Origin of the sequence: Desulfovibrio sp. (assembly GCF_014803725.1) — a bacterium.
In the GTDB taxonomy this organism is placed as follows: domain Bacteria; phylum Desulfobacterota; class Desulfovibrionia; order Desulfovibrionales; family Desulfovibrionaceae; genus Desulfovibrio.
On record NZ_JAAVBE010000017.1, the window covers coordinates 1 to 56655 of the forward strand.

A 56655-nucleotide genomic window follows, 5' to 3' on the forward strand; every position below is an offset into this window, starting at 1 on the left:
CCCTGTTGCGACCCGGCGCGCCTGCCCGCAGGCTCTGTGCTCGACTTCGGCGGCACGGCGCGCTTTGTGCCTGAGGCCGCGGCCGCGTTGCTCCCCCCCGGCTTCGGCTGGCAGGCCGCGCCGCTCGGCCGCATGGACGGCGCCGGCGCCTTCGCGCCCGCCCCGCGCCTGCGTTGCCTTGTGCCCGGGGGCGCCGCTGGGGAGCCCGGGCCGCAGTCCCTCGTGCTGGAGGAGGTAACCGAGGTGGAAGCCCTGCTCCAGGGGCGCGCGCTCCAGACCGGCCTCACAGGCCGCGAGGCCGCGCTCTGGTGGCGGGATCTTCCGCTCGGCTGCATCGGCCTGCGCCAGGGCCGGGCGCTCGCCGCCTTCCGCTAGGCGCCCGCGCTTGCCTGTACCCGGAGAATCCGGCATACTGTCTCCGCGCTGAAGGCGGCGGAGGCATCCATGCAGGCGGAACTTCTCCTGTTCGATGTGGGCAATACGTCCATCAAGGTGGGCATGGCCGACGAGAGCCATGTGCTCGCCGCCTACACCCTCCCCGCCGCCACGGGCCAGACGGCCGACAGCCTCGGGCTCACCCTGCTCTCTCTGCTCGGGCATGCGGGCGTGGCGCCGGCGTCGCTCAAAGCCTGCGTGGCCTCCTCGGTGGTGCCGCCGCTGGACCCGCTGCTCGCCGAGGCCGTGGCCCGCTTTGTGGGCCGCCCGCTGCTGCGGGCCGTGGACGACCTCCCGGTGCCGCTGGAAAACCGCTACGAGCGCCCGGCCGAAGTGGGCGCCGACCGCCTGGTGGCGGCCTATGCGGCCAGGCGCCAGTTTCCCGAAGCGGCGTCCCTCGTGGTGGCCGATTTCGGCACCGCCCTCACCCTCGACTGCGTGAGCGGCGAGGCCTACCTGGGCGGCCTCATCTTTCCCGGGCCCGCCACGGCCATGGCCGCGCTCTCGAGCCACGCCGCCAAGCTCCCGCCGGTGAGCATGGACGTGAGCGCCGAGGAGCCGACCCCGGGCCGCGACACGGTGACGAGCATCCGCCACGGGCTTTTCTTCGGCTATGTGAGCATCAGCGAGGGCCTCACCGGGCGCCTCGGCCGGCAGATGCCCGGCCCGGTGACGACGGTCGCCACCGGGGGCTTCGCCGCCGCCATCGCCCAGGCGAGCCCGGTATTTGACGCGGTTTTGCCGCAGCTCCTCCTCGAGGGGCTGAGGCGCCTTTACTATGAAGATCAGGCGTGTGACGCCAGCAAATCCGGCCCGGCCGGCAAAAAGGAGGAGCCATGAGCACCATTGTCTCTGTCCATGGCCGCGAGATCCTTGACTCGCGCGGCAATCCCACCGTGGAGGTGGAAGTTTCCCTGGAGTCGGGCATCAACGCCCGTGCGGCCGTGCCCTCGGGCGCGTCCACCGGCAGCCGCGAAGCGCTCGAAATGCGCGACGGCGACAAGAAACGCTATGGCGGCAAGGGCGTCACCCGCGCCGTCGAGCATGTGAACAACGAGATCGCCCAGGCCCTCGTGGGCATGGACGCCCTGCGCCAGGTGCAGATCGACAATACCCTCATCGACCTCGACGGCACGGACAACAAGTCCCGCCTCGGCGCCAACGCCATGCTCGGCGCTTCCATGGCCTGCGCGCGCGCCGCGGCCACCTTCCTCGGGCTTCCGCTCTACAAGTATATCGGCGGCATCAACGCCAAGGTCCTGCCCGCGCCCATGATGAACATCATCAACGGCGGCGCGCACGCCCCCAACAACCTGGACATCCAGGAATTCATGATCATGCCGCTCGGCGCCATGAGCTTCCGCGACTCGCTGCGCATGGGCGCGGAGATCTTCCACACGCTGGCCGCCATCCTCAAGGCCGACGGGCATGTGACCAGCGTGGGCGACGAGGGCGGCTTCGCCCCCAACCTCAAGAACCATGACGAGGCCTTCAGCTACATCATCCGCGCCATCGAGGAGGCCGGCTACAATCCCGGCGGCGAGGTGGCGCTGGCCATCGACGCGGCCTCGTCCGAGTTCTACAAGGACGGCAAGTACGTCTGCGAGGGCAAGAGCTTCACCAGCGCCGAGATGGCCGAATGGCTCGCCGAGTTCACGCGCAAGTACCCGCTCATCTCCATCGAGGACGGCATGGCCGAAAACGACTGGGACGGCTGGAGCCTGCTCACCTCCACTCTCGGCGAGAACGTGCAGCTCGTGGGCGACGACCTCTTCGTGACCAATCCCTCCATCCTCGCCGAGGGTATCGCCGCCGGGGTCGCCAACTCCATCCTCATCAAGCTCAACCAGATCGGCACCGTCACCGAGACCCTCGACACCATCGAGATGGCCAAGGAAGCGGCCTACACCACCGTGGTCTCCCACCGCTCGGGCGAGACGGAAGACAGCTTCATCGCCGACCTCGCGGTGGGCGTCAACGCCGGCCAGATCAAGACCGGCTCGCTCTCCCGCTCCGACCGCATGAGCAAGTACAACCAGCTTTTGCGCATCGAGGAAGAGCTGGGCGACGACGCCGAGTTCTTCGGCCCCATGCTGGCCGAATACTACGCCCTCGGGCACGGCGACGCCTAGGCGACAGAAACGGGCAACGACAGCGAAACGCGGCGGGGCCCCTGTCCCGCCGCGTTTTTTGCGCCCGGCGCAGAGGGGGGCGCGGCGGAGCGCGCCTTGACGCGCGGGCGCAAAAAAGCCCCGGGGGCGTAGCCAGCCGGGGCGGAAAATCATGCGCGGCCCTCAGGGCTCGCGCGGCGCGTGTGCGCTTTTAGTAGCGGGGAGGACGCGGGGCCCGGGGTTTGGCTTCGTTGACGCGCAGGGTACGGCCCCCGAAGCTGACGTTATCCAGCGCTTCGATGGCGGCATCGGCGTCGCCGTCTTCCATTTCCACAAAGCCGAAGCCGCGGGCGCGGCCCGTTTCCCTGTCGCTGACGAGCTTGACGCTCAGGACATTGCCGTACTCGGAAAACAGATCCTGCACCTGCTCCTCGGTGGCCGACCAGGGAAGGTTCCCCACATAGATGGACTTGGACATGAAACACCCTCGCAAAAAACCAAAAATTTCCCGCGTTGCCCCCGGCAAAACATTTCGCCGGAACGCGGCCCGTTGCGAGGACAAGACCACGCTTTGCGGGGATTGTCAACGCTATGGCGCCAACAACTTGATATTTTATACCTTTTTTCGCCGCTTCCCTACAAAAAGAGTCGGATTTCAAAATGTGAAAAATCAGGCATTTATCCCGCACAGCGGCACATAAAAGGCCATGGGCCACAAAAAAGCCCGCAAAAGAGGGAACAACGCGGTTTTCTCCAGTTTATGACACACCAGCGGTTGAGCGCTTTTCCTTAAGCCCGTCTGGAGCGTAGCAGAAGGCAGGTGCCGGAGCGCCCCTTGCGCGCGGCGGGCGCCCGGGCTACAAGGGCCGGCATGACCCCCGACACGGCCCTGATCTTCTGGCACTGGGGCGCCAGCCTGCTCGGCATCGCGGCCAATGCCGCGGCCACGCTGCCCTTCATGGCGGCGCTCGCCCTCATCCTCGGGCGGCGCGGGCATGCGGCCTTCTGCCTGACGGGCGCCGCGTCCCTCGCCGGCCTCGGCCTCGCGCTTTCGGCCGCGTGGCCGGCGCTCGTCATCGGGGACGCCCTGGTCCAGCTCTCCCAGGTGGCGGACGCGCCGCTCGCGCGGCGTCTCGGCGCCTTTTTCACGCCGGCCGGCGCGGGCATCAGCCTGAGCGTGGCCCTGTGGTGCGCGGGCATCCTCTGCGCGTGGAGCGGCCGGCACGCCTGCCTGCGCAAGGCCGCCGGCCTGCCCCCGGGGACGGACAGCTACAGCGCCCGGGCCATCCGCCTGCCGCTGGTGCTCCTTTTCGGCGCCGCTTGCTGCGCACTGGCGGCATTCGCGCTCCTCAACTGGCCTTTCGCGGGTCTCCCCCCCGGCATGGACTTCTCACGCGCGGCCGCAGCCGTGCTCAAGCATGCCTGCCGCGCCTATTTTACGGCCTTCAGCTCCGGCGGCGCCGTGGGGCTCATCTTGGCAGCCCTTGTGGCGCGCCGGGGCTGGCTCGGCCGCCCGCTCAGCGCCGCAGAGGCCGCGGGCGCCGTGCGCTGGTGCGCCGTGTGGGCCGTGGCCGGGGCCGTGCCGCAGCTCCTCGAGCGCTGGGGCGTGGCTCTGGGGCTCTTGCTGCGCAAGGGGAGCGCCCTCCCCGGCGAGGCGCACGCGGCGCTCTTCCAGCTGGTGGCGCTCTGCCTGCTCACACTGGCTGCCGCCGCCTGGGGGGCTTTACTCGCGGCCCGCGTGCCCAAGAGGCGCCTTGCGCTGGCGGCGGCCGGCCTTGTGCTCCTCATCCTTTCCGCAAGCGCCCCGTGGGCGCTCCGCCTGCTTGTCCCCTGAACCGTGGAGTGACCATGCCAAGAATCGCTTTTGCCGCCCTCCTGCTCCTTCTCCTGTTCTGCCTCCCCGGGAGCGCGGCTGCGCAAAACCCGGAAACGGCCGCCACATCCTCCGCAGACACGCCGGGCGAGCGCAGCTTCAGCCGCTTCGCCGCGACGCTTCCCCCCGGGTGGGACGGCGAGGAGCGCACGGGCTTCAGCAGCGGCGCGCCCGAGGAGTACATGCTCGTGCTCGGCGTGCAGGACGAGGCGGCCGAGCGCTTTCTCGCGCAGGTGAGCGTGTTCGTGCTGCCCAACCGCAAGGGAAGCACGGCCCGCGACTTCGCGCGCGGGATGGCCGAACTTCAGGGCGATGCCACGGAGCCGCGCGAGGAGGGCCGCTTCTGGATCTTTGAGGGCGAGCCGCGCACCCAGGCCCTGCGCGGGCGCGCCACAACGCGGGTGGCCGCCACGCCGGAGCGCCTGCTCATCCTCATCACGCAAGACCCGGAAAATCTCGGCGGCGCGCAGGTAACGGAAAGCCTGCGCGGCCTTGACAACGAAACGCGCGCCCTGCTCGGCCGCTGACAGCTCATACAGCAGCGGCCGCCGCGCCTGTACCGGACGCAACGGCCGCCAGCCTCAGGTTGCTTTCTCCGCTCAGGCTTTTTTCGCCTTGGTCTCCCGCAGCATCTTGACCGCGCAGAACTTGCCGCACATGGCGCAGACCTCCTCGCCCTTGTGCGGCTCGCGCCGCTTGGCGAGCTGTTCGGGGTCGATGGCGGCTTTCGCCATGCCGTCCCAGTCCAGCGCCTTGCGCGCCGCGTTCATGGCCTTCTCGCGAGCCACGGCGCCCGGGCGCCCCAGCGCCACCTCGCCCACCTGCGCGGCCACGCGCGAGGCCATCACCCCGGCGGCCACGTCAGCGGCGTCGGGCAGGGTCAGGTGCTCGGCGGGCGTGAGGTAACAGAGGAAGTCCACCCCGGCCTCCACGCCGAGCGCCCCGCCGATGGCCCCGGCGATGTGGTCGTAGCCGGGCGCGCTGTCGCAGCAGAGCGGCCCGAGCACATAGAGCGGCGCGCCGTGGGTGAGGCGCTTGATGCCCTGTATCTGCGTGCGCACCTGGTTGAGCGGCACATGGCCCGGCCCCTCGATCATGCACTGCACGCCGCGCTCGAGCGCGCGCCGGGCGAGGACGCCGAGATTGATGACCTCCTCCCACTGGGCAGCGTCGCCCGCGTCCGCGCCGGCGCCGGGCCTCAAGCCGTCGCCCAGCGAGAGCACGAGATTGTGCTTAAGGCTGATGTCGACGAGGCGGTCAAATTCCTCCAGCAGCGGATTTTCCCGGTCATTTTCCAGCATCCAGCGCGCCAGCATGGAGCCGCCGCGCGAGACGATGCCCATCTCGCGGCCGCCATTTACGGCGAGCTCTGCCCCGCGCCGCGAGAGCCCGCAATGCACGGTGACGAAATCCACGCCCTGCCGGGCCTGTTTCTCGATTTCCGCGAAAAGGTCGTCCGGCTTCATGGAGGCGATGTCGCGCCCGGCGTCGAGCAGCTGCTGGCCCACGGCGTACATGGGCACCGTACCGAGCGGGAGCTGCCATGCGGCGAGCATTTCCCGCCGGATGGCGTCGAGGTCGCCCGCGATGGAAAGGTCCATGATGGTGTCGGCGCCGGCCCTGGCAGCGGCGGCGATCTTGGCCCGCTCGGTCTCCATGCAGGAGCTGAGCGGCGAGGTGCCGAGATTGGCGTTGACCTTCACCCGCGCGGGCTGGCCCACGAGGATGGGCTTGAGGCCCGGGTGGGCGGGATTGCCCAGAAAGGCCATGGTGCCCGCGTCCAGCGCCTCGAGGATGAGGGCCTCGTCAAGGGCCTCCTCGCGGGCGAGCGTGGCGAGATGCCGCTCGCAAAGCCCGGACAGCGCCGCGTTTTTGGACAAGAGAGTTGATGCCATGATGCCTCCGGCGTTTGCGACGCAGGGCGCAAAAAAAGACCGGAACCTGCGGGAATCCGGTCTGCGCTTCCCTCCGGCAGTGCGAACTGCGTCAGGTTCACAGGGTCTGGGGCATGTCCCCACTCTCAGCCGCCTTGCCAGCGCCACGCGCGGGCCTGTTCGGCTCCCCTAGCTGGGGCGTTTATAGCGGTTTGCGTGCGGACTGTAAAGAGAAGTTCAACTATCCAATGTAGTTGACAGATATTCCATACCCCGTCTGGAGCGAAGCGGAAGACGGGTGCTGGTGCCGGAAGAATCCTAAAAAATAAGATTTTTTGCTGCTTGCAAGGAAGATAAAAATTTTCGCAGGGAGTGTACTTAAGTACTCGACCAAGAAAATTTTTCTCTGACGCAGCAAGCAGCAAAAAGGCTGTTTTTGACGGATAATTTCGGCATTATTGCCACAGCACAAGGACACCGCCACCGCAAAAGTACAGCAAGGTCAAAGGAAACGTGCGCACTAGGACGCCGCAGGCGCGTCCTGCGGCAGCGCCCAGAAGGGGAGCTCGCGCCAGGCTCGGGAAAGGCCCCGCTCGAGCCGGGCCCAGTCGGGCGAGACGCGCGCGAGCTCGGCGCGGTAGGCCGGGGAATGATCCATGTGGCGCAAATGGCAGAGCTCATGGAAGCAGAGGTGGTCGAGCAGGGGCGGCGGGAGGAGGAGTGCCCGCCAGTTGAGCTGGATGTGGGGCTCGGCCGCGCCGGCGCGCCCGCGCGAGCAGCTTCCCCAGCGGGAGCGCTGGTCGCGCACGGCCACCCTGGGCGGCGCGAAACCATGCGCCCGGCCGAGCGATTCCAGGTGCGGCGGCAAGAGGCGCGTGGCCATCCCCCGGCACCAGCGTTGAAGGGCGTGGCCGCAGAGGGCGAGGTCATCCGTGGCGCCGAAAAGCCGCAGATTTTCTCCATGCTCCAGCAGGAGCACGCGGCGGCTGCCCGCGCCCAGGCGCACGAGGGACGCGGCCCCGGCGCTGGCCGCGCGGCCGGCGGCGAAATCTCCGCCGGCGACCACCGAGAGCTCCCGGCCGGCAAGCGGCAGGGCGATTTTTTCAGGCAGGGCGGGCTTGGGGCGCGAGGCGGCAAAACGCGGCCAGGCGCGCTCAAGCCAGGGAAGGAAGGCCGGGACGAGCTCGCCCAGGCGGGCGGACGGCCACGCGGCCGGGATGACCAGCGCAAGCGCGCCCCGGGGCGACAGGCTGAGCCTGGGGCGCCGGCTTCTGGCCGAGCGGCGCACCGTTGCCGTGAGCACTTCACCGCTCGCGAGCACAAAGGGCACGTTTTCTTCCGCTTTCGGGGCTGGCGCTACCATGCCGCCATGCTGCCACAGGCGCGGGTTTCGGTAAAGCGCGGTCATCTCCCCTTCCGCGCGGCACGATTCCTGCTTCTTTCCCGGCACGACACGCCGGGCGGGCAATTCCTGCCGGGCCAGCCATCGGGAGACAAGCATGGAAATCAGCGGAGCCTACAGTTCAAACGCCCTCTGGAACCTCGATGCCGTGAGCGCGGTGGACGGGGAAAGAAGTTCCACCAGCCGCAGCCAGCGCTCGGGCTCGGGCGACACGGCGGAAATTTCCGACGAGGCGAAGCGCCTCTACTCCGAGATGATCCACAAATATGACCAGCCCGCAAGCTCCAGCGCCTCGCAGAACAGCGGCGGCGATGCCGGCCAGTCCGGCGGCGAGGCCGGCGGTGAGGGCGCGCCCGCCGGAGGCGGGGGCGGCGCCGGGGGAGCTTCCTCCTCGTCCGGCAACGATGCCGAGAGCATCCGCAAGCAGATCCAGGCCCTGAAAAGCCAGCTCATGAGCCTGACCTCCAACCTCACGGGCGGCGCGGCGGACGCGGGCGTGACCGGCAAAATCGACGCCCTCCAGTCGCAGATCGCGGCCCTGGAGGCCCAGCTCAACGAAATGGAGCAGGCCGGCTAGGGGCCTTGGGCGTCCATCATCCCCCTCCTGCGCGAACCTATTTGACAGAAACGGCGCGGCTGGGATAGGGTAGGCTTCCGGGCGCGGAAAATTCCGCCGCCGAAGCACCCCAACCTGGCCAGCCAGCTGACCGGAGGTTCGCATGAAGTCACTGAAGGGCTCCCAGACCGAGAAAAATATCCTCATCGCCTTTTCCGGCGAGTCCCAGGCCCGCAACCGCTACACCTTCTACGCCTCGCAGGCCAAGAAGGACGGCTTCATCTTCGTGAGCAAGATCTTTGAGGAGACGGCCTATCAGGAAAAGGAACACGCCGAGCGCCTGTTCAAGCTCCTCGAGGGCGGCCAGCTCGAGATTTCCGGCACCTTCCCGGCCGGCGTCATCGCCGACACCTATGCCAACCTGATCGAGTCCGCGGCCGGCGAGCATGAGGAATACACCAAGATGTATCCCGACTTCGCCACCATCGCCGAAAACGAGGGCTTCATCCCGGTTGCCATAGCCATGCGCAACATCCTCATCGCGGAAAACTACCACGAGAAGCGCTTCCTCGACCTGGCCAACAAGATCAAGACCAACACCATGTTCTCCAATCCCGAGCCCACGGTGTGGCGCTGCCTCAACTGCGGCTGCCTCGTGGACGGCAAGGACGCCCCGGACGTGTGCCCGGCCTGTCTGCATCCCAAGGGCTGGTTCGTGCGCCTGGACATCCAGTTCTAGGACTTTACAGCTTTTGACGAAAACGCCGCCGCTCCTTTCGGAACGGCGGCGTTTTTTGCGTTATGCGCGAATTTTGCGAAGCGCTGCGCCTAATCGATCCCCTTGAAGGTATTGCACTGGCCCGGGTCGCCGCTGTCAAAGCCGCGCCGGAACCAGCGGAGCCGCTGCGCCGAGGTGCCGTGCGTGAAGCTGTCCGGCACCACGCGGCCCATGCTCTGCCGCTGGAGGCGGTCGTCGCCGATGGCGCTCGCCGTGTTGAGCGCCTCCTCAAGGTCGCCGGCTTCGAGGATGCCCTGCTCCTCCATATACCTGCCCCAGACGCCCGCAAAACAGTCGGCCTGAAGCTCCAGCATCACCGAGAGCCGGTTGGCCTCGACCTGGGATGCCCCGGACTGCTGGCGGCGCACCTCCTGGGCGATGCCGAGCTCGTTCTGCACGTGGTGGCCCACCTCGTGCGCCAGCACATATCCCAGGGCGAAGTCCCCGCCGCCGCCAAGCTTGCGCTCCATGTCGCCGTAAAAGGCGAGGTCGATGTAGACGTTCTGGTCGGCCGGGCAATAGAAGGGCCCCATGGCGCTCTGGCCGTAGCCGCAGGCCGTGTCCGTGCTGTCGCTGAAGAGCACGAGCGTGGGCGGGTCGTAGCGTTTGCCCGAGGCGCGGAAGATCTTGTCCCAGGTGTCCTCGGTGCTCTTGAGCGTCACCGAGGCGAAGCGGGCGAGCTCGTCATCCCCGGAGCCGGTCCCGGCCGGCCGCGGGGCGCTCACCTGGGCAACATCGCCGCCCAAGCCGCCCAGAAGCGGGGTCAGGTCATAGCCGTAATAGCCGGCCACCAGCACCACGAGCAGGAGGATGGCCCCCGCCTTGCCGCCGATGGGCATGCCCCGGAAGGCCATGGGCGACCTGCCGCGGCGGTCCTCCACGTGGGAGCTTTGCTGCTGATTCTGCCAGCGCATGCGCGTTCCTCCTGCTTGTGCCGCTGTCGGGCCGCCAAATCCTAGCCAGTGCGGCCCAAAAGCGCAAGGCCGCTTGCTTGGCACTGGCGGGCCTTTTGTGTAGAGTCGTGCGGCGGCGCGCCGCTTCGCGCCCAAGGAGGGCTTGCCATGGAAGTGCGGTTTCAGAATCTCGGCCCCGAGCACTGGAAGGGCGACGTGCTTTTGGCCTTCGCCTGCGAGGGCGAGGAGCTGTTGCAGGAGAACCCGGAGCTCGACAAGGCCGCGCCCTGGCTCGCCGTGGCGCCCGCCCTGCGCGATTTCAAGCCCAAAGAAGGGGCGCTGGCCCTTTTGCACGGCCACCCGGAGCTCGCCATCCCGCGCGTGCTCGCCATCGGCCTCGGCAAGCGGGAGGACGTCACGCCCGAGCGCATCCGCAAGGCCGTGGCCAGTGCCGTGCAGCGCTGCCGCGCCCTGGGCGTGACATCCATCCTGTTGCCCGAGCCGCAGCTCGGCCGCCTGCCGGGGGGCCGCGAGCGCCTGGTGGAGGAATGCGTCTGCGCGGCGCAGCTCGCCCTCTACCGCTTCGACGCCCTGAAAAAGGCGCCCAAGGACGAAAATCCGGCGCCGGAATGGCTGGCCCTGGGCTTTGACGGCGAGAGCGTGCCCGACGGGGGCCATGCCGCGGCACGCAGGGGCGAGAGCGCGGCCTGGGCCGTCTCTCTCGCGCGCGACCTCGCCAACATGCCGGGCAATCTCCTCTCGCCGGCGCTGCTCGCCGAGCGCGCCGCAACGGTGGCCGAGGAAAGCGGCCTCACCTGCGAGATACTGGACGAGGACGCGCTGGCCCGCGAGGGGCTCGACTGCCTGCGCGCCGTGGGCCAGGGCTCCACGCGGCCGCCGCGCCTCGTTGTGCTCGAATACGCGCCCGCCGGCCACGAGCAGGAAAAGCCGCTCATCCTCGTGGGCAAGGGTATCACCTTCGATTCCGGCGGCCTGTGCATCAAGCCCGCGGCCAACATGTACCAGATGAAGTGCGACATGAGCGGCGCCGCGGCGGTGCTCGCCTCCATGGCCGCGCTGGCCCGGGAGGGCGCGCCCCGCCGGGTGGTGGGCCTGCTCGCCTGCGCGGAGAACATGCCCGACGGCGGCGCGTTTCGGCCCGGGGATGTGGTGACGGCCGCCAATGGCGACAGCGTGGAGGTCATCAATACCGACGCCGAGGGGCGCCTCGCACTCTGCGACGCGCTGGCCTGGGCGCAAAAGCGCTGGACGCCCGCGGCCATCGTGGACATCGCCACGCTCACCGGAGCCTGCGCCGTGGCGCTGGGCACCGGGCTGGCCGGCCTGTTCTGCGACGACGACGGCCTCGCCGAACGCCTCGGCGCCGCCGGGGCCGTTGCCGGGGAAAATTACTGGCGTCTGCCGCTCTGGCAGCCCTATGCGGAGCAGTTGAAAAGCGAAGTGGCCGACATCAAACACACGGCCGGCCGCGAGGGCGGCGCCATCACGGCCGCGCTCTTCCTGCGCCACTTCGTGCGCGAGGGCGAGCTGTGGGCGCACCTCGACATCGCCGGCGTGGACTGGAACGCCAAGACCACGCCGCTCTGCCCCGAGGGCGCCTCGGGCTTCGGCGCGCGCACCCTGCTCGAGCTTATGCGCGGGGGCATCCAGTGATGCTCGTCTACCTGCTCGGCGCGGGCCCCGGGGACCCGGGCCTGCTCACGCTCAAGGCCCGCGACGCCCTGGCCCGCGCGGATGTGGTCGTGTATGACGCGCTCGCCAATCCTTCCCTGCTGGACCACGCCCGGCCGGACGCCGAGCGCATCTACGTGGGCAAGATAGCGGACAAGCACGCCCTGCCCCAGCACGAGATCAACGCGCTCCTCGTGCGCAAGGCCCAGGAGGGCGGTGGCCGCGTGGTGGCGCGCCTCAAGGGCGGCGACCCCTATATTTTCGGGCGCGGCGGCGAGGAGGCCGAGGCGCTGGTGGCCGCGGGCGTACCCTTTGAGGAGGTGCCCGGCGTGACGAGCGCCATCGCGGCCCCGGCCTATGCGGGCATCCCGCTCACGCACCGCGATTTCGCCTCTTCCGTGACCATCATCACCGGCCACGAAAGCCCGGACAAGCCGGGCTCGGTGCACAACTGGGAGGCGCTCGCCAAAAGCGCCTCAACCCTCGTCTTTGTCATGGGCATGAAGAACCTGCCCGACATCGCGGCCAACCTCATCCGGGCCGGCATGGCGGCGGACACGCCGGCGGCCCTCGTCTATCGCGGCACCACGCCGCGCCAGCGCTCGCTCGTGGCGCCGCTGGAGGAGCTGCCGCGGGAGGCCGTGGCCCAGGGCTTCAGCAACCCCTCGATCATCGTGGTTGGCAAGGTGGCCGAGCTCAACGCGAGCCTGGACTGGTTCGGCAAGAAGCCCCTGCTCGGCCGGCGCGTGGTGGTGACGCGCGCGCGAGAGCAGGCCAGCGGCCTCGCGGCCAGGCTCACGGAACTGGGGGCGGAGGTCATCCAGTTCCCCACCATCGAAATCAGCGAGCCCGAAAGCTACGGCCCGCTGGACGCGGCCATCGCAGGCCTGGGCGCATATGACTGGCTCATCTTCACCTCGGTCAACGGGGTGCGCCACTTCTGGCAGCGGCTTGAGGCCGCAGGCAAGGACAGCCGCGCGCTCGGGGGCCTGCGGGTGGCGGCCATCGGGCCGGCCACGGCCGAGGCCCTGGCGAGCCGGGGCATCAGGGCGGACTTTGTGCCGCCCAAGTACCAGGCCGAGGACGTGGCCGAAGGGCTCAAGGCCGTTGCGGGCAAGGAGATCGCCGGCATGCGCTTCCTTTTGCCGCGCGCCCGGGAGGCACGGGAGGTGCTGCCGGACGAATTGCGCAAGGCCGCCGCGGTGGTGGGGGTAGTGCCCGCCTATGTGACCGTGCCGGCCGCCGGCCGCAAGGACGAGGTGCTGCAACTCTTGGAGGCCGGCAAGCTCGATTGCGTGAGCTTCGGCTCCTCCTCCACGGTGGAGAATTTCCTTGCGCTCGTGCCCGAGGAACTGCTCAAGGCGCATCCCGAGACCGTGCTCGCGGCCATCGGCCCGGTCACGGGGCGCACCCTCGAGCGCCACGGGCTCAAGGCCGCGGTGATGCCACAGGACTACACCATCCCGGCCCTGGCGGACGCCATCGCCGCGCACTTCGACACCCCCTGAGCGGAGCCGACATGCCCCTCAAGATCGCCATCCTCGCCTCGGGCAGCGGCACCAACGCCCAGGCCATGATTGACAAGGCCGCGGCAGGCGTGCTCGACGTGGACATCCGCCTCATCGTGAGCAACCGCCCGGGCGCTGGCGTGCTCGAGCGGGCGCAAAAAGCCGGAATTCCTTGCGCCGTGCTGGATCACAAGGACCATCCCATCCGGGAGGCCCACGATGCGGCCATGGTGGAGGCCCTGAAAGCGAGCGGCGCGGAATACATCGTGCTCGCCGGCTATATGCGCATCCTCACCCCGGTGTTTCTGGAGGCCTTCGCGGGCCGGGTGCTCAATATCCACCCCGCGCTCCTGCCGAGCTTTCCGGGTGCGCACGGCGGCGCGGACGCGCTCGCCTACGGCGTCAAGCTCACGGGCTGCAGCGTGCATTTTGTGGAAGAGGAGATGGACGCGGGCCCGCTCATCATCCAGGCGGCCGTACCCGTCAATGCTGGCGAGCCGCTGGAAACGCTCATGCCGCGCATCCACGCCCTGGAGCACCGCATCTACCCGCAGGCCCTGCAATGGCTGGCAGAGGGCCGCATCCGCCGCGAGGGCCGGCAGGTATATCTTGCGCCCGGGGACGCCAGAGCCCTGCGCCCGGACGGCGACTGGCTCGTCTGGCCACCGCTGGAGGAGAGGTTTTAGCCGCGGCTTCCCCGTTCCCCCGACTTTTGGAGGTATGCTTCATGGAAAGCTGGCATCCCTATGCGGACGGCGCGACGCTGGGTGAGAAAGGAACGGAAAACGGCATCATCCGGCTTGACGAAGAATTTTCCCTGGGCGCGCGTATCACGCTGGAGGAGGCCGGCTACCAGCCTTGGGGCATCACTTGCAGCATTTATGGCTGCTTCGTCCGTACTGCCTTTGCCTCTTCCGAAGAAGAGGCGCGGACAAAATACGCGACCATGAAAGAGGAAATCGGAACCACACTGGAGCGGGTCGAGTCCCTGCCCGAAGACGACGCCAGCGATTTTATCGACGGCTTTACCGAGCGTTTCTGCAATACTTACTGATGGGGCGCCGCTGGGGCATTACCCCTGCCCCACCTCGAACTCATAAAACACCCGCCGATAGCCTGCGTCCTGCCCCCGGCGCATCTCGGTAAATCCCAAGCGGTCGTAAAAAGCCTGGGCTTCGGTCATGACCGCATTGGTGTAGAGCTTGAGGCGGCGGCAGCCCAAGGTCTTGGCGCGGCGCAGGGCAAAGTCCACCAGCGCCCGGCCGTAGCCCCGGCCCTGAGCGTCGCCGCTCACGGCCAGCACTTCCAGCGACAGGGCGCCGTCGGCATCCGGCACGAGCACGATGCAGCCCCGGATACTTCCTTGCGGCGCGACCTCCCCATGCGCCCCGCCATCCTCCTCCAGCACGAAAGCCTGCCCGGCCCTGATGTAGGCGCCGTAATCGTCCAGCATGGGATACGGCTTGCGGTCCATGCGCGGCAGATAGACACTGAACGCCTCCATCACCACGGCCTCAAGCCCCTCCCGGTCGCGCTCCGCCGCCGTGCGGATGCGCCACGGCCTTTCGCCCTGCTCTCCGTCCATCTGCTCCGCCTCCTGAAAACCATTCCTTCCGCTCACGCAAAAAGGGCAGCCCGAAGGCTGCCCTCTCGTATCCCTTTTTCCCGCAGCGGGGCTAGTCCTCGCTGTTCTCCTGCGCGGCGGCCTTGAGCAGGTCGCCCAGGCTCTGGCCACTCTCCTGCGGGCCGGCGTGGAATTCCTTGGGCTTGCGGCGCTCCTCCTCGTCCTTGATCTGCTTGATGGAGAGGCCGAGGCGGCGTTCCTCCGCGCTGACGTGGATGACCTTGGCCTGGATCTCCTGGCCTTCCTTGAAGGCCTCGGCCGGGGTCTTGAGCTTCTTGCCCGAGAGCTCGGACACGTGCACCAGGCCCTCGATGCCTTCCTCGACCTCCACGAAGAGGCCGAAGTCGGTGATATTGGTCACCGTGCCCTTGATGGTGCAGCCCACGGGATAGGTGTCCGGCACATGGGCCCACGGGTCGTCGGCCAGCTGCTTGATGCCCAGGGTGAACTTCTCGTTGCCCTGGTCCACCACGAGCACCTTGGCCTGCACCACGTCGCCCACCTTGTAGAGCTCGTTGGGGTGGCGCACCTTCTTGGTCCACGAGATGTCGGACACATGGATGAGGCCGTCGATGCCGTCCTCGATGCCGATGAACATGCCGAACTCGGTGATGTTCTTGATGACGCCCTCAAGCACGGTGCCCTCGGGGTAGCGCTCGGCCACGAGCTCCCACGGGTTGGGCCGGACCTGCTTCATGCCGAGACTGATGCGCTTCTTCTCGCCGTCCACGCCGAGGATGACCACTTCCACCTCGTCGCCGGTGTGCACCATCTGGGAGGGATGCCTGAGCTTGCGCGTCCACGACATTTCGGAGATGTGCACCAGGCCCTCGACGCCGGGCTCAAGCTCCACGAAGGCGCCGTAGTCCACAAGGTTGGTGACCTTGCCGTTGATGCGCGCGCCCTGCGGGAAGCGGGCCGAGATGTCCTGCCACGGGTCAGGCACGAGCTGCTTGAGGCCCAGGGAGACCTTGTTGGTCTCGCGGTCAAAGGAAAGCACCTTGAGGGTCAGGTCCTGGCCCATGGTGATCATTTCCTTGGGGTGGCGGATGCGCTTCCAGCTCATGTCCGTGATATGGAGCAGGCCGTCGAGGCCGCCCAAGTCCACGAAGACGCCGTACTCGGTGATATTCTTGGCCTTGCCGTTGACCACCTGGCCCTCGGCGAGGGTCTTGAGCAGCTCGGCGCGCTTGGCGTCGCGCTCCTCCTCGAGCAGCACGCGGCGCGAGACGATGACATTGCTGCGCCGGCGGTTGATCTTGAGCACGCGGAACTCGAACTCCTGGTTGACCAGGGCGTCCATGTCCGGCACGGGGCGCAAATCGACGTGGGAACCGGGCAGGAAGGCCTCAACGCCCCCGATGTTCACCGTGTAGCCGCCCTTGATGCGGCGCACGATATGCCCCTTGATGACCTTGTTGTTCTCCTGCACGTCCTCGAGCTGGTCGAAGACCTGCATGCGCTTGGCCTTTTCAAAGGAGAGCGTGATGGTGCCGTCCTGCTCGTTCTTGCGGACCACATAGACATCCACCCTGTCGCCCACCTTGACGCCCACATTGCCCGCCGCGTCGCGGAACTCGGCCGTGGGGATCTGGCCCTCGGACTTGAAGCCCACGTCCACGAGCACATTGTCGTCGTTGACGCGGACGATCTCGCCCTTGGTGATGGAGCCTTCTTCAAGATCGCCAAAATCGGGGTTGAGGTAGTCCTCGAGGGCGGCGCCGAAATCGATTTCGTCGTGCCCGGTTTCCTTGTCTGCCATAATTGCCTTGCCTCCAAACAACCGATGGATTTCCCCGCATGCACCGCGAGGGACTGGCACCATAGACGAAAGCACGAAAAAGCGCAAGGAATTTCGCGACGCCGGGCCGGAAAGGCGTTGACATTTTTGGCCTGAAGAGGTAAGGGCGCAGGATTGCGGGGAATTCCGTGCAAATCGGAAACAGTCGCGCTGCGGTAAGAGGGCACGGCGCTTCCTCGCCGTCCGGCCACGTCCTTGGGGCTGGCCCGGACGGCGCGACAGCCAGTCGGCACACGGGCGAAAGCCCGGCCCCATGGGGGACGGCCGGTGAAGGCGAAGCAATGGCGGGGCGCATCCTGGGCCCCACATCCCTCAAGTCCGAAACCCGCCCTGGCCGCCGGAGCGTCCGGCAGGCCCTTCACGCCCTTTCAACGCACGATTGGAGGCCGTCCATGTCTTGTGCCCGTTTCTTCCCGCCCCGTCTTTTCGTTTTTTCGCCCGTCGCAGCCCTTGTGGGCGCCCTGTTCCTCTGCCTGAGCCTCGCCGCGCCGGCCGGCGCCGCTGACCCGGCCCCGCGCGAGGGCATCCTGCTCGTGGCCTTCGGCACCAGCGTGCCCGAGGCCGAGGCCGCCTTCAAGGCCACGGACAAGGCCTTCAGGGCCGCATGGCCGGACTCGCCGGTGGTCTGGGCCTATACCTCGCAGATCATCCGCAAGAAGCTCGCCAAAGAGGGACGCCCGGTGGGCGGCATCGCGGCCGGCCTTGCCCAGCTTGCACGCGACGGTGTGGAGGTCGTGCGCGTGCAGTCGCTGCATGTGATGGCCGGGGAGGAATTCGCGGCGCTGGCGCGCGCCGTGCTGCTGGATGTGGCGAAGCATCCCGGCCGCTTCAAGGCCGTCTATCTCGGCCGCCCGCTGCTGGAATCGCGCGCCGACGCGCAGGACGTGGCCAAGGATGTGCTCGGCGCGCTGGCCGGGCGGCGCCAGCCGGGCGACGCGCTGGTGCTCATGGGCCACGGGCAGGAGAAGGGCCGCGCCGACCTCGTGCTGGAGGGCACGCGCGCGGCCTTCCAGACGAGTGATCCGCTGGTCTTTATCGCCAGTGTGGAGGGCAGCCGCAGCTTTGACGAGCTTTTGGCCGAGCTTCGCGCGCACAAGGTGCGCCGCGTGTGGCTCCAGCCGCTGATGCTGGTGGCGGGCGACCATGCCCGCAACGACCTTGCCGGGGAGGAGGAAGACTCCTGGGCCTCGCGGCTCAGGGCCGCGGGCTTCGAGGTGGAGGCCAACCTCGTGGGCCTTGGCGAGGTGCCGGGCATTGCCGAACGCTTTGTGGAGCACGCCCGCGCCAGCGAGGACGACCTTACCCGCGAGCCCCGGAAGGAGTAGGTTTACCCCCGCACGGCCGCCCAGGCGCGGCGGCACAGGCTCTTCACGAGGCGCCCGGGGCTGAAGGACGTGTGCTTGAGCACGGCGGGCACGATGAAGCCCTGCACGCGGCACTCGCCGGGGCTCAGGAGCGGATAGGCGGCTTCGGGCCTGGCGGCGGCGTCTCCCGCGGCAGCCCGGCGCCCCAGGGCCCGTTCCAGCGGGGGCACCGGCGCGCCCAAAAGCTCGCGCAGGGCCGTATCCAGCGCAGGGGCCGACACGCTCGCGCCCACGAGCCCGAGGGCGAAGGGCTCGCCGCGGGATGGCCCGGTGACGTGCATGGCCGTAACGCCGTCGGCCAGCGCCGCCACCGGCGTCAGCGCCGCCCAGAGCGCGGCGATGGCGTCGGCAAAGAGCTCCGGCTCCTGCCCCTCGCGCGCATGCACGAGCGCCTTGCCAAGGCCCGGCACGCAGCCAAAGCAGTTCTTGACCGCGAGGGTCAATTCCATCTGGCTGTGCGCCTTGACCTTGGCCGCGGAGAGCACAAGGTCGGCCTCCAGCGCCCTGCGCGAGACGCGGAAGGGCAGCCGGCCGCCGTCAGGAAGACGGAGTTCCACGCACGCGGCCCGGTCACGGGGCGCCACGGCGAGGCCCAAGGGCCGCAAGGCCGCGGTGAGGCCGATGGCCTCGGCCACGGCGCTGGCGCGGCCAAAGCCAGGCGAATCCGCCACCGCCACGCGGGCGCCGCGCCCGAGCAGCCATTCACAGGCCGCGGCCACCACCTGCGGATGCGTGCAGGCAAGCGGTTTTGCCATGAGCAGATTGGGCTTGACGAGCACGCGCGCACCCGGGGACACGGCAAGGCCCGAGGCGTCCAGCACGCGGAACACCGCGTCGCGCACCACGGGCGGCTCATAGCTTGCGCAGCGAAGCAGGGCCACGGGAACGGCGGGAGCCGAAGTCGAAACGGGAGCGGACTGCATGCACAGAGCCTATGCCGTCCCGCCGGCCCCTGTAAAGCCTCCGGGCCGGCGTCCTCCCCGGGCGCCCCTCCGCGCCTTGTTCCCGCGCCCGCGCCGCGCTAGACTGGCGCCATGGACGCCCATCTCTTCCGCCGCTTTTGCGAAGCCGCCGAGCCCCTGCTCGTGGGGAGCCGCATCGAAAAACTCCAGGAGGCCGGCCCGGGCCTGCTCGTCCTGAGCCTCTACGGCAATGGGCAAAAACGCCAGCTCTGCCTGCGCCATGACCGCAAGGAACCGTTCTGCTTTTTCGCGGCCTCCCGCCTGACAGCCGGGGCCGCGCCCTCGGCCGCCATCATGCGCCTGCGCAAGTATGCGGTGGGGCGGCGCATCGCGGCCCTGGTCCCGCAATTCTGGCAGCGCCGGCTCTGGCTTTTGCTTGCCGGCAACGCGGAAAAGGAGGGCGGCGCGCTCCCGGCCGGGTTCGCGCTCTGGCTGTTGCTCGACCTGCGCGAGGGCGCGAGCCTCCACTTCCAGCCGCCGGAGGGCGCCGAACGGGGCGCCTCCGCCCTCCCCCTGCCGCCCGAGCCGGACGCGCCGCAATGGCCCGGGCCCGCGCAGCTTCAGGACGCGCTCGGCCACTGGCGCGACTGGCCCGTGCTCACCCCGGCCCTGCGCCGCAGCCTCGCGCACATGGAAGAACCCGACCAATGGGCGCTCATGGAGGATCTGCGCGCCGGCGGCGGGGATGTGTTCCTGTATTCGCAGACGGGCGCGCCGGATGTGGTCCGCGCCGCGTCCGCATGGCCGCTGCCGCCGGAACTGCGCGCGGGCCTTGTGGAAGAATCCGGGGAGGATGTGCTCGCCCTCACCGAGCGGGCCGCGGCCTCGCTGGTGCTGGGGCGACTTGCCGCGGCCGGGGAGGCGGAGCGCGCGAAGCCCGTGCAGCGGCGTTTGCGCAAGGTGGGCAAGCTGCTCGAAAAACTCGACGAGGAGGAGCGGCGGCTCAAGGCCATGACGAGCCGGCAGGCGGACGCGCTGGCGCTCTCGGCGAACCTCTGGCGCTGGCAGGCCGACGCCCGCGCCGAATGGGTGGAAGTGCCGGACGAAACGAGCGGGGACGGCGAGCCGCGCCGCATCCGGCTGGACGCGCGCCATGACATCCGCGCCAATATGGAGCGGCTCTTCCATGCCGCCAAGCGGGGCAAGCGCGGGCTCGAAATGCTTGAGCCCCGGCGCGCGGCCCTGCTGGAAGAGGCCGCGGGCGTCAGGCAGGCGCTTGGCGAGGGGGGCGAGGCGCTCCCCGCTGCCGCTGGCGGGGAGGCTGCCACCCCCGCCGCTCCTGTGGGGGCGCGAATCATCCCGCGCGAGCTGCCCAAACGGGTGCAGGCCTTCGTGAGCGAGGACGGCTTTTTGCTTTTGCGCGGCCGCGACGCCCGGGGCAACCAGGCCCTCTTGCGCAAGGCCGCGCCCGGGGACATCTGGCTGCACGCCGAGGGCGGCCCTGGCGCACACGTGCTCATCCGGCGCGCCCATGCCGGGCAGGAGGTGCCGGAACGCACGCTTCAGCAGGCCGGATGCCTTGCGGCCAGCAAGAGCTGGCGCCGCGACGCGGCGAGCGCGCGCATCCTCTATGCCGAGGCGCGCCATGTGCGCCCCCTGCGCGGCGCCGCGCCCGGCACGGTGCGCATGGACAAGATCCTCGCCACGCGCGAGGTGGCCGTGGACCCGGAGCTGGAGAACCGCCTCGTCCACTCCTGAAAGTTCTTGCCCACGGGAGTCGGGGCCTTCCTTAAATCCGTCTGGAGCGAAGCGGAAGACGGGTGCTACGACCGGCTGGCGGCGCGAAGCGCCGTGCCCGTTGGCGAGCGAAGCGAGCCCTACGGGCATCGACAGCAGCGATGCTGCCGAACCCGGTCCCTACCAGCCCACCACAAGCTCCGCCGGCCACGCGCCGAAGGCCGACTCATAGCGGCTCCTGAACTCGGCCGGCGTGTAGTTGTGCTCCTGCGTGCCCATGCGCTCGATGGCAAAGCTCGCGCTCACCGAGCCCAGGCGCGCCGCCTCGGGTATGGCAAGCCCGGCGGCCAGCCCCTTGATGAGGCCCGCGCGCTGGGCGTCGCCCGCGCCTGTGGGGTCCACCACGCGCTCCACGGGCACCGAGGCCACGCGCACGTCCGTGCCGTCCGCGCCGCGCACGCGGCAGCCCGCGGCGCCGAGGGTGGTCACGAGCCAGAGGGTGCGTCCGAGCAGTTCGTCCTCGCTCATGCCCGTGGCCTTGCAGATCATGTTCAGTTCGTAGTCGTTGGTGATGCAGGCGAAGGAGCCCTCAATGGCCGCCCTAAGGTCGCTGCCCGAGAGCACGGGGAGCTGCTGGCCCGGGTCGAAGATATAGGGCACGCCGTGCTCGCGGAAAAAGGCGGGCAGGCGGCACATGTCCTCCACATTGCCGGGCGAGATGATGGCGATGTCCTTTTCCGCGTCCAGGTCAGGGAAGCTGTAGTCGGAGGGCACGTTCATGGCGCCGGGATAGAAGCCCGTGATCTGGTTGCTGTTCATGTCCGTGGTGATGTAGCAGAGCGCCGTGAATACGGCCGGGTCGCGGCGGATGCCGTCCAGCGGCAGGCCGAGCTCACGAAGGCGCGCGGCATAGGCGTCAAAATCGCGCCCGGCCGAGGACACGATGACCGGCTTCTCGCCGAGCAGCGCCAGCGAATAGGCGATATTGCCGGCGCAGCCGCCGTTGCGCTCCTCCATGCGGTCCACCATGAAGCTCACATTGAGCATGTGCAGCTTGTCCAGGAGGATGTGGTCCTGAAAGTTGCCGGGAAAGGTCATGATGCGGTCAAAGGCCAGGGAGCCGGAAACGTAGATGGACATGGATGCCTCGCTGATGTGTTGGGCGGTTGTCAGTGCCGCCGGGGCCGTGCTTTGCGCGGAGTGCGCAGAAATTCGGGGAAGCTTGTTATCTTTTGTGTTGGTGCCGTGTCCGTGCGGACTGGGTAATGCCGAAATTATCAGTCAAAAACAGCCTTTTCGAGGCTGGCTGCGTCAGAGAAAAATTTTCTCGGTCGAGTACTTAAGTACACTCCTGTCGAAAATTTTCATCTTCCTTGCCCGCCTCGAAAAATCTTATTTTTTAGGATTCTTCCGGCACCAGCACCCGTCTTCCGCTTCGCTTCAGACGGATTTAAGGAATATTTACCAACTCCTCCAAAAAGGATTAGGACGCTGGCGCCGTGCTGTTCTCGCCTACCCAGCGCACGAAGGGCGCATGCCCGGTCGCCACCGCAAGCCCGAGCACGCAGGGGACGGCGTGCGGATGCGCCGCCGTGACCGCCGCGCAAAAGGCCGCAAAGGCCGGCGCCCCCACCTGCGCGAACAGGATGCGCTCCCGCGCCTCGCGGACCTCGCCCTGCCAGCGGTAGACCGAGCGCGCCCCGTCCACCACATTGACGCCCGCGGCAAGCCCGCGCTCCACCAGGAGCCTGGCCAGCGCAAAAGCCGCCTCGCCGTCGCCCGCCGCATCCGGCACGGTCACATAGGCGAGCAGCACCCCGGGGAGGGCGCCACCCTCGTCTTCCGGGCCGGTCATGCCGCCGTCTCCGGGGCCGACCCCCTGCCGCCGCGAATCTTTTCTTCCATGAGGCGATACATGGCCTGCACGTCCAGCGGCTTGGCGAGGTGGCCGTCCATGCCGGCGGCGAGCGCCGCGGTGACATCATCGTCAAAGGCGTTGGCCGTCATGGCGAGGATGGGGACAGTCTGCGCGTCGGGCCTCTCCAGCGCGCGAATGGCCCGGGTGGCCTCGTGGCCGTCCATCTCCGGCATCTGCACATCCATGAGGATGCAGGCATAGGTGCCCGGCGCAGAAGCCTGAAACTTCTCCACGGCCTCGCGGCCGTTGGCGGCCACGTCCACCGTGGCGCCCACCATGTCGAGAAATTCGCAGGCGATCTCCTGGTTGAACTCGTTGTCTTCGGCCAGCAGCAGGCGGCAATCGCTGAAATCGAAGCGGCCCACGCCGCCCTTCTCCGCGGGCGGCTGCGGGGCGGGCGCATGCTCCGCGGCGGCGCTGTCCCCCGCGCCTTCGGCTGCCGCCTGCGCCTCACCTGCCTGCGTCCCCTCGCGCGCCGCCGCTCGGCGCGTCACCGTGCACAGGGTATTGTAGAGGCTCGAGGCGAAGAAGGGCTTGGGGATGAAGGCGTCCACGCCCACGGCGCGGGCTTCCTCCTCGATGACGCTGTAATCGTAGGCCGAAGCGAGGATGAGGATGATGTGCGAGGCACCGATCTCCGCGCGGATGCGGCGCGCGAGCTCCTTGCCGTCCATCTCGGGCATCTTCCAGTCGATGACGCAGATGTCGAAGTCCTCGCCCCTGCCATGCGCCTCGTGGAGCACGCGCAGGGCGTCCTTGCCGTTGAGCGTCCAGCTCACGGTCATGCCCATCTTGTCGAGCAGAAGGTCGGCGTGCTCGCAGGTGCCCTGGTCGTCGTCCACCACCAGCACCCGCAAGGGCCCGAGCTCGCAGCGCTCGGCCTCGCCGCCGCCCTCCGCCACGCGGAAGGGCAGTTCCACGGTGAATTCCGTGCCCTTGCCCTCCTCGCTCTCCACCTGGATGGTGCCCCCGAGCAGGGTGATGAGGTTCTGGGTGATGGCCATGCCGAGGCCCGTGCCGCCGAACCTGGCTGCGGTGCTCGCCGAGGCCTGCTCGAAGGGCCGGTACAGGTGCTCGAGCGCCTCGCTGTTCATGCCGATGCCCGTGTCGCGAACGATGAACTGCAGGCGCACCGTGGCGTCGCGGGCCATGACCTCGCGCACCGTGAGCGCCACGGTGCCCCCGGCCGGCGTGAACTTGATGGAATTGGACAGCAGGTTGAGGAGGATCTGGTTGAGCCTGAGCGCGTCGCCCACCAGGTGTTCGGCCACCTCGTCATGCACGAGGATGTCGAAATTGAGGCCGCGCGCCTCCACCTGCGGCATGACGAGGGTGGCGAGCGATTGCAGGGACTCCTTGAGGTCGAAGGGCTCGCGGTTGATGGAGAGCTTGCCTTCCTCGATCTTGGCCATGTCGAGCACGTCGTTGATCAGGCCCAAAAGGTGCCGGGACGAAAGCGCGATCTTGCCGAGGCAATCCTCCACGCGCGCAGGGTTGTTCATATGGCTGAGCGCGATGGTGGTCATGCCGATGATGGCGTTCATGGGCGTGCGGATCTCGTGGCTCATGTGCGAGAGGAAGCTGCTCTTGGCGGAATTGGCCGTGCGCGCGTTCTGGAGCGCGTCGTTGAGCGCCTGCTGGCTCCTGATGGCCTCGGTCTGGTCGTTGAGCACGAGGATGGTGCGCTGGAAGCAGTCGCCCACCCAGATGGGATAGACGCGCACCTTGAAGAAGCGGCCGCCCGAGGGGAGCCTCAGCTCCATGTCCGACTCTTCGCCGGGGTAGAGGGTGACGTCGCGCTCCGAGGGGTGGCGGCTGTGGAACTGGAGCACCAGCCCCTTGAGCCACTCGGCCACGGGCGCGTCGAAGAGGCCGTAGAGCCGTTCGGGCTCCTCGCGCAATTCCGCAGCCGGGATGCCGAGGATGCGCCCGCTGTTGACGCTCACATAGTCGAGGGCGCCCGCGCCGTCCGCAATGAGGAAGACCTCGTCGATATTCTCGCCGAGCAGCCGGAAGAGCCGCTCCTGGTAGGCCACCTCGGCCATGCGCGCGCTTTCGAGGCGGTGGGTGTACATGATGAGCAAGAGGATCATCACGCCCACCACGAAGGTCACGAGAACAGCAGCATTGCGGATGCGGTTCATGTCCTCCACGAGGGCCAGGGCGCGCGCCTCCGCGCCGGCCGTGATCTCCCGGAGGATGGTGTCCACCGTGCGGAAGCGCGGCAGCACGATGCGGGCATAGTCGCGCTCCACTTCCTCGCTGTCGTCCCTGCCCACATTGGCGGCAACGAAGTCGCGGCGCACGTGGCGCAATTCCGCAAGCGCGTCCACAAGCGCGGTGAGCTGGCTCTCGTTGCCGCGGAACTTGTCACGGATGCGCGCGATGGCCTCGTCGCCCACGCGCGCCTGCCCGGCAAGGAAGGAATTGACCTCGGCCTCGCCCACGCCCGGGCGCCCCACGAAGAGCGGGAGCGAACGGCTGAGCTCGCCAAGGCGCGTGCGCAGTTGCGTGGCCTCGCCCGAAACGATGAAGGGATACTGGTAGAGGAGGTCGGTGATGGCGCCCAAACGGTGCAGCGCAAGGGCGGTAAAGGCCATATAGGCCACGGTGACGCAATAGAGGAAGGGCAGAAGCCACTTGCGCAGGGGCGCGGAGGCCCGGGGATGGCTATGCGTCAAGTTCAGCCCCGGAGCACGGCGCACACGCGGTCGTATTCTTCCTGAAGCTCGGGCATCATGGCCTTGGCGCCGGGCCAGTCGCCCGCGCGCATCTTCGCCTCCTGGGCGAGGGCCAGCTCCTGCATGCGGTCGCAGCCGATACTGCCGCAGACGCTCTTGAGCGTGTGCACGGCGGCGGCGGCGGCAGCCGCGTCGTCAGCGGCCACTGCCGCGGCCAGGGCCGCATAGCTCTTTTCTTCGAGAAAGCGGCCGAAATAGCGCTCGAGCATGCCGGCATTGCCCATGAAGCGCTCGAGGGCGCCGTCCACATTGATCCCCGCGGCCTTGAGCCGTTCCTTGCGAGTCGCATCCATGAAAGTTCACCTTGTCTGAGTCTGGGTGTGCGTATGGGCGCCGCGCGCATACAGGTCGCGGATGGCGGGCGCGATGTCGCGGAAATATTCCATGAGCACGGGGTTGAAGGCCCCGCAGCGGCCGTTGACGATCATGTCCACCGCGTCCAGGTGCTCGAAGGGCGGCTTGTAGACGCGCTGGCTCACCAGGGCGTCGTACACGTCGGCCACGCCCACGATCTGCGCGTAGATGGGGATGTCGTCCCCGGCGAGGCCGTCGGGATAGCCCTTGCCGTCCCAGCGCTCGTGATGGTGGCGGGCGATGAGCCTGGCGTAATCGTAAAAGGGCAGGCCCTTGAGCTGCGGGATCTGGGTCAGCATCTCGTCGCCGCTCACCGTGTGCCGCTGCATGGTGGCGAACTCTTCGGGCGTGAGCCTGGCGGGCTTGTTGAGGATGGCGTCCGGCACGGAGATCTTGCCCACGTCGTGCAGGATGGCCGCCAGCGCGATCTGGCGGATCTCCTCCTTGGAGAACTGCTCGCGCAGAGGGGTCTGCTCGAGCAGGAGCCGCGTGATGTCGTGGATGCGGCGCACATGCTCGCCGGACTCCCCGCTGCGGAACTCGGTGGCCGTGGCAAGGGCCTCGATCATGCCCATGTTGAGGTTCTGGAGCTGCTGGTTCTGCTCGCGCAGTTCCTCGGTCTGCTCGGCCACCACGTCGGCGAGGTGGTTGCGCGCGGCGAAGAGCTCCATGACCGAATTGACGCGCCGGAGCACGATGGGCGGCGTGATGGGCTTGGAGATGACATCCATGACCCCGAGGTCGTACGCCTGCTTGATGACCTCGCTGTCGCTCTCGCCGGTGATGAGGAAGACCGGGATGCGCTCGGGGACGTGCCGTTCGGCCAGGCGCTCGAGCATGGCCATGCCGTCCATGACCGGCATCATCACGTCGAGGAGGATGGCGCAGACCTCGGCCTCGTGCTCGGCGAGCAGGTCGAGGCCCTGTTGGCCGTTCTCCGCCTGGAGGATGGCGTGCTCCGCCTCGAAGATCATGGAGAGGATGTCGCGGTTCAGCTCGTCGTCATCCACGATGAGCATGGTATTGGGGGCGCCCTGGCGGCGCGTGAAAGACGTTTGCATGGCGAGGCCCGTGCGGGGTTGGCGACGGCGCGGCGCCGTCCATTCTTGCAAGGGGGAACCCACAACCTGTCCCGGGCAGCCTAGCGGATTTTGCCCGCTTCAGCAACAGTGCGCGGGCCGTGCGGGGCGCTTGGGGAGAGATGTACTGCAGTGATGTTGTCCGCCCTTCCTTCATTCCGTCTGGAGCGAAGCGGAAGACGGGTGCGGGTGGCGGAAGAATCCTAAAAAATAAGATTCTTCGGTGCTTGCAAGGAAGACAAAAATTTCCGACGGGAGTGTACTTAAGTACTCGACCGAGGAAATTTTTTTCTGACGCAGCAAGCAGCGAAGAGGCTGTTTTTGACGGATAATTTCGGCATTAACCAAGCGGCACAGGCAGAGCGCCAATGCAAAACCAGGCAAACTGCATTGCTCGCCCTGTGCAGACCCGGGGCTCAGCGGTCCTTGGGGCCTTCGGCGCCCTTGTCCTCCCTGAGCGGGCGGAAGCTCAGCACGCGGCAGGGCGGGGCCGCGGGCGTTTCGTCCCGCTCGAGCACGAAGTCCGCGGACGCGGGGCCTTCCGTCGCCGAGGCGGGCGCCGCCCCGGGCTGTCCCCCACGGGCCTGGCCGCGCTCCCCCCCCCGTTCCTCGGGCGGCCGGCGCTGCTCGCGCCAGCAATAGTTGAAGAGCTGGTTTTTCCAGCGTTTGGCCTGGATGAGCGAAAAAACGAGCGCCCCCTCCTCCCAGCGCTTCGTGGGCTCGAAACGGCTCGTCAGGGTGGCGTACTTGCTCCAGAGCGACATGAGCGAGGCTTCGTCCAGGGCGTCCAGCTGCCGCGCGAGCTTGAGCAGTAGTTTTTCCATGCGCCGGGCACCTCCCCCTTGTGTGGCCTTCCTTCCGCCTTCTTGTAGTGGTTCGCGCGGGGCGCGTCAACGCGCCGGCTGGCGTCCGGCCGGCTTTCATGCTATGGTGGCGCCTTCCCGCGCGGCCCCTTCCCGCGCCGCGCCCAGCGCACGGAGACGCACGATGCCCGACCTCAAAGCCATGTATTCCACCATCCGCAAGGATGCCTTCCCGGACACCATGACCATCCTCCTCGGCGACGAGCGCCTGGTCTATGAAAAGCGCACCTGGACCCTCGATAACGAGGAAAAGGGCCTGCGCTACGGCGAAAACCCGGACCAGCCGGCGGCCCTCTACGCCCTGAAGGAAGGCTGCCCCACGCTCGGCGGCCTTGCCTGGCGGGGACCAAAGCACGGCATCGTCTCGCGCATGGACGAGGCGCAGATGATCCAGGCCGGCAAGCATCCCGGCAAGACCAACCTCACGGACGTGGACAACGGCGCCAACATCCTGCAATACCTCACCGAGCGCCCGGCCGCGGTCATCCTCAAGCACAACAACCCTTGCGGCGCGGCCTGGGTGGCCGAGGCCGAGGGCGGCGTGGCCGAGGCCGTCACCCGCGCCTACTGGAGTGACCGCATTGCGGCTTTCGGCGGCGCGGTGGTGGTCAACCGGGCGCTCACCAGGGCGGCCGCCGAGACCATCGCGGCGAGCTACTTTGAGGTGGTGGCCGCGCCGGCCTTCGAGGAGGGGACGGTGGACATCCTCAAGGGCCGCAAGAACCTGCGCATCATGGAGCTGCCGGGCCTCGGCCGCCTCGAGGAGCTCACGGGCTCCGCCTGGCTCGACATCAAGAGCCTTGCCGACGGCGGCATCATCGTCCAGAAATCCTTTCAGAACCGCATCCTGACCGACGCGGACTTCCTGCCGGCCACGGCGCGCACCAAGGACGGCGTGGAGGTCGTGGCGCGCGCGCCCGACCGCAAGGAGCTTTCGGACCTGCGCTTCGCCTGGGCCGTGGAGGCGGGCGTGACCTCCAATTCGGTCATCTTCGCCCGCGACGGCGCGACCGTCGCCATCGGCACCGGCGAGCAGGACCGCGTGGGCTGCGTGGAGCTCACCATCCACAAGGCCATGACCAAGTATGCGGACAGCCTCGCCTTCCGCGAATGCGGGCTCTCGCTCTACGAGCTTGAGCAGAAGGCCGCGGCCGACCCGGCCCTTGAGGAAAAGCTCACTGACATCCGCACGCGCACCCGCGAGTCGCGCGGGGGCCTCCCCGGCTCGCGCCTCGTGTCCGACGGCTTCTTCCCCTTCCGCGACGGCGTGGATGTGGCCATTGCCCAGGGCGTCACGGCCATCGCCCAGCCCGGCGGCTCCCTGCGCGACGCCGAGGTGATCATGGCCTGCAACGAGGCCGTCCCGCAGGTGGCCATGGTCTTCACCGGCCAGCGGTCTTTCAAGCATTAGGCAAGGCGACCGCATGGATGCCACGCCGCCCAAACGCGCCGCGCCCACGCGCTTCCCGCGCCTCTGCGTGAGCGCCGCGTCCGGCGGCGGCGGCAAGACCCTCCTCTGCCTCGGGCTCGCGCGGGCCTTTTGCGAGGCGGGGCTTTCCGTCAAGCCTTTCAAGAAGGGGCCGGATTATATCGACGCCGCCTGGCTCGGCCGGGCGGCCGGAGGTGCGGAAGGCACGACGGCCACCAATCTCGACCCCTTCTTTCTCGACGCGCCGGAGCTCGTCCGGCTTTTCGCGCGAAGTATGGAAGGCACGGGCATTGCGGCCGCGCCCGCCGGCGCCCCCCGTTTGGGCCTCATCGAGGGCAACCGCGGCCTCTATGACGGGCTGGATACCGCCGGCACCTGCTCCACGGCGCGGCTTGCGCGCATCCTCGACTGCCCGCTGCTGCTCTGCCTCAATGCCGCCAAGATGACGCGCACCGCGGTCGCGTTGTTGTCCGGCCTTATAGGTTTCGAGCCCGGCTTGCTCTTTTGCGGGGTGGTCTTCAACCGCGTGGGCTCGCCACGGCACGAGGGCGCCTTGCGCCGCATGGTGGAAGTGCATCTCGAGCTCCCCGTGCTCGGCGCCCTGCCGCGCCTTGAGCATGATCCGCTCCCCGAACGGCACATGGGCATCGCCAGCACCGGCGAGGGCCTCAGCGCGGAAGCCGACGCCCTGCTGGACGAACTCGCCCGCCTCGTGCGCGCGCATGTGGACGTGGACGCGGTGCTCGCCGCGGCGCGGGAGGCGCCCCCGCTCCCAGGCGTGGAGGAAGAGAGGGGGGGGGAAACCGCTTCGCAGGACGCGGTCGTGCCGCCGCACATTTCCGTCTCCTCCCTCCGCGCAGCAAGCCCCCCGGAATCCCCAAAAATCCGCCCGCGCATCGGCTATGTGCGCGACGCGGCCTTCTGGTTCTATTATCCCGAAAACCTCGCCGCGCTCACCGCTGCCGGCGCGGAGCTCGTGCCGCTGGCGCTGGCGGAGGCGCCGGAACATAAGGAATGTCTTTGGGACACGCTGGACGGCCTCTATCTCGGCGGCGGCTTCCCCGAAGACTATCTCCCGCAGCTTTCCGGCTCGCCACAGCTTGCGCGCGTAGCCGCGCTCGCCCGGGCGGGGCTGCCCGTGTATGCGGAGTGCGGCGGCCTCATCCTGCTTTCGCGCGGCATGGAGCGGGACGGCGCGTTCTGGCCGCTCGGTGGCGTGCTCCCCTTGCGCGCCGTGTGGACGCCCAGGCCGCAGGGCCTCGGCTATGTGGAAGGGACGGTCAGGGCCGCAAATCCTTTCTTTCCCGTGGGGCTCTCCCTGCGCGGCCATGAATTCCATTATTCGCGCTGTGTGCGCGAGGCGGACGCACCTGCGCCGGCGCTGGAACTTTCCCGCGGGAGTGGCACGGGCGCCGCGGCAGCCAAGGGAAAAAAGGCGGGGGACGGCGTTGTGTGCGGACGCACCTGGGGCGCCTATACCCACATTTTCGCGCCGGCCGTCCCCTGCTGGGCGCCCAGCTTCGTGGCCGCCGCGACGGCGTGGCGCGCGGGCCAGCGCTGAAAGGAGGGCGGTATGCGCGTTTCCGTCATCATCCCGGCCTGGAACCTCGTGGAGCTCACCGCCGCCTGCCTGCGCTCGCTGGCCGCGCACAGCGCCGGCGCCGACCTTGAGGTGCTTGTGGTGGACAACGGCTCCACGGACGCCACGCCCGAGGCCCTGCCGCCGCTGGGGCGCGAACTTTTCGGCCCGGGCTTCCGGCTGCTCCGCATGCCGGAAAACCTGGGCTTCGCCCGCGCCTGCAATGCCGGCGGCCAGGCGGCCACGGGCGAGATGCTCTTCTTCCTCAACAACGACACATTGTGCACCGAGGGCTGGCTCCCTCCGCTGCTCGGCGCCTTCAAGGGACGCGTGGGCGCCGTTGGCCCGCGCCTGCTCTATCCCGACGGGCGGCTCCAGCATTGCGGCATTACGTTTTCGCCCTTTTTCCGCGTGGGGCATCTCTATGAGTTCTTCCCGGGCGACCATCCTGTGATAAACCGGCCCCGGCCGCTCCAGGCCATCACCGGCGCGGCACTCATGCTGCCGGCGCAGCTCTTCCGGGAGGCGGGCGGCTTTTTCGAGGGCTACCGCAACGGCTATGAGGACATGGACCTCTGTCTCACCCTCATGGCGCAAGGCCGCAAGCTCGCCGTGGCGCCGGAGAGCCGCATCATCCACTACACCAGCGCCACGCCGGGCCGCTTCGTGCACGACACGGCCAATGGCGAACTCCTCATGCGCCGCCACGGGAAACACCTGAAGCCAGACCTGCACCTGCTGGGGCGCCTGGACGGCTATGCCATGCGGCTCGACGCCGGTCTCTCCTGCTGGCTGGAGCTCCCGGAAGGCCCCGCGCAGGAGCTTTCCGCCGCAACAGCGCGGGCGGACGGCGACGCCGTTGCGGAAGCGCTTACACGCGAACCGCTATGGCGCGCCGGCTGGCTCAGGCTCATGGAGCTGCGCGAAGCCGAGGGGCGCCCTCGCGAGGCGCTTGCCGCCGGCATGCAGGGCTTGCGCTTCTTCCCCGCGCCGGAGCTGGCGGCCCGTTTGCAGGCGCTCACGCAGCCGCAAGGCGAGCTTGCGGAATTTGCAAAGGACGCGGCCGCCATTGCCGCTGGGCTAGCCCCGCCGACTGATCCTGCCCGCATCGCCGCCAACCGGGCCCGCCTCAAGGCCGCCCGCCGCGACGCCTACAGCCGCGGCGACACCGCGCTTGCGGAAGTGCTTTCAGAGGCGCTCAGCGGCCAGCCGCAGCCGGAAAGTGCGCAGATTGCAGGGAAGCCAACAGGGCCGGGATGCCGGCCTGCGGATGCTTGAGGTCAAGAAAAACAACATCGAGCGTCACACCGTCCCCGGAACAGAAACTGCGGGCCACAGCAAAGCCCGCATGCGGGTCGATCCTCATATCCCCGGCCTGGGGATAGAGCAGGACCACTCTTTTCGCCGCATATTTTTTCCCATAGGCATACATCTGGTACAGGTCCGCCTGGGCGACACCGAAGTTGGGGGCACCGGGCTCAACGATTTTCCACTTTGTATCCAGCACAAGGATTGTCTCGCCGCCTGCGGCGTCGGAGAGGACGATGTCGGGCCGCAGCGCCCCCAGGCGCCGGCCCGCGTCTTCAAAAAGGCTGTGGTGGCTGTCCTGAAGGCGCACCTTCATGCGGTTTCCGCAATGCTTTCGCGCCAGCGCGGCGATATGGCTTTCAAACAGTTTTTCCATGGGGAACAGCAGGGAGAGCGCCACATTCGGCCCGGCAAAGGGCGTTAGGGCCTTGCGCTGCAAAAAGACGCGGCACCAGGGCAGCAGGCGGGAATACGCCGCCATGGTGCGGTCATCCCGGCAGGCGGCAAAATCCTTTTCCACGGCCGAGGAAAGGTGCACCCCATCAAGGGCGCCCAGCAACTGAATGGCCCGCCTGCGGTTGCGCGCGGTGCGGCTCAGGGTGCGCAAACGCGCAAGGGTAGTCTTGATCAGGCGGTTTTCCGGCCTGTCCGCAGTGAACTCGTCATGCCGCAGGAAGAAGCGATCCCTGCGGACGAGGTTGTGACGAAGATGCTGCGCATGCAGGAGTTTGCCCTTGTACATCCGCTCATTCCTTTCAACGCTCCGATAGGCGGAGCGCAGCCCCTGGGCCACGAGCCTCGCCGCCTCGTCGAGGAACATGCCGATAAAAATCTCCAGCAGGTCGCAGTGCGCCGCCGCCAGACGCGAAAAGGAAAACCGCTTGCAGGGTGGATCTTCCACAACCCGCAGCATCTTGAGGAAGATTTTTCTGGCCGCGTCACGCCCCGCATTATCAGGTGAAAGGCCCGCGATCTTTGGCAGGATCTCAATGACCGTGCCGTCATCAAGGCGGATGAGGCCCACATGGTTGCGGGCGGTGAGAATCTCGCCGACACCGCGGCGCGATGAAAGCCCCATCACCTCAAGGCCGTCGGCCACGCCCTGCGCCCCGGGCGAGAGGATGAAGGCCTTAAGCGCGCTGAAAGCCGGTTCCGGCAGCGTGGCATATCCCGGCACCTGCTTTGCGCAGGTCAGGCCCTCATGCTCGCAGATGGCAATTGGCGTCGCGTGTTTAGTGCTCATCGGCCGGTGCGGCGTCTTCGCCTGCGCCGTTGTCGAGGCCCAGATACCTGTACGCCACAGGATTTTCAAAGGCTTTAAGATCAATGCTGTAGCGCGTGCCGTCCGCATCGGCGTGCGGGCCGAAAAGCTCCACGCCCTCCTCGAGCTCATCTATGAATTTCACGTCGTCCGATTGCGTTTTTTGGTTGTCGCCCAGCACGAGCCGGATCTTTTCATAATCGTTGTAAAAATACTCCTGCAGCAGGGGCAGTACGGCGTTTTTCATAATCGCCGCCAGCGCGGCCATGTCTGCATTTTCCTTCAGGCCGAGAAAGGCCGCGTGCCCGAGCACATGGTCCCGGTCCAGCAAGGCCTCGATACGGCGGTTGAACAGGTCGAGCAGCCTGTCGATGTGGATACCTTCGACCATCGTTCCCTCCAGGAGCTTTGGCTCGGGGGGGATTTCAACGAAGCTGAAACGCCGCCGCAAGGCCGCATCCATGAGCGCAATGGACCGGTCCGCCGTATTCATGGTACCGATGATATACACATTGCCCGGCACGCCGAAAGAGTCGCCGCTATAGGGCAGGTGGACGCGCTTTTCCTCTTTTGCGCCCAGGCGCTTGCTTTCTTCAATGAGCGTCATGAGCTCGCCAAAGATTTTTGCCATGTTGCCCCGGTTGATCTCGTCAATGATGAAGACGAAGTTTTGCTGCTCCTGATGCGCGGGCTGTCCAGCGGGTTCACCCATGCCGATCATCGCCAGTATCTCGGCCACAGGGATGGACAGCTTGTAAAGCGTGGAAAGCGTGAGCACCTTGTCGCCGTTACGGTGATAGATGTTCTCCCGAATATCCTTCGCGAGCCACCGAACCTTGCGCAAGCGCTTGTAACTTCCATATTCGTCATGCCATTCCGGCTCGCCCGTCACGACGCCCACAGCGTCCACGACCTTGTGGGAATAACAGGAAAGGACAATATCCCCGGGCTGCATCCGGTTATAGAAGGCATCAAGGGCGGCCCTGCCGCCGTCCTTATACTCGGTCTGCTCAGAAAGGTTCGGCCCATAGCCATCCCAGCCGATGCGGATATGCCCATTATCCAGGCATTCCCTGCGCGTGGGATTGTCCCCTGTCCGCTCCAGTGATATTTTCCAGACAGTGGGGTTGGGGGCCAGCTCCAGCCCCTGCGCCTGTTCTGTCACAGGCACAGTTTCGGCGTCACGGCAAAAGGCCTTGAAAACACCCTCGTGGATCTCATAGGAGAGCTCGCCTTCATTGGCCCCGTCTTCATCGGCCAGCCGCGGGCGCAAGCCCTCTATGAACTCTTCATATTCATAGGACTGATGAAAAGTGATAAAGCAGATGCGCCCCTTGTCCTTATACTCGCGGTATCGGCGTACAACATCGCCATATTCTTCGGTCTCGATTTCTGCCAAGGGCTTGTTTTCAACGATGGCGACCGCGTACTGGACCGTCCTGTAGGTTTTGCCCGTGCCCGGGGAGCCATAGAGAATGATATTCTTGGGGAGAGAATAGGTGGAGTGAGTCACATCTGGCATAGGGATATCCTCTGGTTGTGACTGAATGAAGGGAACATCCTGAAGCTGTTCACCCGTAATATAGTCTTTATAATTTTCAAATATTTTTTTTAGTGCAGAGTTATTTCCCTCGGGGTTAAACTTTTCATTAATTTCTCTATTACTCTCAGTAGCTTTATAATCATTACTATATAGAGGAATTTTAAGATTCTTCCAATGATTCAGCCTATTTTCAAATTTTGGTAACAACCAATAATCTTCCCTCCCAGGCTTATGCAGCTGTGTGAGGGTATCATGAACGTCTGTCTGAGATGCCTCCTTCTTTTTCCCTTCCTTCATCTTCTTTTCAGTTACAACTTTATATACGAGTCGCATCTGACGCAGGAGCTGTAAAAAAAGGACTCTTACCTCGTCGTTTTGGAAAAATGGCTCTTTATCTTGAATACAGGGGAGGAGTTTATTCATATCTGGCCTATCACGATCAGATATTTCAATGAAGGGCCACGTATCCAATCGCTCTTGGATATACAGAAGTTGCTCTTGCGAGCAGCCTTCAAGACCCAGTATCCGCGCTTCTTCCTGCGTCAGCATCATCGCCTTTCCTGCTCCCCATAGAGACCAAGAAGCCGAAGGGCACCCCCTTCGGCTTCCAAGCACTCACGTCAATGCGTGCAGCTACTTCTTTTCCGGCTGCTTTTCCGCCTTCTCCGCCTTGTCCTGCGCCGGCTCCCAGAGGGGCAGGCCGCAGGCTTCGAGATAGGCGTTGATGGCCTCGCGGCCGCCCACGCTCTCGGCGGTTTCGGGCCAGACCTCGCGCAGGGCGAGGTCGCGCCAGGCGCTCTCGTCCTCCACGGTGGTGATCTTCACGCCCTCGGCCTTGAGCGCCGTCTTGGCCATGGCGTTCATTTCCTTCTGGTACTGGAGCGAAAGCTCCTGCACATGCTGGCCGGCCTCCACAAGGATCTTGCGGTCGGCCTCGGAGAGGGCGTCAAAAACGCCGGCGCCGATGACGAGCGGCTGGAGATTGTAGAGATAGTGGAGCTCGGTGATGTATTTCTGGCCGGCATCGTGGAACTTCATGGCCCTGAAGCCGCTGTAGTCATAGCACTGGCCGTCCACGAGGCCGTTCTTGAGGGCGTTGCGCGTCATGGGCCACGCCACGGGCATGGGGATGGCCCCGAAGGCGCGGTAGGTCTTGATCATCACGAGGCTCTGCGGCACGCGGATGCGCAGGCCCTGCATGTCGTCCGGGCTCGCGATGGCGCGTTTGCTGTTGGAGAGGTAGCGGTAGCCGTAATAGGTCCAGGCGAGGATGCGCAGGCCGGCCTTTTCCGCATAACTGTTGAGCAGCTCCGCCGCCTTGCCCGTGGTGCCGCGCACCACGGCCTCCTCGTTGGGGAAGAGATAGGGCAGCGTCACCACGCCGAGGCCGCGCACCATGGGCGCGAGGTTGCCCACGCCGCCCAGCATCATGCCGAGCTTGCCCGTCTGCACGCGGTGGAACTGGAAGGTCTCGTCCGCGTCGAGGCCGCCGCTGTAGGAGAGCTTGATATTGATCTTGCCCTTGCTGGCCCGGGTCACATAGTTCTTGAAGGCCAGCCCGAGCATGCCCATTTCGGAGTCTTCGGGGTCGCCGATGGCGAAGGTGATGGTCACGGTGCCGTCGGCGGTGGTCACGGCCTTGGCGGCTGCCTTGCCGCCCGCGGCGTGGGCACAGAGGGGCGCGGCCACAAAGAGCAGCGCCAGAAGAAGAGGCAGGAAAACTTTGGTACGCATGCAAACCTCGCGCAGGTGGGTTCGGAAAGGGTGGAGCCAGTCAGAAAGGAGGGCGGCGGGAAAACCCGCCGCCCGTCCTGCACTTGCTTACGGTGCGGCCACGGTCATCATGTTCGGCAGGAACATGACGAGGCTCGGGAAGACCACCAGGATGACAATGGCGAGCAGGTTGGCGAAGACCATGGGCATGGCCTTGAGGGAGATGATCTCCAGCGACTGGTTGGAGATACCCGAGGCGATGAACATGTTCTCGCCGAGCGGCGGCGTGGAGAAGCCGATGCCGCAGCAGCAGATGAGGATGAGGCCGAAGTGGATGGGGTCNACCCCGTAGGCCGTCATGATGGGNAGNANCACNGGCGTNACCAGCATGATGATGGCCAGCGTCTCCATGAACATGCCGAGGAAGATGAGCAACACCACCACAAAGACCCACACCATGTACACGTTGTTGGTGAAGCTCAAGACCCAGTTGGCGAGCTCCACGGGGATGCGGTACGAGGTGAGCAAATAGCCGAAGGCCGTGGCCGTGAACACGAGCACGAGCACGCGGCCCGTGAGCCACGAGGTGGTGTTCAGCGAGGCCATGAAGGCTTTGAACTTGAGCTCGCGGTGGATGAAGATGCCCACGAAGAGCGTGTAGAAAATGGCCACGATGGCGGCTTCGGTGGGCGTGAAGAGGCCCGCGTAGATGCCGCCCAGGATGATGAGCGGCGCGAGGATGGACCAGAAGCCGTCCTTCATGGTGTGGAGCAGGTGCCTGAGCGACCAGGAATCGCCGCCGAGATTGAGCTTGCGGCACTTGAAGAAGTGCAGCAGGCAGAGCGAGAGCGCGATGAGGAAGCCCGGGATGAAGCCGGCCATGAACATCTTGGAGATGCTCACCTGCCCGGTGACGCCGTAGATGACCATGGGGATGCTCGGCGGGATGATGATGCCGATGCCGCCGGCCGTGGCCGTGGTGGCCGCCGCGTAGGCCGTGTTGTAGCCGCGCTTGGTCATGGCCGGGATCATGAGCATGCCCACCGCCGCCGTGGTGGCCGGGCCGGAGCCGGAAATGGCGCCGAAGAAGACGCAGGAGAGCACCGTCGAAATGGCGAGGCCGCCGGGGATGGGGCCCACAAAGGCCTCGGCGACGGCCACNAGTCTTCGTGATATGCCCGANGCCTCCATGAGCGCGCCCGCGAGCACGAAGGCTGGCAAGGCCATGAGCGGGAAGGCCGTGAGCGAGGCGAAGGCGCGCTCGATCATCATCGAGAGGTCGATGTCGAGGATGATGAAGCAGACCATGGTGCCCACGCCGAGGGCGACCATGATGGGGCAGCCGATGAGCAGCAGGACGAAGAANACGGCGAAGAGCAGGCCGCCGATGCCCATGGGGGTGAGCGCTTCCATCAGGCAGCCCCTCCTTCTTTGCCGCTGTCTTCAAGCAGGGCGCTCTGGCTCTGCTTCACCGCCTCCTGGTCCGGGTCGGCGATTTCCTGCTTGAGGATGAACTTGATGTAGTTCACCTGCAGGATGCGGATGGCCATGAGCGTGAAGCTCAGCGGAAAGACCAGGTAGACGTAGCTCTGGTCCCAGTCGAGCGCCGGNGTGAAATAGGGAAATTCGCGCAGATCCATCACCGCGAGGTAGCCCTGCCAGGCCATGATGAGGCTGAAGGCCAGCCAGATCATGTCGCTGATGAAGAGCAGAAGGTTCGCCACCCACTTGGGGGCCTTGGCGAACTGGAGCGTGACGCGGTTGAGCGCGCACAGCCGGGTGGCGTAGCAGGCGCCGAAGAGGATGAACCAGATGAAGGCGAAGCGCGCGATCTCCTCCGTCCAGGGGAGCGAGGCGTCCAGGAAGCGGAGGATGATCTGGATAAAGACGACGACGACGAAAAAGACCAGCAAAAATTGACAGAGATAGCTTTCAAAATGATCCATGAAAGCAAGAACGAACTTCTTCACGCCGAACCCCCCAGGCTGTCAGCCGGGCGGCCCCGGCATCTGTTGCCAATGTGCGCGTGAATGGCGGCATGGCCGCAAGGCGGCCGGGCCCCTGANGGAGCCCGGCCGCAGGGAATCGGGAGCCTAGTTCTGCCAGGGCTCTTTGCCCATGGCCTTCAGGTATTCGTTGATGGCGTCCTTGCCGCCCACAAAGTCGGCCATTTCGGGCCACACCTTGTCATAGGCGGCCTTCTTCCACGCTTCCTCGTCCTCAAGCATGTCGACCACGAGGCCGCCCGCGATGAGCTCGTCCTTGGCGGCCTGGGCGTATTCCTTCTGGTACTTGAGCACGGCTTCCTGGGCGAAGAGGCCGCCGTCCACGAAGATCTTCTGGAGCTCGGGCTTGGTCTTCTTGTAGACGCGCTCGCTCATGACCAGCGGCTGGAGCTGGTAGGTGTAGTGCACCTCGGTGAGGTACTTCTGGTTGGCTTCGTTGAACTTCATGGCCTTGAAGCCGATGTAGCCGTAGCACTGGCCGTCCACCACGCCCTGCTGGAGAGCCGTGAAGGTCTCGGCCCAGGAGATGGGGGTCGGGCTGCCGCCGAAGGCCTTGTAGGCGGCGATGAGCACGGCGCTCTGCGGCACGCGGAACTTGAGGTCCTTGATGTCGTCGAGCTTCTTGATGGGATGCTTGGAGTTGGAGATGTAGCGGAAGTCGGTGTAGGTCCAGCAGAGGATGCGGAAGCCGGCCTTGGTGGCATAGCTGTTGAGCAGCTCGGCGGGCTTGCCGTTGGTGCCCTTCACCACTTCGTCAAGGTTCTCGAAGAGGTAGGGCAGGGTCAGGAGGCCCAGCTTCTTCTCAAAGGGCACGAGGTTGGCGATGCCGCCCACGGCGAAGGGCAGGGTGCCCTTCTGCACGTTGCGGAAGGCCTCGCTCTCGTCGCCGAGNGCGCCGGCGAAGAAGAGGTCGATCTGCACTTCGCCCTTGGTCTCTTTCTCCACATAGGCCTTGAAGGCCAGCGCNGCCACGCCCTGCTCGGAATCCTCGGGGTCGCCCACGGCGACCTTGTAGTTCACCGCCGCCTGGGCGGANACGGTGAGCATGAACAGGAACGCCAGCGTCAGGACACACAGTTTCTTGAAGCTCATACACCCTCCTGAAGTCAATGATGGAAATCCCCTACTACTCTGCCTTCNCNCTAGCATTTTTTTTCACAGCTATCAAGCCTCATGCCCCGGAAAGGCAGCTTCCCCCTTCCTCCTAGCCGCGCAGCATGGCGAGCAGCNTGTCCAGGCTCGCNGCCGCGTCGCCCAGCATCATGACCACGCCCGGCTTTGNGTAGAGCGGGTTNNNNACGCCCGCGTAGCCCGGCTTTTCNTCANANTTGCAGATGATGACGCCNTTGGCCTTGTCCACGTCGAGGATGGGCATGCCGTAGATGGGCGTGCCCTCGGCCGTGTTGGCCGCAGGGTTCACCACGTCGTTGGCGCCCACGATGACCACGAGGTCCGCCTCCGGGAAGAGCGGGTTCACCGTGTCCATCTCGAGCAGGTGCTCGTAATCCACATTGGCCTCGGCGAGNAGCACNTTCATGTGCCCNGGCATGCGGCCGGCCACGGGATGGATGGCGTAATCCACCTTGGCGCCGNNNGCCTCCAGCGCGTCGGCGAGCTGCTTNACCTTGTGCTGCGCCTGCGCCANGGCCATGCCGTAGCCGGGCACGATGATGACGCGCTTGGCGTTCTTNAGCATGGAAGCCGCGTCGCCAGCGCCAGCCGGGGCGGCCGCGGAGCGAGCATCGGCTGCGGCAGGCGCCGCCCCGCCCTCGGGCGTGGCGCCCTGGGCGAGGTCCACAAGGCGCCCCACGGTCCTGGCCGCGTCGCCGAACATGAGGATGGCGCCCGGCTTGGAGTAGAGCGGATTCTCCACGCCCGCGTAGCCCGGCTTGCCGTCATAGTTGCAGACGATGACGCCCTTGGCCTTGTCCACGTCGAGGATGGGCATNCCGTAGATNGGCGTGCCCTCGGCNGTNTTGGCNGCNGGGTTCACCACGTCGTTGGCGCCCACGATGACCACGAGGTCCGCCTCCGGGAAGAGCGGGTTCACCGTGTCCATNTCGAGCAGGTGCTCNTAATCCACATTGGCNTCGGCNAGNAGCACGTTCATGTGNCCNGGCATNCGGCCCGCNACCGGNTGGATGGCNTAATCCACCTTGGCGCCGTTGGCCTCCAGCGCGTCGGCGAGCTGCTTGACCTTGTGCTGCGCCTGCGCCAGCGCCATGCCGTAGCCGGGCACGATGATCACGCGCTTGGCGTTCTTCAGCATGTCCGCGGCGCGGGCCTCGTCGCTTCCGCCGGAAGCCGCGCCCGCCGGNGCGGCAGCGGCNGGGGCCTTCACGTCGCCCTTGGCGAGGTCCACGAGGTGGGCCACGGTCTTGGCCGCGTCGCCCAGGCGCATGTGCACGCCTTCCTTCTTGTAGAGCGGGTTGGGCACGCCGGCATAGCCGGGCTTTTCGTCATAGTTGCAGACGATGACGCCCTTGGCCTTGTCCACATCAAGGATGGGCATCCCGTAGATGGGCGTGCCCTCGGCCGTGTTGGCCGCCGGGTTCACCACGTCGTTGGCGCCCACGATGACCACGAGGTCCGCCTCGGGGAAGAGCGGATTGACCGTCTCCATCTCCANAAGGTGCTCGTAGTCCACATTGGCCTCGGCGAGCAGCACGTTCATGTGCCCGGGCATGCGGCCGGCAACGGGATGGATGGCATAATCCACCTTGGCGCCNTTGGCNTCCAGCGCGTCGGCGAGCTGCTTGACCTGATGCTGCGCCTGCGCCAGCGCCATGCCGTAGCCGGGCACGATGATCACGCGCTTCGCCTCATGCAGCAGTTTGGAGAGCGCGGCNTCGTCGTCGCCAGCGGCAGNGGCGNCGCCGGCAGCGGCGGGGGCCGCCACATTGCCCTTGGCGAGGTCCACGAGGTGGGCCACGGTCTTGGCGGCGTCGCCAAGGCGCATGTGCACGCCCTGCTTCTTGTAGAGCGGGTTGGGCACGCCGGCATAGCCGGGCTTTTCGTCATAGTTGCAGACGATGATGCCCTTGGCCTTGTCCACATCGAGGATGGGCATGCCGTAGATGGGCGTGCCCTCGGCCGTGTTGGCGGCAGGGTTNACCACGTCGTTGGCGCCCACGATGACCACCGCGTCCGCCTCGGGGAAGAGCGGGTTCACGGTGTCCATTTCGAGCAGGTGCTCGTANTCCACATTGGCCTCGGCGAGNAGCACGTTCATGTGCCCGGGCATGCGGCCGGCAACCGGGTGGATGGCGTAATCCACCTTGGCGCCATTGGCCTCCAGCGCGTCGGCGAGCTGCTTGACCTGGTGCTGCGCCTGCGCGAGCGCCATGCCGTAGCCGGGCACGATGATGACGCGCTTCGCCCCGCGGAGGAGCTTGGCTATCTCCGCATCGTCATTGGCGGCGGCGTCAGCGGCAGGNGCCGCGGCAGCGCCCGAAGGGCCGGCCGGGGACTTGGGCGGCGCCGGAGCGGCGGCAGCGGGGGCCGCGCCGGGCTTCTTGCCCGCCACCGAGGACTCGCCCAGAAGGATGGGCATGAGCCGGCGGTTCATGGCCTTGCACATGACGCGGGTGAGCATGTAGCCGGCCGAGCCGATGATGCCGCCCACGGCGATGAGCAGCGGGTCGGCCACGGCGAAGCCCGCGATGGCGCAGGAGATGCCGCCCATGGAGTTGAGCAGNGAAATGGTGATGGGCATGTCCGCGCCGCCCACGCGCAGGGTGAAGACCACGCCGAAGAGCGCGCCGGTCACGAACATGAGGCCGATCATCAGCCAGGGCAGGAAGTCGGGCGCGATGTTGTAGATGACCAGCGCCACGCCCATGATGCCNAGNAGGATATTGACGATGCGGCTGTGGTTGGGCAGCACGATGGGCCGCTGCGGCAGCACCTGGTGCAGCTTGCCCGCGGCCACGAAGGAGCCGGCGATGGTGGTCATGCCCGAGCANAGGGCGAGGCAGGCGTCGATGCGGTGGAAGGCCGATTCCGGCCCCACGTCCACCAGCATGATGAGGCCCACCAGCGCGGCCGCGCCGCCGCCGAAGCCGTGGAGAAAGGCCACGAGCTGCGGCATCTGGATCATCTTCACCTTGTTGGAGAGGAAGAGGCCGAAGGCCATGCCCGCGGCGATGGCCACCCAGAGCGTGACCGAGCCGAAGGAATCGTCCCTGAGCATGGTGATGANGATGGCGAGGGCCATGGCCAGGGCGGCGATGGCATTGCCCCGGACGGCGGTCTTGACGTTGCTCATCAGGTGCAGCCCGTAGAGGATGGCGACGGCCAGCACCGTGGCAATGATGTAATAGGCGAAAGAGCTCATGCGCGGAGTATCTCCCTGGGATTGTGGCGGCNGGCGCGGGGCCGGCGGCCTAGCGCTTCTTGCCGGCGATCATCTTCAGCATCTTGTTNGTGATGTCGAAGCCGCCNAAGACATTGGTGATGGCGAGCGCGATGGCGACGCCGCCGAAAAACGCGCCCAGCGCGGTGGTGGCGAGGTGCGTGGCCGTGAGCGCGCCCAGGATGATGACGCCGTCAAGGGCGTTCATGCTCGACATGAGCGGCGTGTGCAAGAGGCTCGGGATGTGGCTCAGCACCTTGTAGCCGATGACGAGGGCGGCGATGAAGACCAGGATGAGGATGAACGTGGTCAAGGGAATGCCTCCGCGAATGCGAAAGGGTGGTGCCGGACGGCGGATACGAGAAGGGCGCGCCGCCCCGTCGGGAAGCGCGCCCTTGCCAATGCGGTGCTACACGCCGGCTTCCTTGGCCCCGGCGTGGACGATCTCCTTGTTGATGGTGGTCAGNGAGGAGGCCACGATGGGGTCGTTGCGGTCGAGCTCGATCTTGCCGTCCTTGGTGAGGTAGGCAAGCAGGTTGTAGATGTTGTTGGCGAACATCCAGGTGGAGCTGGTGGGCATCATGCCNGGGATGTTCTTGATGCCGCTGACGGTCACGCCGTCCACCACGACTTCCTCGCCGGCCTTGGTGACGGCGCAGTTGCCGCCCTGGTCGATGGCGATGTCAACGATGACCGAGCCGGGCTTCATGGACTTGACCATCTCCTCGGTGATGAGCACCGGGGCGAGCTTGCCGGGGATGAGGGCCGTGAGGATGANNACGTCGGCATCCTTCACCACGGGCTTGATGGCCTCGATCTCCTTCTTGAGCCACTCGTCGGGCAGGCGCTGGGCATAGCCGCCCTCGCCGATGGCCACTTCCTTCGGCACGCCGGTGTCCACGGACTTGGCGCCCAGGCTGCGGGCCTGCTCGGCGGCGTCGGGGCGGATGTCGATGGCGGTCACTTCGGCGCCGAGGCGCTTGGCGGTGGCGACNGCCTGNAGGCCGGCCACGCCCGTGCCGATGACCACGACCTTGGCGGGCTTGATGACGCCCACGGCCGTGCCGATCATGGGCATGAACTTGGCGAGGTAGCTCGCGGCCATGAGCACGCCCTTGTAGCCGGCCACGGTGCTCATGGAGGTGAGNGCGTCCATGCTCTGCGCGCGGGAGATGCGCGGGATGCCGTCAAGGGTGATGCTGATGCAGCCCGTGTCGCGCAGCTTGCGCATGGGCTCGCGGTTCACCGGGGCGGCGGGGTGCAGGAAGGTGATGAGATACTGGCCGTCGCGGAGCATGTCGCTCTCGTGCATGCCTTCCTTCTCGTTGAANAGGGGCTCTTTCACCTTGAGGATGACGTCGGCCTTGTCAAAGATGTCCTTGGCGCGCTCCACGATGGTGGCGCCCGCGGCCTTGTACTGGTCGTCGGAGAAGAACGAGCCCTCGCCCGCGCCCGCCTGCACGAGCACGACGGCGCCGTCGTCCACCATCTTCTTCACGGTCTCGGGGGTGGAGGACACGCGGCGCTCGCCGGGCATGATTTCCGTGGGCACGCCGATGGTCATACCGGTAAATTTCATGGGAATGGCTCCTTCAAAATCTTNGTGTGCACGATGAGGGGCCGGGGCGGCCTGACGCATTCCCCGGCCCGCCGAAACCGTAAAACTAGGCCTTGACCACCTTGAAGGCGTTGTCGAGGGCCTTGAGGATCTCGTCGAGCTCCACCGTGGTGGTGATGAGCGCCGGGGCGAGGCAGATGGTGTTGTTGAACTCGCGGAAGCTGCGGCTCGTCTTGCCGATGATGACGCCCTGCTTCATGCACTCGGCCACCACGGCGCCGGCCACGGCTTCGGACACGGGCTCGCGGGTGGCGCGGTCCTTGACGAGCTCNAGGCCGCAGAAGAGGCCCTTGCCGCGCACGTCGCCGATGATCTCGTACTTCTTCTCCAGCTCCTTGAGGCCGTTCAGGAGGTACTCGCCCATCTTGACCACGTTGTCGAGCACGTTGTGCTCTTCCATGTAGCANAGGTTGGCGTAGCCCGCGGCCGGGCCGGAGGTGCAGCCGCCGAAGGTGCTGATGTCGCGGAANTAGCCCTCGCGGTCGGAGGGGTCGGCGATGAAGTCCTGGAAGACCTCCTCGGTGGTCACCGTGCAGGAGATGGGCGCGTAGCCCGCGGCCACGCCCTTGGCCATGGTCACGATGTCGGGCTTGACGTTGAAGTGCTGGTAGCCGAACCACTTGCCCGTGCGGCCGAGCCCGCAGACCACTTCGTCGATGATGAGCAGNAGGCCGTACTTCTTGCAGATCTCGGTGATGGTCTCAAAATAGCCGTCCGGGGGCACGATGACGCCGCCGCCNGCGGTGATGGGCTCGAGGATGACCGCGCCCACGGTGTCCGGGTCTTCNNNCTGCACCACCTTCTCAAGCTCGAGGGCGAACTTTTCGCCAAGGTTGGTCGTGCCGGCCGGATAGGGCGAGCGGTAGACCGAGCACGCCGGGAATTCCACAAAGCCCGGGGTGAAGGGGCCGTACTGCATCTTGCGCTCTTCCTGGCCGCAGGCGGAAAGCGTGGTGATGGTGGTGCCGTGGTAGTCGCGGTTGCGGTAGATGATCTTGTACTTCTTGCCGCCGTGCTTGAGCTGCGAGATCTGGCGCACGATCTTGAAGGCCTTTTCATTGGCCTCGGAGCCGGAATTGGAGAGATAGACGCGCGAGAGGCCCGGCATCTTCTCGATGAGCTTCTTGGAGAAGCGGATGGTGGGGATGTTGCCGTAGCCGTTGGCGAAGTAGCAGAGCTCCTTGATCTGGTCGCTCACGGCCTTGCACAGGGTCTCGTTGCCGTAACCCAGGTTGACCGTCCAGACGCCGCCGGAGACCGCATCCAGGTACTGCTTGCCGTTGATGTCCGTGACCCGCATGCCTTCGCCCTTGACAAAGATGATGGGATCGGACTTTTCATAGACCTTGTGCTGGGTGAGATGATGCCAGACGTACTTCTTGTCGTCCGCGATCAGCTCGGCGGCGTTGAAGGACTGCGCCATTTCTTCCTCCGATTGAGTGCTTGGCGCCGCAGGGGATGCCCGACCGGCACATCCGGGGGCGGCGTCGGATTCCGCATGGTTTAAGCCCGGCGGTACCCTCCCGGACCACAGGGCCGTGTCCGAAATAGCAAGCCTTGTGCCAGATGGCACAGGCTCATTTTGACAAGTGATTTCACCAAGTTGCACGCGCGCCTTCTTTCCCGGAAGGCCCCGCCACTCCAATTTCAAACCGATTCAGACTCAAAATGACGGTTGGGGCTAAACCGTAATCGACTTGCAATCCGTTTTTGATTCAAGACTGCGTGCCGATATAAACTCTTCCAAAGGATATCATGCAATCTGCGGTGGTTGGCAGAAGGCTCCTTAATCCCGTCTGGAGCGAAGCGGAAGACGGGTGCTGGTGCCGGAAGAATCCTAAAAAATAAGATTTTTTGCTGCTGGCAAGGAAGACAAAAATTTCCGAAGGGAGTGTACTTAAGTACTCGACCGAGGAAATTTTTTTCTGACGCAGCCAGCAGCAAAAAGGCTGTTTTTGACGGATAATTTCGGCGTTAGAAAGCAGCACAGCCCCACCACCAATCGCAAGTATAACAGAGCTTAAAACGGCAGAGGCCCGCCCCGCAGAAGCGGAACGGGCCTCCTTGTGCGAAGGTGCGGTGTCTCAGCCTAGCGCAGCATCCAGGCGAGCGGCCCAGCCTGCAGCCAGGTGAGTACGCAGAGCAGGATGGTCATGCCGATGCTGTGCAGGATGGTGAAGCGGAAGAGGTTGCCCTCCTCGCCCACCATGCCCGTGGCCGCGGTGGCCACGGAGAGGGACTGCGGCGAGATCATCTTGGCCGTGGTGCCGCCAGAGGCGTTGGCCGCCACGGCGAGGTCCGGGTTCATGCCCACGGCCACGGCGGTGTCGCGCTGCATGCCGCCGAAGAGCGCGCAGGAGGACGTGTCCGACCCGGTGAGGAACACGCCGAGCCAGCCCAAAATGGGCGCGAAGAAGGGGAAGAAGCCGCCCGTGAGCGTGAAGGCCAGGCCCAGGGTGGCGCTCATGCCCGAGTAGTTCATCAGGTACGCAAGGCCCAGGATCAGGGCGATGGTGATGATGGGCAGGATGAGCTGGCGGATGGTGCGGAAGAAGCACGCAATGGCGCGGCCAAAGCCATAGCGCGGCATGAGCGGCACCGACACGAGGCCGGAGAGCAAAATGGCCGTGCCGCCGGCCGAGAGCCAGTTGAAGGTGTACTTGGCGGCGTAGACCGCGTTTTCCTTGACGATGGGCGCGGTCTTGAGCACCTCGCCGTCAAGGCCGGGCCAGCCGAAGGTGAAGATGGCGCCGGGCACGGCGTTGAGCACCTTCTTGAACTCGGGTAGCCCCCAGAAGAACACGAAGACCGCCAGCACCAGATAGGGTCCCCAGGCGCGCATGACCACGGCCGCGGGGAAGCCGTCGCCCTCGAGCTTCGAGTCGCCCTCGCCGGGGAAGCGGTAGGTCTGCTTCGGCCGCCAGACCTTGAGCAGCAGCACGAGGCCCACGATGGTGGCGATGGCCGAGCCGATGTCCGGCAGGGTCGGGCCGTGGAAGTTGGAGAGCAAAAATTCCATGCCCGCGAAGCACACGCCCGAGACCACGATGGCCGGGAAGACCTCCATGCTGCGTTTAAAGCCGCACATGGTCACGCAGACCCACATGGGCACGATGAGCGCGAGCAGGGAAAGCTGGCGGCCGGCGATGGAGCTCACGGACATGAGGTCGAGGCCGGACACGGACGCCGCCACGATGATGGGCACGCCGATGGCGCCGAAGGCCACGGGCGCCGTGTTGGCGATGAGCGCGATGCCCGCGCCCCAGAGCGGGGTGAAGCCCAGGCCCACCAGCATGGCCGCGGCGATGGCCACGGGCGTGCCGAAGCCGGCCGTGCCCTCGATGAAGCAGCTGAAGGCATAGGCAATGAGCAGGGCCTGGAGGCGGCGGTCATCGGTGAGGCGCGCGAGCGAATCCTTGATGATCTCGAACTCGCCGGACTCCACGGTCATGTTGTAGACCCAGACCGCCGTGACCACGATCCAGACGATGGGGAAGAGGCCGAAGGCCGCGCCCATGAGCGTGGAGCTCACGGCGAGGCCCACGGGCATGTCCCACACGGCCACGGCCACGATGAGCGCGCCGATGAGGCCGGCCGCCGCGGCGATATGGCCCTTGGCCTTGCGCACGGCCAGCATGTAAAAGAGGATGAGCAGCGGGATGGCCGCCACGCAGGCCGAGGCCACGGTGCTCCCGCCCACGGTGATGTAATTCTGGATCCACGGCATAGAAGTCCAACCTTTCTCTCAAATGTGCGGGGAACCTCGTTCCCGAAAAACAGCGCCCGCGCCCCCCGGAAAGGCCTGCCCCGGCCTTTCCCGGTCACGCGCCGGCGCCCCCTCCGTGCCGCAGCATACGGGATGCGCGGGGCGGGAGCAAAGCAATTCCCGCAGTTGGGCCGCGAATAGTTATTGAAAATTCAATAAATATTCAAAATCCGCCGCGCTGGCGCACGCGACGGGTGGGAGCGCGTCCTCTCCGCAAAAATACAAAGGAAGAGGAAGGGACAGTGCCGTCCGGCGACTGCCAGTGGGGGGCTTCTTTCCCCCTACCTGAAGCGGAAGCTCCCGCACACGAGCGCCGCGCACACGGCAAGCGGCACGAGCATGGCGGTCTCGAGGCCGAAATGCTGGGCGAGCCAGCCGAGACTCGGCGGCACGACCAAAAGGCCACCATACCCCAAAAGCGAGACCAGGGCGCTCGCGCTGGCCGGCGGGAGCGCCCCGTGCGCGCCGGCCCGGCTGATGACGATGGGCATGATGGGCGAGAGCCCGAGCCCCATGAGGGCGAAGCCGCCGAGGCACAGCCACGGCAGCGGCGAGAGCAGTACGAGGCCGAGCCCGGCGAAGGCGAGGAGGCCGCCCGCGAGCAGCAGGCGAAAATCCCCGAAACGCTCGCGCAGCCGGTCTTCGGTGAGGCGGGCAAAAGCCATGGGCGCGGAGAGCGCGCCGAAAGCCAGGGCGGCGGTGCCCGCGTCGGCCCCCTTGGCCTCTTTCAGCAGCAGGCCGCCCCATTCGGCGGACGAGCCTTCCGCGATAAAGGCCCCCAGGGCCATGAGGCCGCAAAATAGAATGAAGAAGGGAACCTTCTGTCTTGTTTTTTTCGTCTCCCGCGCGCTCACGTCGGGCAAGAGACCACGCCCGGAAAGGAAGACCAGGGGCGTGAGCAGGAGGGAAATACTCAAAAAATTGGCAAATATCCCGATGCCGGCATAGGCGAAGGCGGAACCGCTCATGGAGCCCAGAAAGCCGCCGATGCTGTAGCAGGCATGCATGGCCGCCATGCGGGAACGGTGGGCGACTCGTTCCAGCAGCATGGCCTGCACATTCATGCAGACATCAAAAAGCGCGGTGGCGAGGCCGAACAGGGCGGCGACACTGCACAGACTGAAGAAACCGGGAGCAAGGGCGATGCCGGTCAGCTCGAGCAAGAGCGCGAGCGAGGACGCCATGAGCATGAAGCGGGAGGGGACACGCGTGAGCAGCAGGGGCGCCCCCAGGAAGCCCGCGATGGAGCCTGTGCCGAACACGAGGAGCACAAGGCCGAGCTCCGCGTCATTGATGCCGGAATGGAGCTTGATGGCCGGGATGCGCGCGGTGAACTGCCCATAGACCATGCCCGCGCAAATGAAGAAAAATAGGCAGCTGTAAAAGCTCCTGGCCGCCTGGGACATGTTGTTCACTGGTCTTGCCCCGTGCCTGCGGAAGCGGGCCTTGTCATTTGGGAATGCGGTTTCAGGGTGACAAGCCGGCTCCTCAGGTCATTGCGGTATTGTCGCAACAGCCGCAACAAATTCTCCCTTTCTTCTTCAGGCCAGCTGCCGAGCAGGGCATTCTCGAGGCGGACAAGGGGAACGATCCTTTCGTGAAGCAGCTGCTGCCCCTGCTCCGTAAGATGGATCCCGCGCGCCCGCCCGGGCCCCTTTTGCAAATAAATGATCCCGTTGCGCACCAGTGTGCCGATGGCGGAATGCACGGTCTGGCGGCTGGTTCCGAAAGCGCGGTACACCTCCCGGGGCGTTGCGCCTTCGCCGAACATGGCGATGGTATAGAGCACCTGGCAGGCACTTTCAGAGATGCCCAGCCGCACGCAGGCTTCGTGGTACAGGCCGTGGATCTCGGCCAGCACGAGATTAAAATTCCGCAATTCGTCATTCAGTACGACCATGGGCGCATCTCCGTCCGAATTCGGACGAATTTTCTTGTCCTGAATCAGACGAAATGTCAAGATTGAATTGCGCACCAGGATGCGCGCGTAAAGAGCGGCAGCGCCTGGGCACCGCCGCTCGAAAATTGTGGACAGGGGCCGGGAAAGCCGGCCCGCAGAGGGGTAAGGAAGACCCTACAGGCAGTCGCAGAGGGTGCGCGCGCGCAGCGAATGCAGGCGGATGGAGCCGTTTATGAGCTCGCGGCGCAGCTCGCCCACGCGGCGCCCGATGCTTTCGGGGACGCTCCCCGGCGCGCCCTTGCCGGCGGCTGCGAGAAAGGCCGGAAGGCCGGCAACGTCCACGCCGCCGTTGGCCAGGTCATAGACCACGATCTCCTTGCCGCGGAAATGCGGGGAGGCCGCCGAGGCCGCGATCTCATAAACGGCCTTGTCCGCCCGCTTGACGATGGAAAGCAGCACATGTCCCGGAAAGGCGGAAGCCTGGTCCGTGTCCAGCCCGACGAGGTAGGCGTTGGCGCCGCGAAGCTCCGCCAGGGCCTGGGGATTGCCCGCGCCCGCGGCCAGGGCCACCACGTCCGCGCCGGCGCCGAGCAGGCCCTCGGTCTTGGCGGCGGCCGTTTCGCCGTCCGTGAAGGAGCCCACAACGGCCTGCACCACGCGCACGTCCGGCGCGGCGAGCTGCGCGCCCTCGGCAAAACCGCTGAAGAGCGAGCGCATGGCCGGCGTGTCCTCCCCGGAGAGCCAGCCGATCACCCGCTGGTCATTGATGCCCGGAAGCCGCGCGCCGGTGAGCAGGGCCGCGGCCGCGCCGGCCAGAAAGGCCGCCTGCTCGTCCGCAAAGGTCACGGACATGATGTTGGGCGCGCGCACGCCCGCGTCGATGCAGCCGAACATGGTGCGCCGGAAATTGGCCGCATTGTCGCGCAGGGCCTCGTGCAGCCCGTCCGAGGCCACGAGCACGAGGTCGGCCCCGGCCGCTGCCCTGCGCAGGGCTTCGGCCTGGCCGTCCCCTTTCGGGGCGTAGACCACCGAGGTCTGCATGCCGAAATCCCGGGCCGCGCGCTCAAGCCCGGCGAGCAGCAGGTCGTTCCACGGCGAGGCCTGCTCATGCTCGAGCAGCAGGGTCGCCCGCAGCGGGGCCGTGCGCGGCGCGGCGTCCGCGGCATTTACCGGGGCCGGCCGGAGCGGGGCCAGGAGCAGAAGGAGGCAGGACAGCGCGAAGAAGAAGTGCCGGGAATGGAGCTGCATCTTCATGGGACTCTTGGGCTACGGATGAACTGGGACAATGACTCTTAAATGGTTATCACGCCGCCGGGCTTCTTGGTCTTTTCCGGGGCGGTTTTGGGCGCGGGGGCCGTCTTGGGAGTTGGCGCCGGCGCCGGGGCAGCCTTGGCCGGGGCCTCCTGCTCCGCGGGCGCGGCGAGGGCGTACTGCCGCGCCGTCTGCTCCATGGCGGCACGCCCCACCACGAGCCAGCGGCCGCCCACCTTGCGCAGGGCGAGCCAGCTGGTGAGCCGCGCCGGCGTGGTGACCTTGGCGATGGCCGCGTCCTCCCCGAGCTCCACCACCGTGGCATCGCGCAGGGCCTGCGCAACCCAGGGGCAATCCGGGGTGTCGGCCGCGCGGCAGCGGGCCATGAGCTCGCCCGTGCTCACGCCGCGGGTGAAGTCCGCTTCCATCTGGGCCTTCATGTCCAGCGCGCCGGAGAGGAGCTGGTCCACATTGCCGAGGCGGAAGAGCCGCCCCAGCGAGCCCAGGGCGCGCAGGGCCGGGTCGTCCTCAGCGAGGTTGCGGATATGGTTCTCGGCATAGGCGGTCATGTCCATGCCCGCCAGAAAGGCCGCGCTGTCATTGGCGTCCAGCGCCTTGGCGAGGCCGTCGAGGGCCTTTTGCGGTCCGCTTTGCGACATGCAGGCACAGAGCAGCAAAACCGCAACGAAAGCGCAAGCCAGCCGGGCAAAACCTTTCCTCTCCATTTCCTGCTCCTTGTATTCAATAAGCCTTGGGGGCGCCCCCCATACTAGACACAGCGCCGCGCCCCGTCCAGCCCCGGGGAGCCGCGTCAGCCCAGCACGAAGTCGCGCAGGGCGCGCACCTCGCGCCGGAGCGCGTCATAATCGAAGCGGCTGAAACGGCCGTCCCGGTAGAGGACTTCGCCGCCCACCATGGTGAGGCGCACCTCGTGCCCCGTGGCCGCGTACACGAGATGCGAGACCGGTGCGTACATGGGCTGGAGATTGGGCTCCGCAAGGTCAAGGGCGATGAGGTCCGCGGCCATGCCCGGCCCGAGGGACCCCAGATGAGGCGCCCGCAGGGCCTGGGCGCCGCCGAGGGTGGCCATGTCGAGCACGGCCTGGGCGGGCACGCTGGCCGGGTCGCCGCTGACGAGCTTGTGGAGCAGGGCCGCGCGGCCCATCTCCTGAAAGAGGTTGCACTGGTTGTTGCTGGCCGGGCCGTCCGTGCCGAGGCCCACGGCGAGCCCGCGCCGGAGCATGGCGGCCACGGGCGCGGCCCCGGAGGCGAGCTTCATGTTGGAGGAGGGATTGTGCGCGACCGCGGCGCCGCTGGCGCCGAGCACGTCGAGCTCGGCTTCGGTAACGTCCACCACATGAGCGAAGGTGCACCTCGCGTCGAGCACGCCGAGGCCGCGGCAGTATTCCAGCGGGCGCAGCCCGTGTTCGGCCAGGCAGCGCTCGGTCTCGCCGCGGGTCTCGGCGAGGTGCATGTGCAAGGGCAGGTCGAGCTCAAGGGCGAGGTCGCGGCAGGCGGCGATGATTTCCGGGGTGGTGGTGTAGACGCTGTGGCAGTTGACGGCCACGGAAATGCGCTCATGCCCGGCATAGCGCTCGGCCAGCTCGCGCGTGGCCGCAAGCGCCGCGCCGGCGTCCGGGCAGGCGGCGGAGGGAAAGCCGAAGACCGCCTCGCCGCCAACGCAGCGCAGGCCGGCCTCTTCCGCGGCCTCGAGCACCGCACCCTCGAAGAGGTACATGTCCATGGCGGCCGTGGTGCCGGTGCGCAACATCTCCGCAAAGCCGAGCAGGCTGCCAAGGCGCACGATGTCCGCCGAGAGGCGCGCCTCCACCGGGAAGACGCGGCCGGTGAGCCATTCCATGAGCGGCATGTCGTCCGCAAGCCCGCGCAGGAAGGTCATGGCGGCGTGCGAATGGGCGTTGACGAGGCCCGGCAGAACGAGCATGTTGCCGAGGTCCAGGCGCTCGCGGGGCTGCCAGCGGGCCGCGAGCTCGTCGGCCGGGCCAACATCGAGGATGACGCCGCCCGCGATGGCCAGCGCTCCGGGGGCGAGGATGCGCCGCTCCGCGTCCTGGGTGACGAGCACGCCCGCGTGGACAAGGGTCTGGCACTCAGGCATGGGCACTCCTTTGCGCTGGAGGTGGGGATGACGGACGGGACGTACAGCCGGGAGGGCACCGGGGCCGGAGTTTCCGCGCCTGACGCGGGGCGGCCCCGCGCCCTGCTCTTCCACGGGCTCGCGGGCATGCCCTTCGAGGTCGCGCCCGTGGCGCGGGCGCTCGAGGCCGAGGGCATTGCCGCGCAAACGCCGCTTTTGCCCGGCCACGGCGCCACGCCCGAGGCGTATCTGGCCGCATCGTTCAGCGAATGGCGCGCCTTCGCCCGCGCGCAATACCGGCGCCTTGTCGCGGAAGGGCCGCTGCTTCTGGGCGGCTATTCGCTGGGCGGCATCCTCGCCCTCGACATCGCCGAAAACGCCGCGGAGGAAGGCCTCCCCACACCCGCGGGCCTGCTCCTTCTGGCGACGCCGCTGTGGTTCGGCGCGTGGCGGCCTGACTTACGCCTGCGCGGGCCCGGGAGCTGGCGCTTGCGCCTGTTGCCGCTCACAGTGAGGCTCCGGCCCGTGCTCCGCATGCCCCCGCGCAGCCCTGAGGCCCGCGCCGTGGCCCCGTGGCAGGGGCACGAAGAGGTCTGTTCATTGCGCCATTTTGCGGAGCTTGACCGCGTCCTCAAGGGCATCCGCCGTCGCCTCGCCCTCGTGCGGGCGCCGCTCTGCGTCATCCAGCTTGGCCATGACGCGAGCTGCCCGCGCGGCCACGCCGCCTGGCTGCTTGCGCATTGCGCTTCGGCGGAAGCGGAGCTTCATATCCTGCGCACAGCAAGCCCGCATGGTGGGCATTTGCCGTCCACGCACGCGGAAAGCCGGGAGCGCGTGGCGCAACTCGCCCGCGCCTTTGCGCGGCGCTCACTCGCCCTAGCCTCAAGCGCGGCCGGCGCTCCTTTTTAAGCAGCCCTAAAAGCCCAGCTGGGCGAGCATGTCGTCGATGGCTCCTTGCGAAACGCCGTTTTTGTCCGGGCCCTTGAGTTCGGACCCGCCGGATTTTTCGCTGCCCCCCCGGGCCTCGCCGCCGGCCATGGCTCCCGTCTGCCTGCGGCTTTCCCGGAAGTCGGCGACGGCCTGCCGCGCCTCGTCCTGCAGGGTCTGCGCGTCCTTGGCCGGGTCCTTTTCCGCGCCGTCCATGACGAGGCCCGAGGCCACATAGAGGTCCACCACCTGGCGCTCGATGCCGTTGAGCGCCGTCACCACCTTCTTGATGCGCTGGCCCGTGATGTCCTGGAAGCTCAGGGTGGTGAGCAGGGTGGTGAGGTCGGCCCCGAGCTCGTCATTGATGGCCGCGAGCCGCGCCATGCCGGCCGCCTCGCCCGCGGCCGCGATGAGGGAGGCGCTCTCGGCCTGGAGGTCAAGGTGCTTTTCCACGATCTCCATGATGCTCATGGCCGCGGCTTCGGTGTCCCTCAGCACTTCGTGGAGCTGGGCCGAGGCCTCGTGAAACAGCGCGTCCGTGGCCGGGGCCGCGCCCTCCGCCGCCGAGGCGGTGGAGATCTGCTGGTAGATGTCCTTGAGGCCCTGGCGCATGTCCGCGCTCAGTTGCCTGTAGACCGCTTCCTGCCCTTTCTCTTCCGACATGGCTCTTTACCCCTGTAACGGCGTTTCCCGAAGCACCGTGATCCTCTCGCGCCGCTTAGCTGTTGGTCTTGAGGAAACTCCTGGCCCGCGCCGCTTCCGGCGAGTTGGGATACTTGCTGATGACTTCCTGCATGCGCGCCTTGGCCGCGGCGGCCTGGCCTATCTTGCTGAAGCTGATGCCCTGCTTCAGGTAGGCGCCGGGCGCGCTCGACGACTTGGGATACTGCTTGATCACCTTGTCATAGGCGAGCGCCGCGTCCGCAAACTGGTTGCGCTGGAAATAGCATTCCGCAAGATAGTATTGCGCTTCCGCGGCCTGGCTGTGATCCTTGTAATTCTTGAGGAAATCCGTGAAGGAACGCTGCGCCTCCTCATACTTGCGCGCATTGTAGGCATTGACGCCCGCATCGAAAAGCGCAAGCGAGATGTCCTTTTGCGGCACCTGCGCCACGGGCTTGGGGTCGGCCTGGCCCCATGTGGAGCCCGATGGCGCCTGCGCGGGGATGCTGCCCGCGCTGCCGTCCGCGGGCAGGCCATAACTTCCCGTGGCAGCGGCACCCGTGGCGCCGGCGGCGGCCCCAGCTGCCCCGGCCGCGGCAAGGCCGCCCATGGGCACCGGCGGCTGCACCTGCGAGCCCGCGCCTCCGTCGGCAGCGGCAACGGGCGTCACCGGCTGCGCCATGACCGGCGCGCTGGCGGCCGCGCTCATGGGCTCGCCGAGGTCGAGGTTCATGGCCATGGTGGTGTTCACCTGGCGCAGGGCCGCGTCATGCCGGCGCACCCTGTCCACCAGGGCGCGCGCGCCGCCCGCGTTGTTGAGGTCGTCCATCTGGCCCTTGAGCGTATTGAGCTCCTGGCGCATGGCCTGCATCTGGTTCCAGGTGTCGGCCTGGTTGGGCTGGAGCTGGCGCAGCTGGGCGTCATGCTGCTGCACCCGCTGCTCGAGGTTCTGGCTGCCCTGCGTGGCGCAGCCGCCAAGAAGGAGCGCGCCCAGGCCGAGGGCGAGAAAACGGAAAGCGCCCGTGCTCTTCATCGTTGCCTCCGTCAGATTTTGGCAAGGGCCTTTTTGCGGCCCGTGAATATATAGATGATACCGCCGATGACCGGCACAAACACCACCAGCACGAGCCAGAGGGCGCGCGCCTGCGGATTGGGGAAGTCGTGGTTCCAGATATGCCAGATGCTCCAGAAGGTGGGGAGCATGGGTATCCAGACCACCACGGCATGCCACCAGGCGAAGCTCATACCCGCTTCTCCCCCGCTTTCGGCGCGCCCTTGCGCCGCTCCGCGCGCCACACGGCAAGGCAGGCGCAGGCCGCGCCCACGCAGATGCCCATGTCCGCCACGTTGAAGGCCGGCCAGTGCCAGCCCCGCCAGTAGACATCCAGAAAATCCACCACCGCGCGGAAGCGCAGCCTGTCGATGAGGTTGCCGAGCGCGCCCCCGAGGATGAGCCCCAGGCCCACCAGCAGCAGGGGTTGGCGCGTGTTGCGCGCCAAGACCGCAATGGCCCAGACAGAGACGAGGGTCGCCGCCAGGAAGAGCCAGAACTGCCACTCGATGTCCGAGCGGTTGAGAAAGCCGAAGGCCGCGCCCCGGTTGCGGATGTTCACGAGGTCGAAAAAGCCGGGAATGACGACGACCGGGCGATGCTCGGGAATGGTGGCCATGACGAGCCACTTGCTCGCCTGGTCGAGCACGAGCAGGGCCCCCGCGGAGCCGGACAANAGGCCC

50 protein-coding genes, 1 pseudogene and 2 riboswitches (1 of these 53 only partly in view) are annotated in these 56655 nt (G+C 66.8%); of the genes and pseudogenes, 18 read left to right on the forward strand and 33 right to left on the reverse strand.

Features of this window, described 5'->3' with window-relative positions; translation table 11 throughout:
- The 3 genes and pseudogenes from HDR50_RS04980 to eno form a co-directional block, all read left to right on the forward strand.
- A pseudogene (locus tag HDR50_RS04980) lies at window positions 1-375 on the forward strand (RsmB/NOP family class I SAM-dependent RNA methyltransferase); the annotation flags it as partial.
- Between the two features lie 69 nt (window positions 376-444).
- Window positions 445-1275, forward strand: a complete 831-nt coding sequence (locus HDR50_RS04985; protein ID WP_291356494.1) for a type III pantothenate kinase — start codon at window positions 445-447, stop codon at window positions 1273-1275.
- Window positions 1272-2567 carry a phosphopyruvate hydratase gene (eno, locus tag HDR50_RS04990; protein WP_291356495.1) on the forward strand — a complete coding sequence of 432 codons (1296 nt, stop codon included), beginning with the start codon at window positions 1272-1274 and terminating at the stop codon, window positions 2565-2567. The genes HDR50_RS04985 and eno overlap by 4 nt, the downstream gene beginning before the upstream one ends.
- A gap of 190 nt (window positions 2568-2757) precedes the next feature.
- Here the strand turns inward: eno and HDR50_RS04995 are convergent, their stop codons facing one another.
- Complete coding sequence (locus HDR50_RS04995; RefSeq protein WP_165078549.1) at window positions 2758-3024, reverse strand: RNA-binding protein; 267 nt, start codon at window positions 3022-3024, stop codon at window positions 2758-2760.
- On the opposite strand from HDR50_RS04995, the gene HDR50_RS05000 reads away from it, so the two are divergent.
- The 3 genes from HDR50_RS05000 (at window position 3023) to HDR50_RS05010 (ending at window position 4946) form a co-directional block, all read left to right on the forward strand.
- Window positions 3023-3247 carry a hypothetical protein gene (locus HDR50_RS05000; protein WP_291356497.1) on the forward strand — a complete coding sequence of 75 codons (225 nt, stop codon included), beginning with the start codon at window positions 3023-3025 and terminating at the stop codon, window positions 3245-3247. The genes HDR50_RS04995 and HDR50_RS05000 overlap by 2 nt on opposite strands.
- 170 nt (window positions 3248-3417) lie before the next feature.
- A complete protein-coding gene (locus HDR50_RS05005) occupies window positions 3418-4380 on the forward strand; it encodes a spidroin-2 (RefSeq protein ID WP_291356499.1) in 963 nt (320 codons plus the stop codon).
- 14 nt (window positions 4381-4394) lie between these two features.
- Entirely contained in the window at window positions 4395-4946 is a 552-nt protein-coding gene (locus HDR50_RS05010) for a protoporphyrinogen oxidase (protein WP_291356501.1), read from the forward strand.
- Between the two features lie 72 nt (window positions 4947-5018).
- Here HDR50_RS05010 and thiC read toward each other — a convergent pair whose 3' ends face one another.
- Window positions 5019-6314 (reverse strand): phosphomethylpyrimidine synthase ThiC, encoded by a 1296-nt coding sequence (gene thiC, locus HDR50_RS05015; RefSeq protein WP_291356503.1) that lies wholly within the window; start codon window positions 6312-6314, stop codon window positions 5019-5021.
- 51 nt (window positions 6315-6365) lie between these two features.
- Window positions 6366-6494: riboswitch (TPP riboswitch) on the reverse strand.
- A gap of 319 nt (window positions 6495-6813) precedes the next feature.
- Window positions 6814-7794 carry a M48 family metallopeptidase gene (locus tag HDR50_RS05020; RefSeq protein WP_291356505.1) on the reverse strand — a complete coding sequence of 327 codons (981 nt, stop codon included), beginning with the start codon at window positions 7792-7794 and terminating at the stop codon, window positions 6814-6816.
- Here HDR50_RS05020 and HDR50_RS05025 point away from each other — a divergent pair.
- Together HDR50_RS05025 and rbr are read left to right on the forward strand one after the other, a co-directional pair.
- Window positions 7793-8272 (forward strand): FlxA-like family protein, encoded by a 480-nt coding sequence (locus tag HDR50_RS05025; protein WP_291356507.1) that lies wholly within the window; start codon window positions 7793-7795, stop codon window positions 8270-8272. The two genes, HDR50_RS05020 and HDR50_RS05025, sit on opposite strands and share 2 nt — an antisense overlap.
- 142 nt (window positions 8273-8414) lie before the next feature.
- Window positions 8415-8990 (forward strand): rubrerythrin, encoded by a 576-nt coding sequence (gene rbr / locus HDR50_RS05030; RefSeq protein ID WP_291356509.1) that lies wholly within the window; start codon window positions 8415-8417, stop codon window positions 8988-8990.
- Window positions 8991-9079: 89 nt separating this feature from the next.
- Here rbr and HDR50_RS05035 read toward each other — a convergent pair whose 3' ends face one another.
- A complete protein-coding gene (locus HDR50_RS05035) occupies window positions 9080-9943 on the reverse strand; it encodes a neutral zinc metallopeptidase (RefSeq protein ID WP_291356511.1) in 864 nt (287 codons plus the stop codon).
- 147 nt (window positions 9944-10090) lie between these two features.
- Between HDR50_RS05035 and HDR50_RS05040 the strand changes: the two genes are divergently transcribed.
- From HDR50_RS05040 to HDR50_RS05055, 4 genes are read left to right on the forward strand one after another with little or no spacing between them, the layout of a single operon-like run.
- Complete coding sequence (locus HDR50_RS05040) at window positions 10091-11596, forward strand: leucyl aminopeptidase (protein WP_291356513.1); 1506 nt, start codon at window positions 10091-10093, stop codon at window positions 11594-11596.
- Window positions 11596-13122 carry a uroporphyrinogen-III C-methyltransferase gene (gene cobA / locus HDR50_RS05045; RefSeq protein WP_291356589.1) on the forward strand — a complete coding sequence of 509 codons (1527 nt, stop codon included), beginning with the start codon at window positions 11596-11598 and terminating at the stop codon, window positions 13120-13122. The genes HDR50_RS05040 and cobA overlap by 1 nt, the downstream gene beginning before the upstream one ends.
- 11 nt (window positions 13123-13133) lie before the next feature.
- A complete protein-coding gene (gene purN / locus HDR50_RS05050) occupies window positions 13134-13808 on the forward strand; it encodes a phosphoribosylglycinamide formyltransferase (protein WP_291356515.1) in 675 nt (224 codons plus the stop codon).
- Between the two features lie 41 nt (window positions 13809-13849).
- Window positions 13850-14176, forward strand: a complete 327-nt coding sequence (locus HDR50_RS05055) for a hypothetical protein (protein ID WP_291356517.1) — start codon at window positions 13850-13852, stop codon at window positions 14174-14176.
- A gap of 18 nt (window positions 14177-14194) precedes the next feature.
- Here the strand turns inward: HDR50_RS05055 and HDR50_RS05060 are convergent, their stop codons facing one another.
- Together HDR50_RS05060 and HDR50_RS05065 are read right to left on the reverse strand one after the other, a co-directional pair.
- The gene (locus HDR50_RS05060; protein ID WP_291356519.1) at window positions 14195-14707 is read right to left on the reverse strand and encodes a GNAT family N-acetyltransferase; all 513 of its coding nucleotides are present in this window, start codon (window positions 14705-14707) and stop codon (window positions 14195-14197) included.
- A gap of 91 nt (window positions 14708-14798) precedes the next feature.
- Entirely contained in the window at window positions 14799-16508 is a 1710-nt protein-coding gene (locus tag HDR50_RS05065) for a 30S ribosomal protein S1 (RefSeq protein ID WP_165078535.1), read from the reverse strand.
- A gap of 126 nt (window positions 16509-16634) precedes the next feature.
- Window positions 16635-16895: riboswitch (cobalamin riboswitch) on the forward strand.
- 44 nt (window positions 16896-16939) lie between these two features.
- Between HDR50_RS05065 and HDR50_RS05070 the strand changes: the two genes are divergently transcribed.
- Window positions 16940-17872, forward strand: coding sequence for a sirohydrochlorin cobaltochelatase (locus HDR50_RS05070; RefSeq protein WP_291356522.1), 933 nt, complete (start codon window positions 16940-16942; stop codon window positions 17870-17872).
- Between the two features lie 2 nt (window positions 17873-17874).
- Here the strand turns inward: HDR50_RS05070 and HDR50_RS05075 are convergent, their stop codons facing one another.
- Window positions 17875-18834, reverse strand: coding sequence for a DUF362 domain-containing protein (locus HDR50_RS05075; RefSeq protein ID WP_291356523.1), 960 nt, complete (start codon window positions 18832-18834; stop codon window positions 17875-17877).
- 111 nt (window positions 18835-18945) lie between these two features.
- On the opposite strand from HDR50_RS05075, the gene HDR50_RS05080 reads away from it, so the two are divergent.
- Window positions 18946-20571, forward strand: coding sequence for an NFACT RNA binding domain-containing protein (locus HDR50_RS05080; RefSeq protein WP_291356524.1), 1626 nt, complete (start codon window positions 18946-18948; stop codon window positions 20569-20571).
- A gap of 159 nt (window positions 20572-20730) precedes the next feature.
- On the opposite strand, the gene HDR50_RS05085 is transcribed toward HDR50_RS05080, so the two are convergent.
- From HDR50_RS05085 to HDR50_RS05110, 6 genes are all read right to left on the reverse strand, one after another.
- Complete coding sequence (locus tag HDR50_RS05085; protein WP_291356525.1) at window positions 20731-21690, reverse strand: carbohydrate kinase family protein; 960 nt, start codon at window positions 21688-21690, stop codon at window positions 20731-20733.
- 343 nt (window positions 21691-22033) lie between these two features.
- Complete coding sequence (gene cutA / locus HDR50_RS05090) at window positions 22034-22405, reverse strand: divalent cation tolerance protein CutA (protein ID WP_291356527.1); 372 nt, start codon at window positions 22403-22405, stop codon at window positions 22034-22036.
- Window positions 22402-25149: a response regulator gene (locus HDR50_RS05095; RefSeq protein ID WP_291356529.1), complete on the reverse strand. Its 2748-nt coding sequence runs from the start codon at window positions 25147-25149 to the stop codon at window positions 22402-22404. The genes cutA and HDR50_RS05095 overlap by 4 nt, the downstream gene beginning before the upstream one ends.
- A gap of 2 nt (window positions 25150-25151) precedes the next feature.
- Entirely contained in the window at window positions 25152-25502 is a 351-nt protein-coding gene (locus tag HDR50_RS05100; RefSeq protein ID WP_291356531.1) for an Hpt domain-containing protein, read from the reverse strand.
- A gap of 6 nt (window positions 25503-25508) precedes the next feature.
- Entirely contained in the window at window positions 25509-26624 is a 1116-nt protein-coding gene (locus tag HDR50_RS05105) for an HD domain-containing phosphohydrolase (protein WP_291356533.1), read from the reverse strand.
- Window positions 26625-27058: 434 nt separating this feature from the next.
- Window positions 27059-27466 (reverse strand): hypothetical protein, encoded by a 408-nt coding sequence (locus HDR50_RS05110; protein WP_291356535.1) that lies wholly within the window; start codon window positions 27464-27466, stop codon window positions 27059-27061.
- A 163-nt stretch (window positions 27467-27629) separates the two neighbouring features.
- Here HDR50_RS05110 and HDR50_RS05115 point away from each other — a divergent pair, with 163 nt between their 5' ends.
- The 3 genes from HDR50_RS05115 to HDR50_RS05125 are packed head-to-tail and all read left to right on the forward strand — an operon-like array spanning window position 27630 to window position 31791.
- Window positions 27630-28916: an IMP cyclohydrolase gene (locus HDR50_RS05115; RefSeq protein WP_291356537.1), complete on the forward strand. Its 1287-nt coding sequence runs from the start codon at window positions 27630-27632 to the stop codon at window positions 28914-28916.
- Between the two features lie 13 nt (window positions 28917-28929).
- Window positions 28930-30495: a cobyrinate a,c-diamide synthase gene (locus HDR50_RS05120; RefSeq protein WP_291356539.1), complete on the forward strand. Its 1566-nt coding sequence runs from the start codon at window positions 28930-28932 to the stop codon at window positions 30493-30495.
- A 12-nt stretch (window positions 30496-30507) separates the two neighbouring features.
- Window positions 30508-31791, forward strand: coding sequence for a glycosyltransferase family 2 protein (locus tag HDR50_RS05125; protein ID WP_291356541.1), 1284 nt, complete (start codon window positions 30508-30510; stop codon window positions 31789-31791).
- On the opposite strand, the gene HDR50_RS05130 is transcribed toward HDR50_RS05125, so the two are convergent.
- From HDR50_RS05130 to HDR50_RS05205, 16 genes are all read right to left on the reverse strand, one after another.
- Window positions 31712-33064: an McrC family protein gene (locus tag HDR50_RS05130; RefSeq protein WP_291356543.1), complete on the reverse strand. Its 1353-nt coding sequence runs from the start codon at window positions 33062-33064 to the stop codon at window positions 31712-31714. The genes HDR50_RS05125 and HDR50_RS05130 overlap by 80 nt on opposite strands.
- A complete protein-coding gene (locus tag HDR50_RS05135; RefSeq protein ID WP_291356545.1) occupies window positions 33054-35177 on the reverse strand; it encodes an AAA family ATPase in 2124 nt (707 codons plus the stop codon). Before HDR50_RS05135 ends, HDR50_RS05130 begins: the two co-directional genes overlap by 11 nt.
- 81 nt (window positions 35178-35258) lie before the next feature.
- Complete coding sequence (locus HDR50_RS05140) at window positions 35259-36359, reverse strand: TRAP transporter substrate-binding protein (RefSeq protein WP_291356547.1); 1101 nt, start codon at window positions 36357-36359, stop codon at window positions 35259-35261.
- Between the two features lie 87 nt (window positions 36360-36446).
- Entirely contained in the window at window positions 36447-37751 is a 1305-nt protein-coding gene (locus HDR50_RS05145; RefSeq protein WP_291356549.1) for a TRAP transporter large permease, read from the reverse strand.
- Window positions 37751-38284, reverse strand: coding sequence for a TRAP transporter small permease (locus HDR50_RS05150; RefSeq protein WP_291356551.1), 534 nt, complete (start codon window positions 38282-38284; stop codon window positions 37751-37753). The genes HDR50_RS05145 and HDR50_RS05150 overlap by 1 nt, the downstream gene beginning before the upstream one ends.
- 147 nt (window positions 38285-38431) lie before the next feature.
- Window positions 38432-39436 (reverse strand): TRAP transporter substrate-binding protein, encoded by a 1005-nt coding sequence (locus HDR50_RS05155; RefSeq protein ID WP_291356553.1) that lies wholly within the window; start codon window positions 39434-39436, stop codon window positions 38432-38434.
- Between the two features lie 112 nt (window positions 39437-39548).
- Window positions 39549-42680 carry an NAD(P)(+) transhydrogenase (Re/Si-specific) subunit beta gene (locus tag HDR50_RS05160; protein WP_291356555.1) on the reverse strand — a complete coding sequence of 1044 codons (3132 nt, stop codon included), beginning with the start codon at window positions 42678-42680 and terminating at the stop codon, window positions 39549-39551.
- A gap of 49 nt (window positions 42681-42729) precedes the next feature.
- Window positions 42730-43011 (reverse strand): proton-translocating transhydrogenase family protein, encoded by a 282-nt coding sequence (locus HDR50_RS05165; protein ID WP_291356557.1) that lies wholly within the window; start codon window positions 43009-43011, stop codon window positions 42730-42732.
- A gap of 96 nt (window positions 43012-43107) precedes the next feature.
- A complete protein-coding gene (locus tag HDR50_RS05170; RefSeq protein WP_291356559.1) occupies window positions 43108-44277 on the reverse strand; it encodes an NAD(P) transhydrogenase subunit alpha in 1170 nt (389 codons plus the stop codon).
- Window positions 44278-44362: 85 nt separating this feature from the next.
- A complete protein-coding gene (locus tag HDR50_RS05175) occupies window positions 44363-45739 on the reverse strand; it encodes an aminotransferase class III-fold pyridoxal phosphate-dependent enzyme (protein ID WP_291356561.1) in 1377 nt (458 codons plus the stop codon).
- 666 nt (window positions 45740-46405) lie between these two features.
- A complete protein-coding gene (locus HDR50_RS05180; protein WP_291356563.1) occupies window positions 46406-48043 on the reverse strand; it encodes a lactate permease LctP family transporter in 1638 nt (545 codons plus the stop codon).
- A 320-nt stretch (window positions 48044-48363) separates the two neighbouring features.
- Complete coding sequence (locus tag HDR50_RS05185; RefSeq protein WP_291356591.1) at window positions 48364-49488, reverse strand: MFS transporter; 1125 nt, start codon at window positions 49486-49488, stop codon at window positions 48364-48366.
- Window positions 49489-49493: 5 nt separating this feature from the next.
- Window positions 49494-50042, reverse strand: coding sequence for a MarR family winged helix-turn-helix transcriptional regulator (locus tag HDR50_RS05190; protein ID WP_291356565.1), 549 nt, complete (start codon window positions 50040-50042; stop codon window positions 49494-49496).
- A 114-nt stretch (window positions 50043-50156) separates the two neighbouring features.
- Window positions 50157-51236, reverse strand: coding sequence for a BMP family ABC transporter substrate-binding protein (locus HDR50_RS05195; RefSeq protein WP_291356567.1), 1080 nt, complete (start codon window positions 51234-51236; stop codon window positions 50157-50159).
- Between the two features lie 38 nt (window positions 51237-51274).
- Window positions 51275-51892, reverse strand: a complete 618-nt coding sequence (locus HDR50_RS05200) for a hypothetical protein (RefSeq protein WP_291356568.1) — start codon at window positions 51890-51892, stop codon at window positions 51275-51277.
- Between the two features lie 152 nt (window positions 51893-52044).
- Window positions 52045-53358, reverse strand: coding sequence for an amidohydrolase (locus tag HDR50_RS05205; protein WP_291356569.1), 1314 nt, complete (start codon window positions 53356-53358; stop codon window positions 52045-52047).
- 21 nt (window positions 53359-53379) lie between these two features.
- Between HDR50_RS05205 and HDR50_RS05210 the strand changes: the two genes are divergently transcribed.
- Window positions 53380-54240, forward strand: a complete 861-nt coding sequence (locus HDR50_RS05210) for an alpha/beta hydrolase (RefSeq protein ID WP_291356571.1) — start codon at window positions 53380-53382, stop codon at window positions 54238-54240.
- 6 nt (window positions 54241-54246) lie between these two features.
- Here the strand turns inward: HDR50_RS05210 and HDR50_RS05215 are convergent, their stop codons facing one another.
- The 4 genes in view from HDR50_RS05215 to lspA are tightly spaced (at most 55 nt apart) and all read right to left on the reverse strand, a layout consistent with a single transcriptional unit that may run on beyond the window.
- The gene (locus HDR50_RS05215; protein WP_291356572.1) at window positions 54247-54921 is read right to left on the reverse strand and encodes a protein phosphatase CheZ; all 675 of its coding nucleotides are present in this window, start codon (window positions 54919-54921) and stop codon (window positions 54247-54249) included.
- A 55-nt stretch (window positions 54922-54976) separates the two neighbouring features.
- Window positions 54977-55954 (reverse strand): tol-pal system protein YbgF, encoded by a 978-nt coding sequence (gene ybgF, locus HDR50_RS05220; protein ID WP_291356574.1) that lies wholly within the window; start codon window positions 55952-55954, stop codon window positions 54977-54979.
- 11 nt (window positions 55955-55965) lie between these two features.
- Window positions 55966-56166: a PLD nuclease N-terminal domain-containing protein gene (locus tag HDR50_RS05225; protein ID WP_291356576.1), complete on the reverse strand. Its 201-nt coding sequence runs from the start codon at window positions 56164-56166 to the stop codon at window positions 55966-55968.
- Window positions 56163-56655, reverse strand: the 3' portion of a protein-coding gene (gene lspA, locus HDR50_RS05230; protein ID WP_291356578.1) for a signal peptidase II. 32 nt of this gene lie beyond the right edge of the window; the window shows 493 of its 525 coding nt (coding positions 33-525); its start codon lies beyond the right edge, outside the window; its stop codon occupies window positions 56163-56165. Before lspA ends, HDR50_RS05225 begins: the two co-directional genes overlap by 4 nt.

What these genes read in the sequence shown, in the direction of transcription:
- HDR50_RS05000 (WP_291356497.1), top strand. Translation starts at nt 3,023, where the DNA reads ATGAAACACCCTCGCAAAAAACCAAAAATTTCCCGCGTTGCCCCCGGC.
- HDR50_RS05010 (WP_291356501.1), top strand. Translation starts at nt 4,395, where the DNA reads ATGCCAAGAATCGCTTTTGCCGCCCTCCTGCTCCTTCTCCTGTTCTGC.
- HDR50_RS05215 (WP_291356572.1), bottom strand. Translation starts at nt 54,921, where the DNA reads ATGTCGGAAGAGAAAGGGCAGGAAGCGGTCTACAGGCAACTGAGCGCG.
- HDR50_RS05025 (WP_291356507.1), top strand. Translation starts at nt 7,793, where the DNA reads ATGGAAATCAGCGGAGCCTACAGTTCAAACGCCCTCTGGAACCTCGAT.
- rbr (WP_291356509.1), top strand. Translation starts at nt 8,415, where the DNA reads ATGAAGTCACTGAAGGGCTCCCAGACCGAGAAAAATATCCTCATCGCC.
- eno (WP_291356495.1), top strand. Translation starts at nt 1,272, where the DNA reads ATGAGCACCATTGTCTCTGTCCATGGCCGCGAGATCCTTGACTCGCGC.
- HDR50_RS05185 (WP_291356591.1), bottom strand. Translation starts at nt 49,488, where the DNA reads ATGTCCCAGGCGGCCAGGAGCTTTTACAGCTGCCTATTTTTCTTCATT.
- HDR50_RS05075 (WP_291356523.1), bottom strand. Translation starts at nt 18,834, where the DNA reads ATGCAGTCCGCTCCCGTTTCGACTTCGGCTCCCGCCGTTCCCGTGGCC.
- HDR50_RS05225 (WP_291356576.1), bottom strand. Translation starts at nt 56,166, where the DNA reads ATGAGCTTCGCCTGGTGGCATGCCGTGGTGGTCTGGATACCCATGCTC.
- thiC (WP_291356503.1), bottom strand. Translation starts at nt 6,314, where the DNA reads ATGGCATCAACTCTCTTGTCCAAAAACGCGGCGCTGTCCGGGCTTTGC.
- HDR50_RS05195 (WP_291356567.1), bottom strand. Translation starts at nt 51,236, where the DNA reads ATGAAGATGCAGCTCCATTCCCGGCACTTCTTCTTCGCGCTGTCCTGC.
- HDR50_RS05085 (WP_291356525.1), bottom strand. Translation starts at nt 21,690, where the DNA reads ATGTCCATCTACGTTTCCGGCTCCCTGGCCTTTGACCGCATCATGACC.
- purN (WP_291356515.1), top strand. Translation starts at nt 13,134, where the DNA reads ATGCCCCTCAAGATCGCCATCCTCGCCTCGGGCAGCGGCACCAACGCC.
- HDR50_RS05105 (WP_291356533.1), bottom strand. Translation starts at nt 26,624, where the DNA reads ATGCAAACGTCTTTCACGCGCCGCCAGGGCGCCCCCAATACCATGCTC.
- HDR50_RS05040 (WP_291356513.1), top strand. Translation starts at nt 10,091, where the DNA reads ATGGAAGTGCGGTTTCAGAATCTCGGCCCCGAGCACTGGAAGGGCGAC.
- HDR50_RS05135 (WP_291356545.1), bottom strand. Translation starts at nt 35,177, where the DNA reads ATGATGCTGACGCAGGAAGAAGCGCGGATACTGGGTCTTGAAGGCTGC.
- HDR50_RS04995 (WP_165078549.1), bottom strand. Translation starts at nt 3,024, where the DNA reads ATGTCCAAGTCCATCTATGTGGGGAACCTTCCCTGGTCGGCCACCGAG.
- HDR50_RS05180 (WP_291356563.1), bottom strand. Translation starts at nt 48,043, where the DNA reads ATGCCGTGGATCCAGAATTACATCACCGTGGGCGGGAGCACCGTGGCC.
- HDR50_RS05020 (WP_291356505.1), bottom strand. Translation starts at nt 7,794, where the DNA reads ATGCTTGTCTCCCGATGGCTGGCCCGGCAGGAATTGCCCGCCCGGCGT.
- HDR50_RS05125 (WP_291356541.1), top strand. Translation starts at nt 30,508, where the DNA reads ATGCGCGTTTCCGTCATCATCCCGGCCTGGAACCTCGTGGAGCTCACC.
- ybgF (WP_291356574.1), bottom strand. Translation starts at nt 55,954, where the DNA reads ATGAAGAGCACGGGCGCTTTCCGTTTTCTCGCCCTCGGCCTGGGCGCG.
- HDR50_RS05065 (WP_165078535.1), bottom strand. Translation starts at nt 16,508, where the DNA reads ATGGCAGACAAGGAAACCGGGCACGACGAAATCGATTTCGGCGCCGCC.
- cobA (WP_291356589.1), top strand. Translation starts at nt 11,596, where the DNA reads ATGCTCGTCTACCTGCTCGGCGCGGGCCCCGGGGACCCGGGCCTGCTC.
- HDR50_RS05070 (WP_291356522.1), top strand. Translation starts at nt 16,940, where the DNA reads ATGTCTTGTGCCCGTTTCTTCCCGCCCCGTCTTTTCGTTTTTTCGCCC.
- HDR50_RS05140 (WP_291356547.1), bottom strand. Translation starts at nt 36,359, where the DNA reads ATGCGTACCAAAGTTTTCCTGCCTCTTCTTCTGGCGCTGCTCTTTGTG.
- HDR50_RS05200 (WP_291356568.1), bottom strand. Translation starts at nt 51,892, where the DNA reads ATGTCGCAAAGCGGACCGCAAAAGGCCCTCGACGGCCTCGCCAAGGCG.
- HDR50_RS05110 (WP_291356535.1), bottom strand. Translation starts at nt 27,466, where the DNA reads ATGGAAAAACTACTGCTCAAGCTCGCGCGGCAGCTGGACGCCCTGGAC.
- HDR50_RS05210 (WP_291356571.1), top strand. Translation starts at nt 53,380, where the DNA reads ATGACGGACGGGACGTACAGCCGGGAGGGCACCGGGGCCGGAGTTTCC.
- HDR50_RS05080 (WP_291356524.1), top strand. Translation starts at nt 18,946, where the DNA reads ATGGACGCCCATCTCTTCCGCCGCTTTTGCGAAGCCGCCGAGCCCCTG.
- HDR50_RS04985 (WP_291356494.1), top strand. Translation starts at nt 445, where the DNA reads ATGCAGGCGGAACTTCTCCTGTTCGATGTGGGCAATACGTCCATCAAG.
- HDR50_RS05055 (WP_291356517.1), top strand. Translation starts at nt 13,850, where the DNA reads ATGGAAAGCTGGCATCCCTATGCGGACGGCGCGACGCTGGGTGAGAAA.
- HDR50_RS05060 (WP_291356519.1), bottom strand. Translation starts at nt 14,707, where the DNA reads ATGGACGGAGAGCAGGGCGAAAGGCCGTGGCGCATCCGCACGGCGGCG.
- HDR50_RS05035 (WP_291356511.1), bottom strand. Translation starts at nt 9,943, where the DNA reads ATGCGCTGGCAGAATCAGCAGCAAAGCTCCCACGTGGAGGACCGCCGC.
- HDR50_RS05005 (WP_291356499.1), top strand. Translation starts at nt 3,418, where the DNA reads ATGACCCCCGACACGGCCCTGATCTTCTGGCACTGGGGCGCCAGCCTG.
- HDR50_RS05100 (WP_291356531.1), bottom strand. Translation starts at nt 25,502, where the DNA reads ATGGATGCGACTCGCAAGGAACGGCTCAAGGCCGCGGGGATCAATGTG.
- HDR50_RS05130 (WP_291356543.1), bottom strand. Translation starts at nt 33,064, where the DNA reads ATGAGCACTAAACACGCGACGCCAATTGCCATCTGCGAGCATGAGGGC.
- cutA (WP_291356527.1), bottom strand. Translation starts at nt 22,405, where the DNA reads ATGACCGGCCCGGAAGACGAGGGTGGCGCCCTCCCCGGGGTGCTGCTC.
- HDR50_RS05115 (WP_291356537.1), top strand. Translation starts at nt 27,630, where the DNA reads ATGCCCGACCTCAAAGCCATGTATTCCACCATCCGCAAGGATGCCTTC.
- HDR50_RS05120 (WP_291356539.1), top strand. Translation starts at nt 28,930, where the DNA reads ATGGATGCCACGCCGCCCAAACGCGCCGCGCCCACGCGCTTCCCGCGC.